Annotated in this window: 53 protein-coding genes (1 of these 53 only partly in view); 25 read left to right on the top strand and 28 right to left on the bottom strand. The window is 70.6% G+C overall.

The features are described 5' to 3' along the window. Window positions 1-311 precede the first annotated feature (311 nt). From HNR67_RS15735 to HNR67_RS15715, 5 genes are all read right to left on the bottom strand, one after another. Window positions 312-1,067: a thioesterase II family protein gene (locus tag HNR67_RS15735; protein WP_185002867.1), complete on the bottom strand. Its 756-nt coding sequence runs from the start codon at window positions 1,065-1,067 to the stop codon at window positions 312-314. A gap of 103 nt (window positions 1,068-1,170) precedes the next feature. Next, the gene (locus tag HNR67_RS15730) at window positions 1,171-1,851 is read right to left on the bottom strand and encodes a TetR/AcrR family transcriptional regulator (protein WP_185002866.1); all 681 of its coding nucleotides are present in this window, start codon (window positions 1,849-1,851) and stop codon (window positions 1,171-1,173) included. Between the two features lie 23 nt (window positions 1,852-1,874). Then, complete coding sequence (locus HNR67_RS15725) at window positions 1,875-2,552, bottom strand: alpha/beta hydrolase (protein ID WP_185002864.1); 678 nt, start codon at window positions 2,550-2,552, stop codon at window positions 1,875-1,877. A gap of 16 nt (window positions 2,553-2,568) precedes the next feature. After that, window positions 2,569-3,528: a nucleoside hydrolase gene (locus HNR67_RS15720; RefSeq protein ID WP_185002862.1), complete on the bottom strand. Its 960-nt coding sequence runs from the start codon at window positions 3,526-3,528 to the stop codon at window positions 2,569-2,571. 20 nt (window positions 3,529-3,548) lie between these two features. Continuing rightward, entirely contained in the window at window positions 3,549-4,940 is a 1,392-nt protein-coding gene (locus tag HNR67_RS15715) for an NAD(P)/FAD-dependent oxidoreductase (RefSeq protein WP_185002861.1), read from the bottom strand. Between the two features lie 274 nt (window positions 4,941-5,214). Here HNR67_RS15715 and HNR67_RS15710 point away from each other — a divergent pair, with 274 nt between their 5' ends. Both HNR67_RS15710 and HNR67_RS15705 read left to right on the top strand, forming a co-directional pair. Next, complete coding sequence (locus tag HNR67_RS15710) at window positions 5,215-6,807, top strand: LCP family protein (protein ID WP_185002859.1); 1,593 nt, start codon at window positions 5,215-5,217, stop codon at window positions 6,805-6,807. A gap of 22 nt (window positions 6,808-6,829) precedes the next feature. Next, a complete protein-coding gene (locus HNR67_RS15705; RefSeq protein WP_185002857.1) occupies window positions 6,830-8,038 on the top strand; it encodes a metal-dependent hydrolase family protein in 1,209 nt (402 codons plus the stop codon). Window positions 8,039-8,097: 59 nt separating this feature from the next. On the opposite strand, the gene HNR67_RS15700 is transcribed toward HNR67_RS15705, so the two are convergent. The 3 genes from HNR67_RS15700 to HNR67_RS44410 all read right to left on the bottom strand — a co-directional run bounded on the left by HNR67_RS15700 (window position 8,098) and on the right by HNR67_RS44410 (window position 10,893). Further along, a complete protein-coding gene (locus HNR67_RS15700) occupies window positions 8,098-9,060 on the bottom strand; it encodes a hypothetical protein (RefSeq protein ID WP_185002856.1) in 963 nt (320 codons plus the stop codon). Window positions 9,061-9,224: 164 nt separating this feature from the next. After that, window positions 9,225-10,292, bottom strand: coding sequence for a non-homologous end-joining DNA ligase (gene ligD, locus HNR67_RS15695; RefSeq protein ID WP_185002854.1), 1,068 nt, complete (start codon window positions 10,290-10,292; stop codon window positions 9,225-9,227). Then, a complete protein-coding gene (locus tag HNR67_RS44410; RefSeq protein WP_185002852.1) occupies window positions 10,249-10,893 on the bottom strand; it encodes an NUDIX hydrolase in 645 nt (214 codons plus the stop codon). The genes ligD and HNR67_RS44410 overlap by 44 nt, the downstream gene beginning before the upstream one ends. A 25-nt stretch (window positions 10,894-10,918) precedes the next feature. Here HNR67_RS44410 and HNR67_RS15685 point away from each other — a divergent pair, with 25 nt between their 5' ends. From HNR67_RS15685 to HNR67_RS15650, 8 genes are all read left to right on the top strand, one after another. Next, window positions 10,919-11,227, top strand: a complete 309-nt coding sequence (locus HNR67_RS15685; protein WP_185002851.1) for a hypothetical protein — start codon at window positions 10,919-10,921, stop codon at window positions 11,225-11,227. Between the two features lie 48 nt (window positions 11,228-11,275). Next, window positions 11,276-11,701, top strand: coding sequence for a peptide-methionine (R)-S-oxide reductase MsrB (msrB, locus tag HNR67_RS15680; protein ID WP_185002849.1), 426 nt, complete (start codon window positions 11,276-11,278; stop codon window positions 11,699-11,701). A gap of 168 nt (window positions 11,702-11,869) precedes the next feature. After that, window positions 11,870-12,802: a TIGR04222 domain-containing membrane protein gene (locus HNR67_RS15675; protein WP_185002847.1), complete on the top strand. Its 933-nt coding sequence runs from the start codon at window positions 11,870-11,872 to the stop codon at window positions 12,800-12,802. Window positions 12,803-12,845: 43 nt separating this feature from the next. Further along, a complete protein-coding gene (locus tag HNR67_RS15670) occupies window positions 12,846-13,778 on the top strand; it encodes a TIGR04222 domain-containing membrane protein (protein ID WP_185002845.1) in 933 nt (310 codons plus the stop codon). 37 nt (window positions 13,779-13,815) lie between these two features. Next, window positions 13,816-14,691, top strand: coding sequence for a TIGR04222 domain-containing membrane protein (locus tag HNR67_RS15665; RefSeq protein WP_185002844.1), 876 nt, complete (start codon window positions 13,816-13,818; stop codon window positions 14,689-14,691). Then, on the top strand, window positions 14,688-15,503 hold the full coding sequence (locus HNR67_RS15660; protein ID WP_185002842.1) for a DUF692 domain-containing protein: 816 nt from the start codon (window positions 14,688-14,690) through the stop codon (window positions 15,501-15,503). Before HNR67_RS15665 ends, HNR67_RS15660 begins: the two co-directional genes overlap by 4 nt. Further along, window positions 15,500-15,844, top strand: coding sequence for a hypothetical protein (locus HNR67_RS15655; protein WP_185002841.1), 345 nt, complete (start codon window positions 15,500-15,502; stop codon window positions 15,842-15,844). Before HNR67_RS15660 ends, HNR67_RS15655 begins: the two co-directional genes overlap by 4 nt. Before the next feature lie 423 nt (window positions 15,845-16,267). After that, the gene (locus HNR67_RS15650; protein ID WP_185002839.1) at window positions 16,268-16,831 is read left to right on the top strand and encodes a TetR/AcrR family transcriptional regulator; all 564 of its coding nucleotides are present in this window, start codon (window positions 16,268-16,270) and stop codon (window positions 16,829-16,831) included. 13 nt (window positions 16,832-16,844) lie between these two features. Here HNR67_RS15650 and HNR67_RS15645 read toward each other — a convergent pair whose 3' ends face one another. The 4 genes from HNR67_RS15645 to hemE are packed head-to-tail and all read right to left on the bottom strand — an operon-like array spanning window position 16,845 to window position 20,714. Continuing rightward, window positions 16,845-17,477 (bottom strand): class I SAM-dependent methyltransferase, encoded by a 633-nt coding sequence (locus tag HNR67_RS15645; RefSeq protein ID WP_185002837.1) that lies wholly within the window; start codon window positions 17,475-17,477, stop codon window positions 16,845-16,847. Between the two features lie 17 nt (window positions 17,478-17,494). Continuing rightward, window positions 17,495-18,190, bottom strand: coding sequence for a hydrogen peroxide-dependent heme synthase (gene hemQ / locus HNR67_RS15640; RefSeq protein ID WP_185002836.1), 696 nt, complete (start codon window positions 18,188-18,190; stop codon window positions 17,495-17,497). Then, window positions 18,178-19,641, bottom strand: a complete 1,464-nt coding sequence (gene hemG / locus HNR67_RS15635; protein ID WP_185002834.1) for a protoporphyrinogen oxidase — start codon at window positions 19,639-19,641, stop codon at window positions 18,178-18,180. Before hemG ends, hemQ begins: the two co-directional genes overlap by 13 nt. Beyond that, window positions 19,638-20,714: a uroporphyrinogen decarboxylase gene (hemE, locus tag HNR67_RS15630; RefSeq protein WP_185002832.1), complete on the bottom strand. Its 1,077-nt coding sequence runs from the start codon at window positions 20,712-20,714 to the stop codon at window positions 19,638-19,640. Before hemE ends, hemG begins: the two co-directional genes overlap by 4 nt. A gap of 95 nt (window positions 20,715-20,809) precedes the next feature. Here hemE and HNR67_RS15625 point away from each other — a divergent pair, with 95 nt between their 5' ends. Beyond that, window positions 20,810-21,373, top strand: coding sequence for a DUF3000 domain-containing protein (locus HNR67_RS15625; RefSeq protein ID WP_185002830.1), 564 nt, complete (start codon window positions 20,810-20,812; stop codon window positions 21,371-21,373). A gap of 54 nt (window positions 21,374-21,427) precedes the next feature. On the opposite strand, the gene HNR67_RS15620 is transcribed toward HNR67_RS15625, so the two are convergent. After that, entirely contained in the window at window positions 21,428-22,471 is a 1,044-nt protein-coding gene (locus tag HNR67_RS15620) for a dipeptidase (RefSeq protein WP_185002828.1), read from the bottom strand. A gap of 254 nt (window positions 22,472-22,725) precedes the next feature. Between HNR67_RS15620 and HNR67_RS15615 the strand changes: the two genes are divergently transcribed. From HNR67_RS15615 to HNR67_RS15600, 4 genes are all read left to right on the top strand, one after another. After that, entirely contained in the window at window positions 22,726-23,442 is a 717-nt protein-coding gene (locus HNR67_RS15615) for a response regulator (protein WP_185002827.1), read from the top strand. 236 nt (window positions 23,443-23,678) lie between these two features. Further along, window positions 23,679-24,953: an HRDC domain-containing protein gene (locus tag HNR67_RS15610; protein ID WP_185002825.1), complete on the top strand. Its 1,275-nt coding sequence runs from the start codon at window positions 23,679-23,681 to the stop codon at window positions 24,951-24,953. A gap of 615 nt (window positions 24,954-25,568) precedes the next feature. Then, window positions 25,569-26,810 carry a thiolase family protein gene (locus HNR67_RS15605; protein ID WP_185002823.1) on the top strand — a complete coding sequence of 414 codons (1,242 nt, stop codon included), beginning with the start codon at window positions 25,569-25,571 and terminating at the stop codon, window positions 26,808-26,810. After that, entirely contained in the window at window positions 26,807-28,921 is a 2,115-nt protein-coding gene (locus tag HNR67_RS15600) for a 3-hydroxyacyl-CoA dehydrogenase NAD-binding domain-containing protein (protein ID WP_185002821.1), read from the top strand. Before HNR67_RS15605 ends, HNR67_RS15600 begins: the two co-directional genes overlap by 4 nt. Before the next feature lie 71 nt (window positions 28,922-28,992). Here HNR67_RS15600 and HNR67_RS15595 read toward each other — a convergent pair whose 3' ends face one another. After that, window positions 28,993-29,823: an NAD(P)H-binding protein gene (locus tag HNR67_RS15595; protein ID WP_185002819.1), complete on the bottom strand. Its 831-nt coding sequence runs from the start codon at window positions 29,821-29,823 to the stop codon at window positions 28,993-28,995. A gap of 81 nt (window positions 29,824-29,904) precedes the next feature. Here HNR67_RS15595 and HNR67_RS15590 point away from each other — a divergent pair, with 81 nt between their 5' ends. Both HNR67_RS15590 and HNR67_RS15585 read left to right on the top strand, forming a co-directional pair. Beyond that, window positions 29,905-30,837 carry an AraC family transcriptional regulator gene (locus HNR67_RS15590; RefSeq protein WP_185002818.1) on the top strand — a complete coding sequence of 311 codons (933 nt, stop codon included), beginning with the start codon at window positions 29,905-29,907 and terminating at the stop codon, window positions 30,835-30,837. Between the two features lie 71 nt (window positions 30,838-30,908). Next, window positions 30,909-32,495 carry a CehA/McbA family metallohydrolase gene (locus tag HNR67_RS15585; protein WP_185002816.1) on the top strand — a complete coding sequence of 529 codons (1,587 nt, stop codon included), beginning with the start codon at window positions 30,909-30,911 and terminating at the stop codon, window positions 32,493-32,495. 499 nt (window positions 32,496-32,994) lie between these two features. Here the strand turns inward: HNR67_RS15585 and HNR67_RS15580 are convergent, their stop codons facing one another. The 6 genes from HNR67_RS15580 to HNR67_RS15555 form a co-directional block, all read right to left on the bottom strand. After that, window positions 32,995-34,098: a HAMP domain-containing sensor histidine kinase gene (locus tag HNR67_RS15580; RefSeq protein WP_312989588.1), complete on the bottom strand. Its 1,104-nt coding sequence runs from the start codon at window positions 34,096-34,098 to the stop codon at window positions 32,995-32,997. A gap of 52 nt (window positions 34,099-34,150) precedes the next feature. Beyond that, on the bottom strand, window positions 34,151-34,837 hold the full coding sequence (locus tag HNR67_RS15575; RefSeq protein WP_185002814.1) for a response regulator transcription factor: 687 nt from the start codon (window positions 34,835-34,837) through the stop codon (window positions 34,151-34,153). A 142-nt stretch (window positions 34,838-34,979) separates the two neighbouring features. Further along, window positions 34,980-36,968, bottom strand: a complete 1,989-nt coding sequence (dxs, locus tag HNR67_RS15570; RefSeq protein WP_185002812.1) for a 1-deoxy-D-xylulose-5-phosphate synthase — start codon at window positions 36,966-36,968, stop codon at window positions 34,980-34,982. A gap of 258 nt (window positions 36,969-37,226) precedes the next feature. Then, window positions 37,227-40,778, bottom strand: a complete 3,552-nt coding sequence (gene dnaE, locus HNR67_RS15565; protein WP_185002810.1) for a DNA polymerase III subunit alpha — start codon at window positions 40,776-40,778, stop codon at window positions 37,227-37,229. A 109-nt stretch (window positions 40,779-40,887) separates the two neighbouring features. Then, window positions 40,888-42,096: a class I SAM-dependent RNA methyltransferase gene (locus HNR67_RS15560; protein ID WP_312987329.1), complete on the bottom strand. Its 1,209-nt coding sequence runs from the start codon at window positions 42,094-42,096 to the stop codon at window positions 40,888-40,890. Then, window positions 42,093-44,168 (bottom strand): APC family permease, encoded by a 2,076-nt coding sequence (locus HNR67_RS15555; RefSeq protein WP_185002808.1) that lies wholly within the window; start codon window positions 44,166-44,168, stop codon window positions 42,093-42,095. The genes HNR67_RS15560 and HNR67_RS15555 overlap by 4 nt, the downstream gene beginning before the upstream one ends. Before the next feature lie 138 nt (window positions 44,169-44,306). On the opposite strand from HNR67_RS15555, the gene HNR67_RS15550 reads away from it, so the two are divergent. Then, the gene (locus HNR67_RS15550) at window positions 44,307-44,972 is read left to right on the top strand and encodes a potassium channel family protein (RefSeq protein WP_185002806.1); all 666 of its coding nucleotides are present in this window, start codon (window positions 44,307-44,309) and stop codon (window positions 44,970-44,972) included. Continuing rightward, entirely contained in the window at window positions 44,972-45,628 is a 657-nt protein-coding gene (locus HNR67_RS15545; RefSeq protein WP_185002805.1) for a potassium channel family protein, read from the top strand. The genes HNR67_RS15550 and HNR67_RS15545 overlap by 1 nt, the downstream gene beginning before the upstream one ends. Before the next feature lie 955 nt (window positions 45,629-46,583). On the opposite strand, the gene HNR67_RS15540 is transcribed toward HNR67_RS15545, so the two are convergent. The 4 genes from HNR67_RS15540 to dut form a co-directional block, all read right to left on the bottom strand. Next, a complete protein-coding gene (locus HNR67_RS15540) occupies window positions 46,584-47,375 on the bottom strand; it encodes a DUF3159 domain-containing protein (protein WP_185002803.1) in 792 nt (263 codons plus the stop codon). A 10-nt stretch (window positions 47,376-47,385) separates the two neighbouring features. Beyond that, window positions 47,386-47,760, bottom strand: a complete 375-nt coding sequence (locus tag HNR67_RS15535; RefSeq protein ID WP_185002801.1) for an OB-fold nucleic acid binding domain-containing protein — start codon at window positions 47,758-47,760, stop codon at window positions 47,386-47,388. Between the two features lie 234 nt (window positions 47,761-47,994). Further along, the gene (locus HNR67_RS15530; RefSeq protein WP_185002800.1) at window positions 47,995-48,627 is read right to left on the bottom strand and encodes a DUF3710 domain-containing protein; all 633 of its coding nucleotides are present in this window, start codon (window positions 48,625-48,627) and stop codon (window positions 47,995-47,997) included. A gap of 4 nt (window positions 48,628-48,631) precedes the next feature. Further along, entirely contained in the window at window positions 48,632-49,135 is a 504-nt protein-coding gene (gene dut / locus HNR67_RS15525; RefSeq protein WP_185002798.1) for a dUTP diphosphatase, read from the bottom strand. Between the two features lie 19 nt (window positions 49,136-49,154). Between dut and HNR67_RS15520 the strand changes: the two genes are divergently transcribed. Then, a complete protein-coding gene (locus tag HNR67_RS15520; RefSeq protein WP_185002797.1) occupies window positions 49,155-49,655 on the top strand; it encodes a DUF3093 domain-containing protein in 501 nt (166 codons plus the stop codon). Between the two features lie 245 nt (window positions 49,656-49,900). On the opposite strand, the gene HNR67_RS15515 is transcribed toward HNR67_RS15520, so the two are convergent. Next, window positions 49,901-50,200 carry a DUF4193 domain-containing protein gene (locus HNR67_RS15515; protein WP_185002796.1) on the bottom strand — a complete coding sequence of 100 codons (300 nt, stop codon included), beginning with the start codon at window positions 50,198-50,200 and terminating at the stop codon, window positions 49,901-49,903. 358 nt (window positions 50,201-50,558) lie between these two features. On the opposite strand from HNR67_RS15515, the gene cei reads away from it, so the two are divergent. Then, entirely contained in the window at window positions 50,559-51,236 is a 678-nt protein-coding gene (gene cei / locus HNR67_RS15510) for an envelope integrity protein Cei (RefSeq protein ID WP_185002795.1), read from the top strand. A 95-nt stretch (window positions 51,237-51,331) separates the two neighbouring features. Here cei and HNR67_RS15505 read toward each other — a convergent pair whose 3' ends face one another. Next, entirely contained in the window at window positions 51,332-52,195 is an 864-nt protein-coding gene (locus tag HNR67_RS15505; protein ID WP_185002794.1) for an inositol monophosphatase family protein, read from the bottom strand. Between the two features lie 54 nt (window positions 52,196-52,249). On the opposite strand from HNR67_RS15505, the gene ppgK reads away from it, so the two are divergent. Then, a complete protein-coding gene (ppgK, locus tag HNR67_RS15500; RefSeq protein WP_185002793.1) occupies window positions 52,250-53,008 on the top strand; it encodes a polyphosphate--glucose phosphotransferase in 759 nt (252 codons plus the stop codon). Window positions 53,009-53,163: 155 nt separating this feature from the next. Next, window positions 53,164-54,474, top strand: a complete 1,311-nt coding sequence (locus HNR67_RS15495) for an RNA polymerase sigma factor (RefSeq protein WP_185002791.1) — start codon at window positions 53,164-53,166, stop codon at window positions 54,472-54,474. A gap of 85 nt (window positions 54,475-54,559) precedes the next feature. On the opposite strand, the gene HNR67_RS15490 is transcribed toward HNR67_RS15495, so the two are convergent. Next, the gene (locus tag HNR67_RS15490) at window positions 54,560-54,757 is read right to left on the bottom strand and encodes a hypothetical protein (RefSeq protein ID WP_185002789.1); all 198 of its coding nucleotides are present in this window, start codon (window positions 54,755-54,757) and stop codon (window positions 54,560-54,562) included. A 287-nt stretch (window positions 54,758-55,044) separates the two neighbouring features. On the opposite strand from HNR67_RS15490, the gene HNR67_RS15485 reads away from it, so the two are divergent. Together HNR67_RS15485 and HNR67_RS44405 are read left to right on the top strand one after the other, a co-directional pair. Beyond that, the gene (locus HNR67_RS15485; RefSeq protein WP_185002787.1) at window positions 55,045-55,608 is read left to right on the top strand and encodes a hypothetical protein; all 564 of its coding nucleotides are present in this window, start codon (window positions 55,045-55,047) and stop codon (window positions 55,606-55,608) included. 473 nt (window positions 55,609-56,081) lie between these two features. Beyond that, window positions 56,082-56,261 carry a DUF7455 domain-containing protein gene (locus HNR67_RS44405; RefSeq protein WP_246492521.1) on the top strand — a complete coding sequence of 60 codons (180 nt, stop codon included), beginning with the start codon at window positions 56,082-56,084 and terminating at the stop codon, window positions 56,259-56,261. 207 nt (window positions 56,262-56,468) lie between these two features. Here the strand turns inward: HNR67_RS44405 and HNR67_RS15480 are convergent, their stop codons facing one another. Then, window positions 56,469-57,028: the final stretch of an ROK family transcriptional regulator gene (locus tag HNR67_RS15480; protein ID WP_185002785.1), read on the bottom strand. Its footprint extends 616 nt past the window's final position; the window shows 560 of its 1,176 coding nt (coding positions 617-1,176); the start codon falls outside the window, past its right edge — the gene reads right to left on this strand; its stop codon occupies window positions 56,469-56,471.

Below are 57,028 nucleotides of genomic sequence, written 5' to 3'. Positions count from 1 at the left end.
GCACGCGAAACTGCCAGTCGACGGTCGAGCCCGGGGCCCGACCATTACGGGCTGATCGACATCCCGCCCACAACAGCCAACGTGCCGTCCCATTCCGGCCAACACACCGTCCCAGAACGGCCAACACACCGTCCATAACGGCCAACACGCCGGCGAGGGGTTCAACCCGCCGGTGTGTTGGCCGTTTTCGTACGGTGTGTTGGCCGTTGTTGTACGGCGTGTTGGCTGTTGTGGGCGGAGGAGAGCGTGGAGGGCTAGCAGGCGGGGTGGGTTTTCAAGGTCCTGCTGAATTGTTGCTCTTGGCCTCGTGATCAGGACGCAGGCTGCGAGGGTGCGAGGGGCAGTCGTCGGTTGAGTGCGGCGACAACCTGGGCCCGCCCATCCATCAGGTAGAAGTGATCGCCAGGGAAGACCTGGAGATCGAAGCCACCGGTCGTCGTCTTGTCCCAGTCGCGCGCCTGGTCCACTGTCAGTTCCGGATCGCTGTCCCCCACGAACGCGGTCACCGGACACCCAAGCGGTTCCGCCGGCGCAGGCAGATAGGTCTCGATCAGCCGATAATCCGCCCGCACGATCGGCAACAACAACTCCCGCAACTCCGGGTGCTCCAACACCGCAGCGCCCGTCCCGCCCAACGCGCTCAGCTCGTGAACCAACCCCTCGTCATCCCGCAGATGCACCTCCCCCAGCACCGCGTGCTCCGGCGCCTCCTTCCCCGAAACCACCAACCGCTGCGGCATCGGCAACCCAGCCCGCCGCAACGCCAACGCGGTCTCATACGCCACCGATGCCCCCATGCTGTGCCCGAAGAACACAAACGGCCGATCCAACTCGGCCCGCAACCCCGAGACCAACTGCGCGACCAACTCATCCATCGTGGTCAACGCGGGCTCGCTGAACCGCTCCTCCCGCCCCGGATACTGCACCGCCAGCATCTCCACCCCGGCAGGCAACAGCGGCGGCCACAACCGGTACGCGCTGGCGGTGCCGCCCGCGTGCGGGAAGCAGAACAGCCGGAGCCGTGCCTGCGGACGGGACTGGTAGCAGCGAACCCAGGGCCCGGTCACGGGGTGGCCTCCTCGAACTCGGCGAACAACGTCGAGGAAGACGGTAGCCGCCGCACCCGGGTGGCTACCGCGTTAGCAGCGTCTCACCCGCGGCCCGGCTCGGTCAGCCGCCCAGCTCGGTCAGCCGCGCCTGCGCCCCGGCGATGGCCCGATCCACCGTGAAGGCGTAGAACTGCTCGGACATGTCCGGCGTCAGCAGGTACTCGGCCATCGCGGCCAGCCCGTCCCTCGGGTCGTCCCGGTAGGCGCCCAGTGCCTCGGTGATGGTGGTCTTGGTGCCCTGGTCCTCCGCCGAGCGCTCGTCGTAGGACATGATCAACAGGATGGCCGCGTTGAGCAGGGTGCTGTAGACCATCGGCGACTCCGCGCCGAAGCCCGCCCGCCGCAGCACCCGCACGCCGCGGTCCAGGATGCGCAACGCCGAGGGCACGATCGGGCCGCGCAGCACCAGCCAGCGGGCCACGCCGGGGAAGCCGCGCAGCACCGGGCGGGCGCCGATCAGCAGCTCGGTGAACCACTCCCGCCAGTCCAGATCCTCATCCGGGCACGGCATCCGGGACACCACCCGGTCGGCCACCGCGTGGTGCACGGCCGCCCGGTCGCCGACGTGGTGGTAGATCACCGTCGGCCAGCAGTCCAGCTCGGTGGCGAGCTTGCGCACGGTCCAGCCGGCCAGGCCCTGTTCGGCGGTGAGCCGTTCGGCGGCGTCCACGATCAACTCGGCGGTCACCGGCGGCTCGCCGCGGAAGACCCGGGGGCCGCGTTCGCTCGCGGAACTCGTCACGTGCTCACCGTAACCGCAGCGACCTACTTGGCGATCTGCCGGATCAGCTCGGCGACCTGGTCCGGCCGGGACAGGAACGGCGAGTGCGAGGCGCCGAGTTCGGACACCGATCCGCACCGCCGCGCGAACTGCCGCTGCACGAAGGCGGGAATGGCGTTGTCCTCGGTGGTGACCAGGTAGGAGGTCGGCACCTCCCGCCAGGCCGCCGCGGTCAGCTCGTCCAGGAACGGCCGCAGGGCCTGTGGCCGCAACCGGGCCACCGCCGCCTGGGCCCGCTCGGCGGGCAGGTCGTTGTAGAAGACCTCCGCCGCGCCGGTGACCCGGACCAGACCGTCCTCGCCCACCTCCCACCACGGCGGCGAGCCGTCGCCGCCCGCGGCCGCGACCAGCGAGTCGCCGACGTCGAGCACGAACGCGGCCAGGTAGAGGATGTGCGCCACGTTGGGCAGGCCGGCCAGCGCCTCGGTGACGACCACGCCGCCGTAGGAGTGCGCCACCACCACGACCGGGCCGTCCACCGCAGTCACCGCCGCCCGCACCGCGGCCGCGTCCTCGGCCAGGCCCGCGGCCGGATCCCCGAGGGTGGGCAGCTCGACCGCGACCACCGGCCACTCGCCGAGCAGCGGGATCAGCTCGTCCCAGGTCCAGGCGCCGTGCCAGGCGCCGTGCACCAGGACGAGGGTGGGGGATTCAGTGGTCATGGCGCTTCCCTAACGGTCAGACCCGGTCGATCAGGGCCTCGGTGAGCTGTTTGAAGAACTCCGGGCCGTCCACCGTGCGGGCCACCTTGATCGCCGGCCGGTCGGTGATCCCGCCGAGTTCGGCCGAGATCTCCTTGCCGTAGCCGCGCAGGTCGGCCACGGTCTGCCCGCGGGTCTTCTCCCCGCGCAGCTCCACGCTGACCGGCAGCTCGCGGTAGGTGGCCAGGTCGGGGTGCAGCAGGATGGCCGCGGCCAGCGGGTCGTAGAGGGTGCAGCAGCGTTCGCCGAGCATCCGGCTGTAGAAGTCCACGTAGAAGCCGAGCACGTCGTGCGCGAATTTGCCGCGCGGGCCGGTGCTGGCGGCCAGGGTGTCCAGCCAGTCGGCGTCGGCGCGGGCGGAGTGGGTGACGTCCAGGGCCACCAGGGTCAGCTCGAAGCCTGCCGCGAAGACCAGGTCGGCGGCCTCCGGGTCGTGCCAGATGTTGGCCTCGGCGAACGGGGTGGCGTTGCCGGGGGCGTCCACCGCACCGCCCATCACCATCACCGAGCGCAACAGGCTGGGCAGTTCGGGCTCCAGCAGCAGGGCCAGCGCCACGTTGGTGAGCGGGCCGAGCGCGAGGAGATCCAGCTCGCCCGGGTGCTGCCGGGCGAGCTGGACGATTTGTTCGGCCGCGGACTCGCGCACCGCGGGCCGGGACGGCTCGGGTCCCTCCCAGCGGCCGAGCCCGTGCGGACCGTGGACGAACTCCGAGGTCAGCAGGGGTTGGGCGAGCGGACGGGCGGCGCCGACGGCCACCGGCACGCCGTCCAGCCCGAGCACGTCCAGGATCCGCCTGCTGTTGTCCGCGGCGACCTGCGCGGGCACGTTTCCGTGGACGCTACCCACAGCGACGATCTCCACGTCCGCCTGCGCGGCCAAATACAGGATCGCGAGCGCGTCGTCGATCCCCGGATCGGTGTCCAGCACAATTCGCACGGTTGAACAGTCAATCAGACTCACCGGTCCGTTCCGGAGAACGGTTTCGGGACTGTGATCTGGGGATTCGACTCCACCTCGGCCACGATGGCGGCCCAGTCCCGGCGCGGATGCTCCACCTGGCCGAGTGACACCACTTCGCGGCCGCAGAAGAACGTGAGCACCCAGTCACCCATCACCCGCACCTTCCGGTTGACCGTGGGCACCCGGCTGAGGTGGTACAGCCGGTGCAGCATCCAGGCCAGGAAGCCGCGCAGCCGGATGCCGTAGACCTCGGCGACCCCCTTGTGCAGCCCGAGGCTGGCCACCGAGCCGACGTGCTTGTGCCGGTACCCGCGCACCGGCCGGCCGCGCACCGCGGCCCGCAGGTTGTCCGCGAGCACCTTGGCCTGCCGGACCGCGTGCTGGGCGCTGGGCGCGCACACGGTCAGGCCGCTGGCCGACAGGTCGGGCACGGCCGCGCAGTCACCGGCCGACCACACCCCGTCGGCGCCGATCACCCGGAGTTCCGGATCGCACTGCACCCGGCCGCGCGCGTCCACCGGCAGACCCGATCGGGCGGCGAGCGGGTTGGCCTTGACCCCGGCGGTCCACACGATGGTGTCGGCGTCGAATTCCGACGCTGCCGAAGACCCGCTCGCGGGGTCGAGCATGGATGCGGTGAGCACCACGTGGCCACCGTCCATTGCGGACACCCGGGTGCCCAGGAGCACCTCCATACCGCGCTTGCGCAACCGGCCGACGGTGTAGTCGGCCATGCTCGGGCTCACTTCCGGCAACACCCGATCGGCTGCTTCCACCAGCACCCAGCGCATGTCCTTTTCGGACAGTCGGGGGTGCTGACGGAGGGCAGCGCGGGCCATGTCCTCCAGTTCGCCGAACACCTCGATCCCGGCATATCCCCCACCCACCACGACGAAGGTGAGGGCCCGCCGCCGCAGGGCCGGATCGTCGGTGGTGGAGGCCACGTCCAGCCTGGACAGCACGTGGTTGCGCAGGTGGATGGCCTCGCCGACGGATCCGAAGCCGATCCCGCACTCGGCCAGACCGGGCACCGGCAGCGTCCTGGCGACCGCGCCGGGGGCCAGCACGAGGTGGTCGTAGGGCAGCTCGGTCGGCACGCCCTCCACCGGCAGCACGGTGACGATCTTGCGCCCGGCGTCCACCGTGGACACCCGTCCGGTGAGCACGGTGCACTTGCGCAGGACCTTGCGCAGCGGTACTACCACATGGCGCGGCTCGATCGAGCCCGCCGCTGCCTCGGGGAGGAACGGTTGGTAGGTCATGTTCGGCTGCGGGTCGACGACGGTGATCGTCACCTCGCCCGCGCTCAGCTTCTTCTGGAGTCGCAGCGCGGTGTACATGCCGACATAGCCGCCCCCGACCACGACGATCCGTTGCGGTCCGCTCATCGCTCTCCCCGTTCGTGACGCTCTGCACTGACCCTGTCGAGCCTGCTGCGAAGCGGTCAGTGACAACTCCCCCACAGGAACCAGCGCGCTCCCCCGGGAGAGGGGATCCACGCGATTCCGGTCACGTGCGGCAACCAATTCGACTATCGGTACGTTTAACGGCCGAGGGCCGGCGCCACCTGCGGCGGCCCAGTGGAACCACTGGTCAGCGGTGCAACCCGGCTCGGGACTGCGGCGTATGAACAGCGCAGGACAGAACCGAGGAGCTGGACACATGGGCCGTCGATCGCGAGAGAGTGAGCAATCCCGCACTCTGGGTAAGGCTTTGCTGCTCACCCTGGGATCCACCATCGTGCCCGGCTCCGGGCACCTGGCCCTGCGCAAGCGGGCCGGCTGGTTCCTGCTGGCGATCTTCCTGCTGCTGCTCGGCGGCGGGCTCTACGTCGGGCTGACCCTCACCCAGGAGGAGCTGCTCCGTTACGCGGTGTCACCGCGGGTGCTGCTCGGCGCGATCATCGCCTGCGCCGTGCTCGCGCTGCTGTGGATCACCGTGGTGCTGCGCACCTTCGCGCTGGCGCGCCCGCGCGGCGGCATGCGGGCCGGCGGCCGGATCATGGCCACCCTGGTCGTGCTCACCCTGTGCGCGGTGATCGCCGCGCCGTTCGGCTACGCCGCCTACACCGTCAACACCTACCGCTCGCTGCTGCAGAACCTGTTCCCCACCAACGGGAGCACCGCGGGCGGCCAGGGCGGCACCCAGCCCAGCCAGGGCGGCGACGTGGAGGCGATCAAGAAGCCGCGGCTCAACATCCTGCTGGTGGGCAGCGACGCGGGCCCGGACCGCACCGGCACCCGGACCGACACCATGATGGTGGCCAGCCTGGACACCCGCAGCGGCCAGACCGTCCTGTTCGGACTCCCGCGCAACCTGCAGCGCGCCCAGTTCCCGCCCGGTTCGCCGATGGCCAGGCAGTTCCCCAACGGCTTCCACGACGGCCGGGACCCGAACTCGGGCGAGTACCTGCTCAACGCGCTGTACAAGTACGGCAACGAGCACCCGCAGCTGGCGCCCAGCGGCCCGAGCACGGTGGCCGGGCTGAACCTGCTCAACTCCTCGATCAGCCAGATGCTGGGCGTGGAGCTGGACTACTACATCCAGGTCAACATGGCCGGGTTCGCCTCGATCATCGACGCCCTCGGCGGGGTGGACGTCAACGTCGGCCCCCGGCCCATCCCGATCAACGGCCTCGGCCCGCACGGCGAGCAGATCCGGCCCAAGGGCTGGATCCCGGCCGGGCAGCAGCACCTCAACGGCGAACAGGCGCTCTGGTACGGCCGTGCGCGCAGCGACGGCAGCGACTACATGCGGATGAGCCGCCAGCGCTGCCTGATCAAGTACGTCATCGAGCAGAAGAGCCCGATGGACATGCTGACCAACTTCCAGGGCGTGGCCGCGGCCACCCAGGACAACGTGTCCACCAACATCCCGCAGGACGTGCTGCCCGCACTGCTGGGCCTGGCGAACAAGGCCCGCGCGCTGCCGATCCAGAGCATCTCCTTCGACCCCAACCTGGCCACCCGCAACGGCGGCAAGTTCTCCACCGCCATGCCGGACTTCAACTACATGCGCGAGGTCGTGCGCAACGCCCAGGCGCTGACCACCTCGACCACCTCGGCCAGCCCGACCACCACCAGCACCGCGACCCCGCCGTCGAGCACCCCCGGCAAGCCGGGCGCGCCCAGTGGCAAGCCGCCGGTGCGCACCAGCGGCACCCAGCCGCCGGCGGGCAGCTCGCCGAACATCGCGCCGCCGGACTCGCTGGACCAGATCTGCTCCACCGACCCCGGCCAGACGGACAAGAACTGAATTCCGGCCTACGCTGCCCGCCATGGGCGGCGAGGCTGGGCTGGCACTGACCGGAGCGACCCTCATCGACGGCACCGGAGCCGATCCGGTGTCCTCGGCCACCGTGCACACCCTGGGCGACCGGATCACCTCGGTGCACAGCCCGGTGCGCTCGGGCGCGCGGGTGCTGGACCTGTCCGGCCTGACCCTGCTGCCCGGCCTGATCGACGCGCATGCGCACCTGGGCCTGATCGACCTGGGTGAGCGGGCGCCGATGTCCCCGGCCCGTACCGCGGCGGAGATGTTCCGCAACGCCGAGCTGTGCCTGCTGGCCGGGCACACCACCGCGCGCGACCTGGGCGGGGCGGACGGCGGGCTCGCCGAGGTGATCGACGCGGGCCTGGTGCCCGGCCCCCGGCTGCTGCCCTCCGGGCCGATGCTGACCCAGTCCGGCGGCCACGGCGACCACACCCCGGGCTTCCTGGACCGCGAGCAGCACCACGGCGGCTTACCAGGGCTGTCCCAGGCGGTGCAGACCTGTGACGGCCCCGAGGAGGTCCGCCGGGCCGCCCGGCACGCCTTCCGGCGGGGCGCCACCCAGCTCAAGGTGGCCGCCTCCGGTGGGGTGCTGTCCATCTCGGCCGGGCTGGGCGACACCCAGTTCACCGTGGCCGAACTGCGCGCCGCGGTCGAGGAGGCGGCGGCCAGGGGCAGCTACGTGACCGCGCACGCCCATGGCAGACAAGCGATCCACAATGGACTCGAAGCCGGGATCAGCTGCTTCGAGCACGGCAGTTTCCTGGACGAGCAGACCGCGGCCCGGATGGCCCTGCACGGCGCCGCCCTGGTCCCCACACTGTCCATTGTGGACATTCTGGACCGTCCGGATCTCGCCGACCGCCTGGCCGCGGTGCGCACCGCCATGCGCGAGGCGGTGCTGGTGGCCACCGCGGCAGGCGTGCTGGTCGGCTCCGGCAGCGATCACCTCGGCCCCGGCCAGTACCGGCGCGGCCTGGAGATCGCGGTCAAGGCCACCCTGCTCGGCGCGATGGCCGCGATCGTCTCCGCCACCCTGACCAACGCCCGGATCCTGCGGCTGGAGCACGAGATCGGCTCGGTCGAGGAAGGCAAGTGCGCGGACCTGATCGCGGTCGACGGTGATCCACTGGCCGAGCCGGAGCTGTTCGCCGATCCGGACCGGGTGGTGCTGGTGCTGCGCGGTGGCCGGATCGTCAAGGACACCCGGGGTTAGGCCGGATGGCCCCGGCGGGCGAGAGGCCTCCGCCCGCCGGAGTGGAAAACCCTGCCGGCTCAGCGAATCCGGTTCCGCTGGGTGTTGCAGCCGTAGAAGTAGCCGCAGAACTGGGTGTAGGGACCACGGTTGGCGGTCTCCGGGTTGCCGATCACCACACCGCTGTTGTCGGTGTTGCGGGCCGCCGTGCCGCCCGGCTTGTGCCCCCAGAACGGCTCGGACTGCAGCCGGTACCAGTGGTAGTCGATGAAGCCGGGGCCGGGTGCGACCACCAGTGCGCACAGCGGGCGTGGCGCCTCGGTGTCCGGGAAGCAGTCGAACCGGCGGTGCATGCCGTCGGCCAGCGCGCCCCTGGTCACCTCGGCACAGGTGACCGCGGTGTACATCGCGCCCGCGCCGCGGCCGGGCTGGGCGAAGGTGTTGGTCCGCCAGTTGCTGGCGTAGTTGTAGCAGTTGTTGTTGCGCAACGTGGTGGCGTCGTTGTTCCAGAACCCGGGGTTGAACGCGGTCCGCTCGATGTAGCAGACCACCGCGGCGGCGGACTCGCCGTCCTCGGGCGCCTGCTCCTGCCCCGGCGCGGCGGTGGCCTCACCGCTGCGGGTGTCCCTGATCGAGCGGGAGGCGGCACCGGTGGCCGAACTGACCGACTCCAGCTGCGAACCCAGGAACGTGGCCAGTGACTCATCCAGCGGCAACGCGTCCTCGGCCGCGTACCCCGCGCTCTCACTGCGACCGATCAGGCTGATCAGCCGCTCCCCCAAATCGGCCGCTCCCGCGCCACCTGCCGTCGCCCCCACCGGCAGGTACACACTGGCGAGCCCGAGGTCCGACGCGTGGTCGTCCCCCAGCGTCTCCACCTGAAAACCACGGAATCCCAGTCCGCTCGCCGCCGGCGCGGACTCGGTGAGCAACCCCCGATCGGCGGTCAGCGCGCGTAACGCGGCCCGCGCCTCGGCCCCGTCCCGCACCTCCCACACCGGGTTCGACCGACCGGAGAAAATATCTGCGGTAATGCGCAGCATCGGTTCATCCCTTCCCAGAAGACCGTCGTGCGACTACCGCCGACGCTGCCAGGAATCCCGCCGTACCAAGGAGATTCAGCCCCATGAGGCGCGAAGAACCGCCCCATGGTCTGCCCGATCCGACTGGAAATGCCTTACCGCTCTAGGGAATCCGGCCAGTTGGCCTAGCCCTCGCCGTCCACCTTGCGCGCCTTGGACGGCTGCACCCTCGGCGGTTCCCCCGGCATCTTCGGGTAATCCGGCGGGTACGGCATCTCGCCGAGCCCGTGATCGCGCTCATCCCTGGCGTACCACTCCAACGCAGTCTCGATCCCGAAGGCGTTCTCGTCCATACTCGCGTGTGAGTCCCCACGTTCGGCCAGCAACCCCGGCACGGTCAGCACGTCGAAGTCGTCCGGGTCCACAGTGGACAGATCAGCCCAGTCCAGCGGGAAAGACACGGTCGCCCGCGGCGTGCCGCGCACCGACCAGGTCGAGGCGACCGTGCGGTCCCGCGCGGCCTGGTTGTAGTCCAGGAACACCCGTTCGCCGCGTTGTTCCTTCCACCAGGCCACGGTGGCCTGCTCGGGCAGGCGGCGCTCGACCTCGCGGCCCAGCGCGATCACCGCGTGCCGGACGTCGATGAAGTCCCATTCGGGGCGGATCCGGACCAGCACGTGGATGCCGCGGCCGCCGGAGGTCTTGGCGAAGCCGGTCATGCCGGCCTCGTCCAGCACCTCGCGCAGCACGCCGGCCACCCGGACCGCGTCGTGGAAGTCGGTGCCCGGCTGCGGGTCCAGGTCGATCCGCAGTTCGTCCGGGTGGTCCACGTCGGGGCGCCGGACCGGCCACGGGTGGAAGTCCAGGGTGCCCAGGTTGGCCGCCCAGATCAGCACCGCGGGCTCGGTCGGGCAGACCTGTTCGGCGGTGCGGCCGGACGGGAAGGTGATCCGCACCGGCTGCACCCACTCCGGCGCGCCCTTGGGCACCCGCTTGGCGTAGAAGGGTTCCCCTGCCACGCCGTCGGGGAACCGCTTCAGCGTGGTCGGGCGCTCGCCCAGCACGCGCATCAGCGGCTCGGCCACGGCCAGGTAGTACTCGACCACCTGGCGCTTGGTGATGCCGCGCTCCGGGAAGTACACCTTGTCCGGGCTGGACACCCGCACGGCACGCGGTCCCGCCGGGCCGTCCACGGTCAGCTCGAGTGCTTCACCCCTGCTCACGGGCCTGGACGCTACCGGCCGCGGCCCCATCGCGCAGCAGACCGAAGGTCATCGCGTGCAGCAGCCCCAGGCTGGAGGGCGCACAGCTGACCAGATCGCGGCCCAGCACGTCCCGCAGGTGCTCGTGCCGGACCCACACCGCGGGGCCCTCATCGGGGCTCTCCGGCCCGCCCAGCCACTCCCCCACCTCGGCGTGCACGAAGTGGAAGAGCTGGTCGCTGTTGCCGTTGGAGACGCACCTGGTCAGGAACAGCCGGGGGCGCACCGCGGCCCAGCCGGTCTCCTCGGCGGTCTCCCGGACCGCGGCGGCCACCGGGTCCTCGCCCGGGTCGATGCCGCCTGCCGGGAGTTCCAGGCCGGTGGTCTCGGTGATGAAGCGGTGCCGGTGCAGCATCAGCACGCCGCGGTCGGGGTGTTCGAGCACCACGGCCACCGCGTTGGCGGTGCGGACCACGTGGTGCTCATAGGGCGGCGCGGTCGGCGGGCGCACCGCGATCAGGTCCAGGCTGACCCAGTCACTGCGGTACAGGCTGCGCTGACCTGCGGATTCCCAGCGCGGCGCGCTCGGCAGCCCGGCCAGGCCGAGTGCGGGATCATAAAGTGGCGTGCTGTCGGTGTCTGCCCTGTTCACAGCTCCGCACGCTACCGTTGCCGGTATGCGCGCAGCGGAACCGGACGACGAGCCGCAGGGCCCGCCAGGGCGGTTCGGTGAGGACCTGGTGGGGCTGGACCCCCACGATCCCGAGGCGAGGGCCTTCGCCCAGCACCTCGACCGGATCGAGCACGCGCCCAAGCCCTACACCGTGGAGGGCTACCTGGCCGGGGTCAGCGAGTTCGCCGATTCGGCCAACCGGGTCGGCGGCGGGCGCAGGCTCACCGCGGTGGTGCTGGCCGGGCTGATCCTGCTCGGCCTGATCCTGACCTTCACCGGCGCGCTCAACACCATCCTGCTGTTCCTGTTCTGAAAGATCCGCCTGCGAGCACCCCGGCGCGCGGCGTATTAGCGTGGTGGCATGGATCAGGGTCCGAAGGTCGCCAAGACCGAGCAGGAGTGGCGGGAGCAGCTCACTCCCGAGGAGTACCGGGTGCTGCGCCAGGCGGGCACCGAGCGGGCATGGACCGGCGAGTACACCGACACCAAGACCGCGGGCATCTACGAGTGCCGGGCGTGCGGGACCGAACTGTTCCGCAGCGACACCAAGTTCGAGTCGCACTGCGGCTGGCCGTCCTTCTTCACCCCGCTGGCCGGGGAGGCCGTGCTGCTGCGCGAGGACCGCAGCATGGGCGCGGTGCGCACCGAGGTGCTGTGCGCGACCTGCCACAGCCACCTGGGGCACGTCTTCGAGGGCGAGGGTTTCCCGACGCCGACCGACCAGCGCTACTGCATCAACAGCATCAGTCTGCGCCTGGTTCCCGCGCCTGCCGCCGAAGAGGCCTGAGCGGCCGCTCGGAGTAGCTGTGTAACGGCCGGATTTCGTTGTGGTTGAGCGAAATCCGGCCAAGCTCAAGCCTTCCCTAAGTTCTGCCCAATCCTGTATCAAATACTCTTGTCCCAGTGTGACCCAGACCGCACCATGAGGCTTCCTTGCTGGTGAGAGGGGGTCACGATGGACAATCCATGGGGACTGACCGGCCCGGAGTTCTTGCAGCTGTACGCCGTCGGACTGGCGGTGGCGCTGGTGCTGGCCGGGTGGATCCGGATCGCGGGGAGGCGACCGGACGCCCACGCCACCACACAGGTGACCGAGTTGACCACGGTCGAACTCGGTTACCTGGTCGGGGGCTCGTCGCGCGCGGTGGAGACCACGGTGGCGGGGTTGCTGGAGCGGGAGGCGCTGCGGGCCGCCAGGGGCGGTTTTGTCAGCGGCACCGGTCCACTGCTGTTGAAGGACCCGGTGGCCCGGCAGGTGCGCGAGTACACCGGGGACACCGGTCGCGGCACCCTGCGGTTGCTGGTGCACCGGGTCGCGGAGAGTCAGGCGGTCACCGACGTGGGTGCCCGGCTGGTCGACCGCGGACTGCTGGTGCCGCCGGATCGGTTGCGCGGCATGGGTTTGCGCTCGGCGCTGCCGCTGATCGCACTCGGCCTGCTCGGCGTGATGCGGGCGATCGACGGCGCCAGCCGGGACTTCCCGGTCGGCTACGTGATGCTGTTGCTGGTGCTGACCGGTGTGCTGGCCGGCTTCGCCGCCTGGCTGCCGGTGGCCTGGCGCACCCAGGCGGGTGACGCCGCGGTCGAGCGGGCGCTGAAGTCCACTTCGGACAGTGCGGCCGAACACGTGGCCAGGGACGGCATCGCGGCCTATCCGGACGCGCGAGTGCGTTCGGCGCTGCTCGGTCATTCGGCGCAGCAGCAGGTGCACGGAACCAGGGGCGGTCGCCGCTCCCGGGGCCTCAGCGACACCGGTTACCTGGCCGGGGGCTACGCCGGCGGCTATTCCGCCGGTGGTGGCGGTGCCGGAGACGGTGGCGGTGCGGTCGGCGGGGGCGGCGGCTGTGGTGGGGGCGGGGGTGGTTGCGGCGGCGGTGGCGGCGGCTGACGCGCTACCGTCGCCCCAACCAAGAGCGACGCGAGGTGGGGGTATGACCGAGACCTGGGGCCTGACCGGCCCGCAGTTCCTGCTCCTGTACGGGGCGGGGATGCTCGTCTCGATCGTGGTGGCCGTCTGGGCGCGCCGGTCCAGCCGGCGCGGCCGGCACGGTCCACCGGTGGGGCGGCTCAGTCCGGACGACATCGCCTACCTGGCAGGCGGTGGCGCCCAGGTGGTGCTCGCCGCGGTGGCCAGGATGCTGGAGCACAACATGGTGCGTGCTTCCAGGGACGGCACGCTCACCGTCACCAGAGTGCTCCCGCAGCACCCGCTGGACCGGGAGATCGTGGCCATGCTGAACCGCTCGCACACCGGCACCACCCGGTTGCGCTGGCTGCGGGATAAGTACAAGAACCACAAGCTGGTCGGGCAGGTACGCAACCGGCTGATCTCCCTGGGACTGGTGGTGCCGCAGGGAAGTCAGCGGGTGGGCAAGGTGATCGGCGCCGCCACCTTCGGGGTGCTGTTCATGATCGGCGTGGCCCGGCACTCCGCGGGCAACGCGAGTGGCAAACCGGTCGGCTACCTGACGCTGCTGCTGACGGTGACCGTGCTGCTGGCCGGGCTGGCGCTGTGGTGGCCTGGGGCGAGGCTCACCTTCACCGGCGCGGAGACCTTGAAGAAGCTCAGCGGCCGGATCCGGCAGCGCTCGACCACGACCGATCAGGGCGACCTGGTCCTGGTGGGCAGCGCGGCGGCGTTCCTGGTCGCGGTCGGCGGCGTGGCGGCGTTCCCGGACGAGGACGTCAGCCAGGCGCTGGCCATGCCGACCGCGGGCTCCGGCGGCTGGTTCAGCGGCTCCTCCGGCGGTTCGAGCAGTTCCAGCGGTTCCTCGTCCTGTTCCACCGGTTCCAGCAGCTCCTCCTGTTCCTCCTCCTCCAGCGACAGCGGTGGGGGCGGCGGCGGAGGCGGCTGCGGGGGCTGATCCCGTTACATCACCACGGCACCCTGGGGGTGGCGCAATGCACAACACCTGGGGCCTCACCGGCCCGGAATTCATCGGACTCTACGTACTGGCGCTGATCATCACCGTCGCGGTGGCGATCCGCCGCAGGCTGGCCGCGCGCAAGCTCCCGCCCGGTCACCCGAACCTGCCGCTGCTGAGCGCGGACGAGATGGCCTATCTCGCCGGCGGCACCCGCAGGCTGGTGGAGACGGCACTGGCCCGGCTGGTCGCAGGCGACATGCTGCGGGTCAGCCGCGGCACCCCGCCAACGGCCACCGGCAAGCCCGCCGAGTCCACAATGGACGCACGAGTGCTCGCCGAGGTGCGCGACCGCCGGACCAGGGTCGGCGTCGAGGGCGCCGTCCGGGTGCTCGAGCAGTCCCCGGAGCTGCACGAGATGCGGCAGCGGCTGACCAGGGGGCACCTGCTGGTGGCCCCGGAACGCTCCCGCGCGTGCCGGCTGGCCGCGGCCATGGTGTTCCTGCCGATCGGGCTGATCGGCGCGCTGCGGTTGTCCGACGGGGCCAGCGGCGGCAAGCCGATCGCGATCCTGATCGTCCTGCTGGCGCTGACCACGGTGCTGGCACTGGTCATCACGCTGGTGCCGGGACCGAGGGCCACCACGCTGGGCCAGCGCACGCTGTACAACGCCCGCTCCGGCGCCTACCGGCGCAAGGCGGCAGGCGTCACGGCAGGCGGATTCGTGGCCGCTGACGTGGTGCTCCTGGTCGCGCTGAGCGGAATGAGCAGCCACCCGGACTCGACCGTGGCCTCGGGCCTGGCCACCGACGGCGGCGGTGGGGGCGGCGGTGGCGGTGGCGGCTGCTCCGGTGGCGGCGGCGGTTGCGGTGGCGGCGGTGGGGGCGGCGGCGGCGGGGGTTGCGGCGGATGAGCACGATCCCGCGGCTGGGCGTCGGCATCGGCTGGCGCCCGGAGATCGACCTGACCGTCGAACGCCTGCCGCAGGTGGACTTCGTGGAGGTGGTGGCCGAGAACCTGTCCGGCCCCACCCTCCCCGAGTCGCTGGAGATCCTGCGCGCCAGGGGAATCCCGGTCCTCCCACACGCGGTCACGCTGTCCCTTGGCGGCGCGGACCCGGTCGTCCCCGACCGGGTCCGCCACCTGGCCGAGGTGGCCGAACGCCTGGGCGCCCCGCTGGTCAGCGACCACGTCGCCTTCGTCCGCGCGGGCGGCCTGGAAGCAGGTCACCTGATGCCCGTCCCGCGTACCAGGGACGCGCTCAACGTGCTGTGCGCCAACGTCAAAGCCGCCCAGCAGGACCTCCCGGTCCCGCTGGCGCTGGAGAACGTCGCGGCCCTGATCTCCTGGCCTGACAACGAGTTCACCGAAGCCCAGTTCCTCACCGAGCTGGCCGACCGAACCGGCTGCCACCTCCTGGTCGACGTGGCCAACCTGCACGCCAACAACCTCAACCTGGGCACCGACCCCGAGGAATTCCTCACCACCCTGCCGCTGGAACGCCTGGCCTACGTGCACGTGGCGGGCGGCAACACCGAACACGGCCTCTACCACGACACCCACGCCCACGCCGTCCCCCAGGAAGTCCTGGACCTCCTCGCCGACCTGTGCGCGCGAGTAACCCCACCAGGCGTCCTACTCGAACGCGACGACGCCTACCCCCCGGACGCCGAACTCGCCGCGGAACTGTCCGCCATCCGAGCGGTGGTCGAGACCCCCCGATGACCACCCCGGACCGCACCCGCCTGGCCAAAGCCCAAGCCGAACTCCTGCAAGCCCTCCTGGCCGACGGCCCCCCACCCCCAGGCTTCGACCCCACCCGCCTACAGGCCCAAACCCTTGCCCTACGCGCGAAACGCCGCCGCGTAACCGCCGCCCTACGCCCAGACCTCCCCGAACACCTGGGCCCCCGCTTCCGCCCCCTCTTCGACGAATACGCCACCACCCACCCCCGCCACGAGGGCGTAGGCGCCCGAACCGACGCCAACACCTTCGCCGACTGGCTGACCCAATCCGGCCACCTCCCCAAACCCCGCCCCCGCTGGTGGCCCCGCCGCCGCCCCTAGCCCACCCACCCCCACCCGGCGTGTTGGCCGTTCTCGTACGCCGTGTTGGCCGTTCTTGTACGCCATGTTGGCGGTTGTCGTACACGAGGTGGGCCCGGCTGGTGATGCAGCGTCCCAGAACGGCCAACGTGAGGTACGAGAACGGCCAACACGGCGTACAACAACGGCCAACACGCGGGGAGGTTTTCAAGCCCTGGCGGCGTGTTGGCCGTTCTGGGACGGTGTGTTGGCCGTTGTGGGCGGCGGAAGCGGGCGGGCGAAGCCCGGAGAACAAGCAGCCGGGTGGCTTTTCAAACACCTCCCGAGCGGTTTCCCCATCCTTTGATTTCTGCCCGTCCGGCGAGGACGCCTGTGTCTTTTGATCTTCGCCCTTGACTCGAACACCCACTTGACCAGCCCAAGTGTGAGTGGTTTATTACTCACATGACCCCCACCGGACGAGTCCTCTCCACGGCCGAGGAACGGCGGGAGACGGTCCTGCGCACAGCCGTCGGCGCGTTCGCCGCCAAGGGCTACTACGGCACCACCACCACCGAGGTCGCCAAGCTCGCCGGCATCTCGCAGGCCTACATCTACCGCCTCTTCCCCAACAAGGAAGCGCTCTTCGTCGCCGTCGTCCAGCGGTGCTTCGCCCAGATCCAGGAAGCCCTCACCCGGGGCGCGGCCTCAGCCCCGGATCGCACGCCCGAAGCCGTCATCAGCGCCATGGGCGAGGCATACGCCCGGCTCGTCGCCGACCGGGACCTGCTCCTGCTCCAGCTGCACGCCCAGGCCGCGGCCGCCTCCGACGAACTCGTGCGGTCGGCGGTGCAGGCGGGCTACGCGCAACTGGTCGAGTACGTCCGCGAGGTCTCCGGCGGCAGCGACTACCAGGTCCAGGAGTTCTTCTCCCGGGGTGCGCTCTGCCACCTGGTCGTGGCCATGGGCGCCGAGCGGGTGGACGCGCCATGGGCGGAGACCCTGTCCGCGGGCATCCGGCACTACTGATCGAGCCCTCGGCTCAGCCCGCGGCGAGTGCCCAGCCGGTGACGAACGGGCTCACCTGCCGCGTGGCCACCACCTTCAGCCCGGCCAGCGCCGCGGCCCGCCGCCACTCCTCGCTCGGGTAGAACTGCCACGCCCCCGGCCCGAACGCGGCCAGCGTGCGCACGGTCCGGTGCTGCTCGATCAGCACCATCCGCCCGTCCGCGCTGAGCAACCGCCGGGCCTCGGCGAACAACGCCTCCCGCTCGGCCGCGTCCCGCAGCTCGTGCGCGGCGAACACCGCCAGCACCACGTCCACCGAACCGGGTCGGCCGGGCAGCGACTCCGGGCGGGCCGGGATCACCCGCACCGTCTCCGGACGGAGCAGGCTGACCACGGCCCGCCGGTGCGCGATCACGTCCACCACCAGCCCGCGCGCGGGGGCCAGCACGCTGCGCAGGGCGGGCACCGACTCGTCCACCCCTGCGGTGACCAGCAGGAACCGGCGCAGGTGCAGGGGCAGCAGCTCGTGCAGCCAGCGCCAGCGTTGCAGTTCGGCGCCGCGCCGCAGGCTCACCGCGGTGGCCAGCCTGGCCAGCGCGAACCAGGTGGCACCGGCGAGGGCCGTCCAGGCTCCCGCGGCTACGGCGACGCGAACTGCCTTGCGCATCAGCAACTTTCGACGTGTTACGGCAGGTTGGTGATCAGGTCGGCGACCGGGAGCCGGGTGCCGGTGTAGAACGGGATCTCCTCGCGCACGTGCAGCCGCGCCTCGGTGCCGCGCAGGTGCCGCATGAGGTCGACGATCCGGTGCAGCTCGTCCGCCTCGAAGGCCAGCATCCACTCATAGTCGCCGAGGGCGAAGGAGGCCACCGTGTTGGCCCGCACGTCCGGGTAGTCGCGGGCTTCCTTGCCGTGGTCGGCGAGCATCTTGCGACGCTCCTCCTCCGGCAGCAGGTACCACTCGTAGGAGCGCACGAACGGATACACGCAGATGTACTTGCGCGGCTCCTCCCCGGCCAGGAACGCCGGGATGTGGCTGCGGTTGAACTCCGCGGGCCGGTGCAGCGCCACGTTGCTCCACACCGGGGTGCTGGCGCGGCCGAGCGGAGTGCTGCGGCGGAAGCCGTTGTAGGCCTCCTGCACCTGCTCGATCTCCTCGGCGTGCCACCAGATCATGAAGTCGGCGTCGGCGCGCAGCCCGGCGACGTCGTAGACGCCGCGGACGACAACGCCCTTGCCCTCCAACGACTCCAGGTACTCCGCGGTGGCCGCCCCGGCCTGCGCGCGGTCCTCGGGCAGGGCGCCCTGCTGGATCCGGAAGACCGACCACATGGTGTACCGGATGGTGTCGTTGAGTTCGTTGTAGTTCAGGCGGGCCATGTCCCCATACTCGCACCAGTCGGGCGGCGGGCGACGGCCAGGTGAGTGGCGACACGGGTCGCCGCGGCCTGCCCGGTCGCGATGCAGGCCGGAATGCCCACCCCGTGCAGGCTCGCGCCCGCCACGGCCAGGCCGGGCACCTCGGCAACGGCGGCCTCGATCGCGGCCACGGTCACGATGTGCCCGAGCGCGTACTGCGGCAGTCCGCCGCCCCAGCGCCGCACCACCGCGTCCACCGGCTCGGCCCGCACCCCGGTCAGTTCGGCCAGGTCCGCGCGCACCGCGGTGATCAGCTCGGCGTCCTCGCGCTGCAGGGTGGCGGTCTCGCCGAAGCGGCCGACCGAGGCGCGCAGCAGGGTGCCGCGTTCGGCGAAGTGGCCCCACTTGCGGCTGGAGAAGGTGAACGCCTTGGCGGTGAACGGGGTGCCGTCCGCGTGTTTCTCGCCGACGGCCAGCAGCACACCGGAGGCGGCAGGCAGTTCTGTCCCCGGCGGCAGGGCCAGGGCGAGCACCGCCATCGAGGAGACCTCGATCCGCCCGTAGGCCGCGGCGGCGGCCGGCACGACCTCGGCGAGCAGTTTGCGCGCGGCCGGGGCGGGCACGGCCAGCACCACGGCGTCGGCGTCCAGAAATTCCGGACTGGCCGCCGAACCCAGTTCCAGCCGCCAGCCCTCGGCGGTGCGGCGCAGTCCGCGCACGGTCACGCCCAGCCGCAGTTCCGCGCCCGAGGTCTCGGCCAGCCGGTCGACCAGTTCGCCGAGGCCACCGGTGAGGGTGCCGAACACCGGCGGCCGGGTCTCCCCGGGCTTGGGGCCCGGCCCGAGCGCCTGCGCGGCCGCGGCGGTCAGCGAGCCCGCACCGCTTTCCAGTGCCTCGACCAGCGGCGCCATCGTGGCCCGCACGCCGAGACCTTCGGCGCGGCCCGCGTACACGCCGCCGAGCAGTGGTTCGGCCAGCCGGTCCACCACCTCCGGCCCGAGCCGGGTGCCGACCAGGTCCGCGACCGTGGCGTCCCACCCTGGGCCGTCCGGGCGCAGTGGCGGCAGGTCCGGTTCGGCCATCGCCCTGGCGAAGCCGTCCGCGCTGAGCACCTCGCGCAGCAGGGCCGGATCGGCGGGCACACCCAGGAAGGTGCGCGGCGGCAGCGGCCGGGTGGCGCCGCCGGCCCGGATGGTCGGGGCGGCGCGCAGCGGGTGGCGCAGCTCCTCGGTCAGGCCGAGTTCGGTGACCAGCTCCAGGCCCTCGGTGCGGCGGGTGACGAAAGCCTCCGCGCCCACGTCCACCGGTCCGCCTGCCAGCTGCTCGGTGCGCAGCTTGCCGCCGAACCGGTCGGTCTGCTCCAGCACGGTGACCCGGACCTGCTCGCCGAGCAGGCCGCGGAGCCGGTGCGCCACGGTGAGCCCGGCGATGCCGCCGCCGATCACCGCGACCCGCTGCGGCGCGCTGGTCATGGCCGCAGGCCGTGCACCAGCTCGACCGCGCGGGTGATCTTCCCGGGGTCGGTCTCCGGCAGCACGCCGTGGCCCAGGTTGAAGATGTGCCCGGCCGCGGCCCGGCCCTCGGCGCCGATCCGGTTGATCTCCCGCTCGAGCACGTCCTCGCCGCTGAAGAGCACGGCCGGGTCCAGGTTGCCCTGCACGACCGGCTTGGGCAGGTCGGGCCGGGCGCTGGTCAGGCGGTTGACCGCGGCGTCCAGCGGCACCCGCCAGTCCACGCCGACCACGTCGTTGCCCGCCTCGCGCATGGCCACCAGCAGCTCGCCGGTGCCAACGCCGAAGTGGATCCGCGGCACGCCCGCGTCGGCCAGTCCGGCGAAGACCCTGGCCGAATGCGGCAGCACGAACTCGCGGTAGTCCCGCTCGGAGAGCGCGCCTGCCCAGGAGTCGAACAGCTGGATCGCGTCCACCCCGGCCTGGACCTGCACGGACAGGAAGGTCAGCGCCATGTCGGCGAGGTGGCCGAGCAGCGCGTGCCAGGCGGCCGGGTCGCTGTACATGAGCGCCTTGGTGCGCTCGTGGTTGCGGCTGGGCCCGCCCTCGATCAGATAGGAGGCCAGCGTGAACGGCGCGCCGGCGAAGCCGATCAGCGGCGTCTCGCCCAGCTCCTTGGTCAGCAGCCCGACCGCCTCGGCGACCGGGGCGACCTGCTCGGGGTCGAGCACCGGCAGCTTCTCCACGTCGTGGATGGAGCGGACCGGGTTCGCGACCACGGGGCCGGTGCCGGGCACGATGTCCAGGTCGACGCCGGCGGCGGCCAGCGGCACCACGATGTCGCTGAACAGGATGGCCGCGTCGACCCCGTGCCGCCGGACCGGCTGCATGGTGATCTCGCAGACCAGCTCCGGCATGAAGCAGGAGCGCAACATCGGAATGCCCTCGCGGACCTTGCGGTACTCCGGCAGGGACCGCCCGGCCTGGCGCATGAACCACACCGGGGTCCGGCTCGGCGAGCCGCCACGCGCGGCGACCAGCAACGGGGCTTCGGGAAGGTCTCGACGCGCCGAGACCGAGGCAGCGTTAGTCATCTCCCTCCCATGTTCCCACGGGTTCGGTACTGCTCTTGCCCGGCGTCGGCGTGGCTACCGCCGCACCCGCTCCGCGCGGCCTAGAGTTCGCCAACGTGACCGGGATATCGGGCGAACCCGAGGTGTTCCGGCAGGCTGTTGCCGCGTTGCGGTCGATGCATCCACGACCCGAGGTCGAGCTGGGCGAAGTCCGTGCCCCGCAACGTCTCGCCCCATGGAGCTTCGCCCTCAGCGCCGAGGCCAACGGACCGGCCGGGGAGCTGGCCACGGGCCGGTTGGTGCTGTTGCACGATCCGGACGGGGCCGAAGCCTGGGACGGGGTGCTGCGACTAGTGGCCTACGTCCGGGCGGAGCTGGACACCGAGCTGGCCGCTGACCCGTTGCTACCGGCGGTCGGCTGGTCCTGGCTGACCGAGGCGCTGGAGTTGTCCGGGGCGGCCTTCACCGCGCTGGGCGGCACGGTCACCCAGACCTCCTCGGCCCGCTTCGGCGACATCTCCGGGCCCAGCAGCACCCATGACCTGGAGCTACGGGCGTCCTGGACCGCGCGGGACACCGAGCTGGCCGCGCACGCGGAGGCGTTCTGCGAACTGCTCTCCAGCGCGTCCGGGCTGCCGCCGGTGGGGATCGCGATGATCAGCCAGCGCAAGGGCGACTGAGCACCGCGATCACTCGGGCAACCGCGATCACTCGGGCAGCGGTGCGGCGGCTGGTCAGCCGGGCCTGCGGAGTTCGGCGGCGACCTTCTCCGCCTGCTCCAGCACCCGCAGCACGTTGCCGCCCGCCAGCTTGGTGAGGTCCTGCTCGGACCAGCCACGGTCCATCAGGTCGGCGAACAACTCCGGATACCTGGAGACATCCTCCAGTCCGTCCGGGAGTTCGCCGGTCCCGTCGTAGTCGCCGCCCAATCCGATGTGGTCGATGCCCGCGACCTCGCGCGCGTGTTCCAGGTGAGCCACCACGTCGGCCCGCCTGGCCCGGCGCACCGGGTCGGCCGAGACGAACGCGGGCACGAACGTGATCATGCACACGCCGCCCTTGGCGGCCAGCTCGCGCAGCACGTCGTCGGGCACGTTGCGCGGGTGGTCGGTGACCGCCTTGCACGAGGAGTGGCTGAAGATCACCGGCGCGACACTGGTCTCCAGCGCGTGCCGCATGGTGCTGGGCGCGACGTGGGAGAGGTCGACCAGCATGCCGAGGCGGTTCATCTCACGCACGACCTCGCGGCCGAAATCGGTCAAACCGCCCGCGACCGGCCGGTCGGTGGCCGAGTCCGCCCACGGCGTGTTGTCGTTGTGGGTGAGCGTCATATAGCGCACACCCAGGCGAAACAGCGCGCGCAGCGCCCCGAGGGACTCCCCGATGCAGTGCCCGCCCTCGGCGCCGAGCAGCGAGGCGATCCGGCCGTCGGCGAAGGCGGACTGCACCTCGGCCGCGGACCGAGCGAGCCGGAGCTGTTCGGGGTACCGTTCGACCAGCTCGTGAACCAGCTCGATCTGTTCCAGCACCGCCGTCACGGCGCGATGCTCGAGGAAGCGGCACGGCACGTAGACCGACCAGAACTGAGCGCCCACGCCACCGTGGCGCAGCCGGACGAGGTCGGTGTGCAGACCGGGTTGCTCGACGGTCAGCTCGATCGCGGTGAGGTCCCCGCCCGTTTTGTCCCGGATCGCCCACGGCAGATCGTTGTGCCCGTCGACGAGCGGAACCCGCCGGAGAAGCTCCTGCGAACGGCCTAACGACCCGCTGGTCGGCATAGTGCAAATCCTTCATGTCGTTTGTGTACGGCCCGGCGTTAACCACCATCCGAGGGACCGCCCGATCGTGTGATCAGACCACGTCAAAGTGACAACCCGATCGGGACAGATACCCAATTGATCGTCCCACTGACCCGCTTGGGCGGCTACGCTCCTCCCGACGACACCACTTTCGGTCGATCGGTGGCGCGGCCGATCGGTCGAAAGTCCCGGTGCCGGTCGGGGGGCACGACCGACTCCAGGGAGGTAGTGACGTGGCTGCCGTCGGCTTAGGACAGGCCGTTCGAACCACGCCAGCCGGCACTTTGCCGGCGAACATGGTCCCGCACCCGCGGGAAGAGCTGTTTTCGGTGCTGGTGGTCGATGACCACCCATTGCTGAGGGAGGCCATTGCGGCTCGACTGATGCAGATGGGAGCCGGCACGGTGCACGAGGCCGCATCGGTGGCCGAGGCGAGGGCGCGTGCCCTGGCCACGGGGCCATGCGATCTCGCGATACTGGATCTCGGGCTTCCGGATGGGAGCGGCATTGACCTGGTCACGGAACTTCGTGCCCAGGGCTGGCCACGAATCGTGGTCCTGGCATCCTCCGATGACCCGTACGCGGTGCGTGCGGCCTTCCAGGCAGGCGCTCAGGCCTACCTGCTGAAGTCCGCCTCGCCGATGGTGGTCACCGACGGGGTGCGCAGGGTCCTCGAGGGTGGCGTCTATGCCGATCCCAGCGTGGCTCCGGTGCTTGCTGCCGGAACCAGGGTGCCCGGTACGGACAACACGCCGAGGGAACTCTCCGCGCGAGAGGTCGAAGTGCTGCAGCTGGTAGCCGACGGCCGCTCGAACAAGGAGATCGGCGAAGCACTGAACCTGTCCGCGCTCACGGTGAAGTCTCACCTGTCGCGGATAGGGCGCAAGCTGGGAACCGGGGACCGGGCTCAGATGGTAGCGCTGGCCATGCGTGCCGGCGTTATCCGCTGACTCCTCAGCCGAGGGGGTTCGAGTTTCGCTGTCGGGTGCGTTGCAGAGCGCGGACACGCCCGGCACACGAAGTCCGGACCCCATGACGACCGGGGTGTGGTTGGCCGGTACGGAAAGATCGGAAAGCGTTGGATCAGCCTCTGACCAGCGGTTTCCGGTTGGCGCACCGTGCCGGTCAGCCTACTTCAGTGGATCTCGACTGTCTGAGCGCACCGTTGACGCATAGGGTCACGGCCGTGGATGTAGGCCGAACCGCTGTCAACGACTCGGGTGAGCAACCGGAACTGACGTTGCTCACCACCCCCTCCGGTGGCGTTCCTGATGTCATCAACACTGTTGATGGTGTCAGGCGGGCCGCCGCGATGCTGGCCGCCGGTACGGGGCCATTCGCGGTGGACACCGAACGTGCTTCCGGATACCGGTACTCGCAGCGGGCCTACCTGGTGCAGATCCGCCGCGAGGGCGCCGGCACGGTGCTGATCGACCCGGTCGCGGTCAATGGCCGGGTGGAAGCGCTGGCCGAGGTGCTCAACCCCGCTGAGTGGGTGCTGCACGCGGCCAGTCAGGACCTGCCGTGCCTGCACGAACTCGGCCTGGGTCCGGAGACCCTGTTCGACACCGAGCTGGCCGGCCGGCTGGCCGGGTTCGAGCGGGTGGCTCTCGGCGCCCTGGTCGAACGCCAGCTGGGCTTCCGGCTGGAGAAGGGCCACGGCGCCGCCGACTGGTCCCGCAGGCCGTTGCCCGCGGACTGGCTGGCCTACGCCGCCCTGGACGTCGAACTGCTGCTGGAGCTGCGCGCCTCCCTGGAGGCCGAGCTGATCAGCCAGAACAAACTGGCCTGGGGCCTGGAGGAGTTCGAGGCGGTCCGCACCGCCGCTCCCCCGCCCCCGCGCGCCGAACCGTGGCGCCGCACCTCCGGCATCCACCGCCTGCGCAGCCCGCGCCAGTACGCCGCGGTCCGCTCACTCTGGCAGGCCCGCAACACCATCGCCCAGCAACGCGACATCGCCCCCGGCCGCGTCCTGCCGGACTCCGCCATCGTCGAGGCCGCCCTGCACGACCCCACCGGCCACGCCGAGTTGCTGTCCCTGCCGGTCTTCCGCGGCCGGGCCCAGCGCCGGATGGCCGACGTCTGGTCCGGCGCCCTGCTCGAGGCCCGCGAACTCCCCAAGTCCGACCTCCCGGACCCCTCGCCCCAGCACGACGGCCCCCCGCCGCCCAACCGCTGGGCCGAACGCGACCCCGCCGCCGCGGCCCGCCTGGTGGCGGCGCGCGGCGCGCTGACGACGCTGGCCGAGCAACTCCGGATGCCGGTGGAGAACCTGGCCCAGCCGGACCTGGTGCGCCGGCTGTGCTGGCAGCCGCCTGCCGAGATCGACCTTGGGTCGGTGCGGGCGGCGCTGGCGGCTGGTGGGGCCCGGAACTGGCAGGTGGAGCAGGTGGGTGAGCTGCTGGCGGCGGCCTTGCTGGCGCAGCCGAAGGCTACGGAGAAGGCGGCGGAGAAGGACTGAGGCGGTGGTGGGGGCGGGCGGGTGCCTGTCTCCACCTCGGGCTGAGTCCGGGCAGAAAAAGACCCGGCCCCGTGCGGTGAAGCACGAGAACCGGGTGGTGTGTCGCAACGCCGCGAGGTGGGAGTGCTGGTCAGCCGATGGGCTGGGATCGCCGTCCCGCTCGCGCATGGCTGTGCGGCGAATGACCCGGTCGATCAGCACCATGGCCATACTCATCTTGAGTGAGTGATCGACCACTCATCGATTCCCCAGGCGACCTCCTACAGCGTTCGCGAGCCACCAACCAGCGATTCTCCGCCTCGCCTCGCCTCGCCGGCCCAGCCCAACCCGGTCCAACCCGGTCCAACCCGGCACGGCACGGCCCGGCACGGCCCAGTCGGCCCGCCATCACCCACCTCGCCCCCAGTCCCCGGCCACACCTGGCCCCAGCCACATCGCCCCCGGCCACGCGAACACCCGCCCACACCGAAAGACTGGTGTGACCCACTCGACAGCGCGATCCCCGTAGTTACCAGTGAGTAATACGCGCTAGAGTGGTGTTACCGGCCGGTAGCAGCGCAGCGGAAGCCGCCGCGGGCCGATGTCAGGGGTTCAGCACTGAGTGAGGAGCACGCCGTGGTCGCACCTGCGCCGGCGAAACCCGGCAGCGCCAGCGCGCGCGCCGTTCGGGACGTGGTCTTCGTCGACGGCGTTCGCACGCCGTTCGGCAAGGCCGGTGCCAAGGGCATCTACGCGGAGACCCGCGCCGACGATCTCGTCGTCAAGGTCATCCGGGAACTGTTGCGCCGCCATCCCGAACTGCCGCCGGAGCGGGTCGACGAGGTCGCCATCGCCGCGACCACGCAGATCGGCGACCAGGGGCTGACCATCGGGCGGACCGCCGCGTTGCTGGCCGGGCTGCCGAAGTCGGTGCCCGGGTACGCCGTGGACCGGATGTGCGCGGGTGCGATGACCGCGGTGACCACGGTCGCCGGTGGCATCGCCTTCGGCGCCTACGACATCGCCATCGCCGGCGGCGTCGAACACATGGGCCGCCACCCCATGGGTGAGGGCGTTGACCCGAACCCGCGATTCCTGGCCGATCGGCTGGTCGACACCTCGGCGCTGGTCATGGGGCAGACCGCGGAGAACCTGCACGACCGGTTCCCGCACCTGACCAAGGCGCGCACCGACGCCTTCGCGGCGACCTCGCAGGCCAGGTACGACGCGGCGGTCAAGGCCGGCAAGATCGGGCCCGAGTTCGTCACCGTCGCCACCCGCTCCACCGAGCACGGCTGGGGCCTGGCCTCCGCCGACGAGCCGCCGCGCCCCGGCACCACGGTCGAGGACCTCGGCAAGCTGAAGACCCCGTTCCGCCCGCACGGCCGGATCACCGCGGGCAACGCGGCCGGTCTCAACGACGGCGCCACCGGCTGCATCCTGGCCGAGGAGGAGACCGCGCGCGAGCTGGGCCTGCCCATCGGCATGCGGCTGGTCGCCTACTCCTTCGCCGGGGTCGAGCCCGAGGTCATGGGCGTCGGACCGGTGCCTGCCACCGAGAAGGCACTCAAGATCGCCGGGCTGTCCATCGAGGACATCGGCCTGTTCGAGGTCAACGAGGCGTTCGCGGTGCAGGTGCTGGCCTTCCTGGACCACTTCGGCATCGCCGACGACGACCCTCGGGTCAACCAGTGGGGCGGCGCGATCGCCACCGGTCACCCGCTGGCCTCCTCCGGCGTGCGGCTGATGACCCAGCTGTCCCGCCAGTTCGCCGAGCGCCCCGACGTGCGCTACGGCATCACCACCATGTGCATCGGCATCGGCATGGGTGGCACCGTGATCTGGGAGAACCCGCTGTGGAACGGGGAAAGCAAGTGAGCACCTTCACCCTTGAGGAAGCCAAAACCCTCTTCCCCGACGAGGTCGTGACCCACGCGGTCACCCGCCTGCTGCGCGTGCCCGGCCTGGACAAGCCGGTCGCGCTGATCACCCTGGACAACGGGCACGACCACACCCGCCCGTCCACCTTCGGCCCGCAGGGCCTGCTCAGCCTGGACGCCGCCTTCACCGCGGCCACCGCGGCCGAGCCCGCGGCCATCGCGGTCACCGGCAAGCCGTTCATCTTCGCCGTCGGCGCCGACCTGTCCGCGGTGGAGAAGGCCACCTCCCGGGACCAGGCCGTGGCGATCGGCCAGCTCGGCCACGACGTGTTCCGCCGCTTCACCGACTCGGCGATCCCCACCTTCGCCTTCGTCAACGGCGCGGTCATGGGCGGCGGCCTGGAACTGGCACTGTCCTGCCACTACCGCACGCTGTCGAGCAACACCGCGGCGCTGGCGCTGCCCGAGGTCTTCCTCGGCCTGTTCCCCGGCTGGGGCGGCACCCAGCTGCTGCCGAACCTGATCGGCGCGAACGACGCGGTCACCGTGATCTTCGAGAACGCGCTGAACCAGAACCGGATGCTCAAGCCCAAGCAGGCCGCCGGACTGGGCATCGTGGACGTGGTCTTCGAGTCCGCGGACTACCTGGAGCAGTCGCTGGTCTGGCTGACCAAGGTGCTCGGCGGCGAGATCACCCCGCCGCGCAAGGAGATCGACCGCGGCGAGGGCTGGGACCAGGCCGTTGCTCGGGCCAAGGCCATCGTGCACGGCAAGACCAAGGGCGCCGCCCCCGGTGCGCTCAAGGCCCTTGAGCTGCTGGAACTGGCCCGCGAGAACGACCTGACCAAGGGCTACGCGGCCGAGACCCAGGCCCTGGCCGACGTCGTGATGAGCGATGAGCTGCGGGCCGGGCTGTACTCGTTCAACCTGGTGCAGAAGCGGGCCAAGCGCCCGGCTGGCGCGCCGGACCGCAAGCTGGCCCGCCCGGTGACCAAGGTCGGCATCGTCGGCGCCGGCCTGATGGCCAGCCAGATGGCGCTGCTGTTCGCCCGTCGGCTCAAGGTGCCGGTGGTGCTCACCGACATCGACCAGGCCCGGGTGGACAAGGGCGTCGGCTACGTGCACGGCGAGATCGACAAGCTGCTCGGCAAGAAGCGGGTCTCCCCCGACGAGGCCAACCGGCTCAAGGCGCTGGTCTCCGGCTCGCTGGACAAGGCCGCCTTCGCCGACGCCGACTTCGTCATCGAGGCCGTCTTCGAGGAGCTGTCGGTCAAGCAGCAGGTCTTCGCCGAGGTGGAGGAGCACGTCTCCGCCGAGTGCGTGCTGGCCACCAACACCTCCTCGCTGTCCATCACCGACATGGCCAGCAAGCTGGCGCACCCGGAGCGGGTCGTCGGCTTCCACTTCTTCAACCCGGTCGCGGTCATGCCGCTGCTGGAGATCGTGCGCGCCGAGCAGACCGACGACGCCACCCTGGCCACCGCCTTCGCGGTCGGCAAGGAGCTGAAGAAGTCCAGCGTGCTGGTCAAGGACGCCCCGGCGTTCGTGGTCAACCGGCTGCTCACCCGGTTCATGGGCGAGGTCATCAACTCCGTGGACGAGGGCACCTCCTTCGAGGTCGCCGACCAGGCCACCGACCCGCTCGGCCTGCCGATGACCCCGATGATCCTGCTGCAGCTGGTGGGTTCCGCGGTCGCGCTGCACGTCTCGGAGACCATGCACCACGCGTTCCCGGACCGGTTCACCGTCAGCTCGAACATGAAGAAGTTCGTGGCCGCCGGCAAGGCCGCCGTCTGGCAGTGGGACGCCCAGGGCAAGCAGAGCGTGGACCCCGAGGTCACCGCGCTCTGGGAGTTCGGCGACAAGCCGCTGACCGGCGACGAGGTCAAGAACCGGGCCCTGGAGGCACTGGCCCAGGAGATCCGGATCATGCTCGACGAGGGTGTGGTGGCCGAGGCGCAGGACATCGACCTGTGCATGATCCTCGGCGCGGGCTGGCCGTTCTGGCTGGGCGGCATCACCCCGTACCTGGACCGGACCGGCATCTCGGAGAAGGTCACCGGCAAGCGGTTCCTTGCCCCCGGCGTGGCCAGCGTGCCCACCGCCTGACCAGCGACACCGCCTGACCCAGCACGTCGAAAGGGGCGCCTCCCATCGCGGGGGGCGCCCCTTTTCGGCGCTCAGTTCCAGGCGCCGGCCGCGACCGCGTTCTTGACGTAGGCGGCGAAGGTGCGCGGCTCCCGGCCCAGCACCCGCTGCACGCCGTCGGAGAGGTGGGCCTCCTTGCCCTCCCGGATCCGCTGGTACAGCCGGGCGATCAGCTCGGCGAACTCCAGCGGCATGCCCTGCCCGGCCATCTGCCCGGCGTAGGCGGCAGGCTCCAGGTCGACCACCCGGATCTCCCGGCCCAGCTCGGCCGCGATGATCCCCACCGCCTGCGGGAAGCTCAGCAGCTCCGCGCCGGAGAGGTCGTAGATCTGCCCGTCGTGGCCGTCCTGGGTGAACGCGGCCACCGCGACCTCGGCGATGTCCTCGGCGTCGATGAACGGCTCCAGGCCGTCCCCGGTGGCCAGCAGCACCTCACCGGCCCGCACCGCCGCGTCGAAGTAGTCCTCGTCAAAGTTCTGGTTGAACCAGCCCGGCCGCAGGATGGTCCAGGCCACCCCGCTCTCCCGCACCGCGCGCTCGGCGACCAGGGAGTTCACCGCCGCGAAGGTGTCGATGTCGCGGGCGGAGAGCATCACCAGCCTGCGCACCCCGGCGGCGGTGGCCGTGGCCACGAACCGGGTCAGCTGCTCGTGCTCGTCGCCGGTGGCGTCCAGCGGCACCACGTACACCGCGTCCACCCCGGCCAGCGCCGGTCCCCAGGTGGACTCCTCCGCCCAGTCGAACCGGGGCTCGCCCGAGCGGGAGGCGATCCGCACGGTGTGGCCCTGCTCGCGCAGCAGCCGGGCCACCCGCTTGCCGGTCTTGCCGGTCCCTGCCTGCACCAAGATCGTCTGTTTGCTCATGTCCGCAAGTCAAACAGCGAAAACTGAGACGATCTATGGCCAGGAAGCTCGAACGCATGTCCATCCGTCTAAGGTGAGGGCATGGACGCGTTGGCTGACCTGTTGCAGGGCGTGCGGGCGCGGGGTGCGCTGTTCAGCCGGTCGATCATGAGTCCGCCGTGGGGGCTGGAGTTCCGCAACCCGGCCCGGCTGACCCTGTGCACCCTGCTCAGCGGCGAGGCGTGGATCGTGCCGGAGCACGGCGAGCCGCGGCTGCTGCGGGCCGGGGACGTGGCGCTGGTGCGCGGCCCGCAGGTGTACAAGGTCGCCGACCGCCCGGACACCCCGGCCGGGGTGATCGTGCTGGACGCGGAACGCTGCGTGCGCCCGGACGGCACCGACCTCTGCGAGCAGCTGTGCCTGGGCCCGCGCACCTTCGGCGAGGCGCCGACCGGTCCGGCGGTGCTGATCAGCGCGGCCTACCAGGTGCACGGCGACATCAGCGAGCGGCTGCTCAGCGCGTTGCCGCCACTGCTGGTGCTGCCCGATGACCAAGGTCCGTGCGCGCTGCTGCGCATCCTGGAACTGGAGATCGACAGCGAGGAGCCCGGCCAGCAACTGGTGCTGGACCGGCTGCTGGACCTGCTGCTGGTGCTGTCCATGCGCTGCTGGTTCAACATGCCCGAGGCCAACCCGCCTGCCTGGTACCTGGCGCTGAGCGATCCGGTGGCCGGGGCCGCGCTGCGCGCGCTGCACGCCGATCCGGCCAGGACCTGGACGGTGGCGGCGCTGGCCGCGGAGGTCGGGGTGTCCAGGGCGACGCTGGCCCGCCGGTTCACCGAACTGGTCGGCGAGCCGCCGCTGACCTACCTGACCGGCTGGCGGATGGCGCTGGCCGCGGACCTGCTGCGCGATCCGGACGAGACGGTGGCCAGGGTGGCCAGGCGGGTCGGCTACGCGGACGGGTTCGCCTTCAGCTCGGCGTTCAAGCGGACCCGTGGGGTCAGTCCGTCCGTGCACCGGGCCGCCGGTTAAACGTTTCCACCGAGTCCACCTGCCGGTCATCTCGGCTGTCTACGGTCACCCGGACTAACCAGGAGGTCAGGATGGGTCAGGTGGGTCGCCGCGGGTTCCTGCGCGGTGTGGGTGCGGCCGCGGTGGGTGCGCCGCTGCTGGGCGCGGGCACGGCGAACGCGGGGATCGACCTGGACGTCGACCTCGATCTGGATCTTGATCTGGACCTCGGGCTGCCCCGGCTGCCCAGCCCGCACCGCTGGCTGGTGGGTGATCACCACATCCACACCCAGTACTCCAACGACGCGATGTACACCGTGGACCAGGTGGTCGCGGGCGCGCGGCGGCACGGCGCGGATTGGCTGGTCTTCTCCGACCACGGCCACGTCGCACACGAGGCGAACTCGGTGGAGCCCGCGCACGCCGACATCGTGGCCGCCCGCCGCAGGCACCCCGGCCTGCTGCTGTGGCAGGGCCTGGAGTGGAACATGCCGGCGGCCGAGCACGCCACGGTGTTCCTGCCGCCCAGCCGGGACGAGGCCGCGTTGCTGCGCGAGTTCGAGCGCACCTTCGACTCCCGCCTGACCAACACCGGCGCGAGCACCCCCGCCAACGAGGCCAAGGCCCTGGAAGCCTTGCGCTGGCTGGAAAAACGCGGCGGCCTGGTCGTGGTCAACCACCCGTCCCGCAACGGCCGGATCGCCCCCGCCGAACTCCGCAACTGGCACGACGCCGCCCCCAACGTGGTGATCGGCATGGAGGGCGCGCCCGGCGCCCAGTGCGACGGCCACCCCAAGCCCGGCGGCAGCGGCGGCCACCGCGGCGGCTACGGCAACTCCCCCGGCGCCGACTCCTGGCCCGGTTTCCCGCCCGAGACCTACCGCACCTTCGGCGGCTTCGACTGGGTGACGGCCACCCTGGGCGGCCTGTGGGACTCGCTGCTGGCCGAGGGCCGGAGCTGGTGGATCACCAGCAACTCCGACAGCCACTTCAACTTCCGCGACACCATCATCCGCCAGCCCGAACCCGGCGACCTGTACGACCGCGTCGGCAAACACCTGGACCCCCTCCCCGGCGGCCCGGCCCAGACCCAGCCGCCGTACTGCGACTTCTACCCCGGCGAGTTCAGCCGCACCGTGGTCGGCGCCACCGAACGCAGCTACCGGGGCGTCATGGACGGCCTGCGCGCAGGCCGGACCTTCGTCACCCACGGCGGCCTGGCCCAGCAACTCGAAGTACACGCCTTCGCCAACGACCGCCTCTCCTGGCCGGTCGGCCTGGGCGGCCGCCTGCGCGTCCGCCGCGGCACCGACATCACCGTCGTGGTCCTGGCCCGCCTGGCCGCCCGCCCGCACACCGGCGGCGAGGTGCCGAAGCTGGCCCGCCTGGACCTGATCCGCGGCACGATCACCGGCAGGTCGACGAACCGCCAGTCCGTGCACGCCCCGGAGACCACAGTGGCCCGCTCCTACGAACCGCGGTTCCGCCCCGGCCAGGTGGTCGCCTTCAAACACACCTTCCGCGACGTCCGCGACTCCTTCTACGTCCGAGTCCGCGGCACCGACGGCAACCGCCACACCCCCGGCGGCCTAGAACCCATCCAGGACATCCCCGGCGCCGCAAACCCCTGGCAAGACCTGTGGTGCTACACCAACCCCCTATTCGTCGAAGTCCGCTAACCACCCCCACCCCACCCCGAGTGTTGGCCGTTGTCGTACGCCACGTTGGCCGTTATGACACAGGCGAGCCGAGGCTCTGACCCCCAGCCGTCCCACCCACAACAGCCAACACGGCGTCCCACAACGGCCAACACACCGTACGAAAACGGCCAACACGCGGTACAAGAACGGCCAACACGCCGGCGAGGGTTTCAACCCTCCGCGCGTGTTGGCCGTTCTTGTACGCCATGTTGGCGGTTCTTGTACGCCACGTTGGCCGTTGTGGGACGCCGGGCGGGCGAAGCCCGGAGCGGGGAGCGTTGGGGGCAGGCGGGCGAAGCCCGGGAACGCTGCGGCTAGGCGGTTCTGACGCGCCGCGACCGGGCGAAGCCCGAACACCAGCAGACGGGGTGGCTTTTCAAACATCCCCCGAGCGGTTCCCCATCCTTTGATTTCTGCCCGTCCGGCGAGGACGCCTGTAGCTTTTGACCTTGTCCCACAACGGCAAACACACCGGGAGTCACGGCGCGATCGGCAGGGTCACGGTGACGTCCAGCCCCCCGCCCGGCACCGGATCAGCCGCCACCTCACCCCCATGCGCCTGCACCACCGACCGCACGATCGACAACCCCAACCCAGCCCCCCGGTGCGCGGTCCGCTCCGCCCCGCCCCGCCGGAACGGCTCGAACAACTCCGCCACCCGCTCCAACGAGATCCGCCCACCCGAGGAAGTCACCCGCAACGTCGCCCGCTTCGGGTCAGCCGCCGTGTGGACCTTGATCCACCCGCCGTCCACGTTGTGCCGCACCGCGTTCTCCAGCAGATTCCCCGCCAGCCGCTCCAGCAACACCGGATCCCCCACAGCCTGCACGGCCGGCGTGTCGAACTCGATGTGCAGACCACGTTCCTCGGCAGCGGCCCGAGCCGCCGACCAGGCGCTGTGCACGACCGCCGACAGGTCAACGGGTTCGCGGACGGAGACGCCGACGGCGTCCGTGCGGGCGAGCAGGAGCAGGGCTTCGACCAGGTGTTCGGCGCGCAGGGTGGCGGTGCGGACCACGCCTGCCATCCGGCGTAGTTCGGCGACGTCGGCGTCCGGGTCGGCCAGGGTGACGTCGAGTTCGGTGCGGACCACGGCCAGTGGGGTGCGGAGTTCGTGGCTGGCGTTGGCCACGAAGCGGCGCTGGGACTCGAAGGCCGCCTGCAGGCGGTCCAGCATGGCGTCGAAGGTGTCGGCGAGTTCGGCCACCTCGTCGCGGGGGCCGCGCAGCGCGATGCGCTCGTCCATGGACTCCACCGACAGCCGGTGCGCGGTGTGGGTGACCTCGTGCAGGGGGCGCAGCACCCGGCCGGTCAGCGCCCAGGCCAGGATCGCGGTGGCCAGCACCATGCAGACGAAGGCGATCGCGCCGGAGTTGAGCACGACCTCGCGGGCGTTCTCCTTGAGGATCTCGTGCACCTGGGACGGCGGCAGGTCCTGGCCGAGTACCCGGATCTTGGCATTCGGCGGGAAGGTCGGGTACTGGTCGACCACCCCGCCGACGAGCATCCAGCCCAGCCAGAGCAGCAGCAGACTGACGGCCGCCACCAGGGAGGTCGCCAGCAGGGTCAGCCGCACCCGCAGCCCTGGGCCGCGGCGGCGGCGCAGCGCGCCGGCCTCGGCGGCGGGCTGGGTGTCAGGAATCAGCGGGCTCCGCTCCGGCGTTGACCGGCACCCGGTAGCCGGAGCCGACCACGGTCTCGATGATGCCCGGTTCGCCGAGCTTCTTGCGCAGCGTCATCACGGTCACCCGCACGGTGGTGGTGAACGGGTCGGCGTTCTCATCCCACACCCGTTCCAGCAGCTCCTCGCTGCTGACCACGGCCCCGCCCGCGGCGAGCAGCACCTCCAGCACGCCGAACTCCTTGCGGGTCAGCTCGACCGGCTGGCCGGCCCGCTGCACGCTGCGCCGGGCCGGGTTGAGCACCACGTCGGCCACGGTGAGCACCGGCGGCATGGCCGGGGTGGCCCGCCGACCCAGTGCCCGCACCCTGGCCACCAGCTCGGGGAAGGCGAAGGGCTTGGCCAGGTAGTCATCGGCGCCGAGGGACAGGCCGGAGACGCGGTCCTGCACGGTGCCGCTCGCGGTCAGCATGATCACCCGGGTGAGCGCGCCGGAGTCGACGATCTGCCTGCACAGCTCGTCGCCGGACATGCCGGGCAGGTCCCGGTCAAGCACCACCACGTCGTACCGGGTCACCGCGGACTTCTCGTGCCCCGACTCCCCGTCGTAGGCCACGTCCACGGCCATGCCCTCCCGGCGCAGACCGCGCGCGATGGCGTCGGCCAGGGGCTGTTCGTCCTCCACAATCAGGATCCGCACCTCACCACGATGCCACGGCCACGGACCACTGTGGACCAGCAGGGCTGTCGACACCCTGTCGATGAGCTGAGGATCCGCTGAGCACGGCACCGGCCCGCCCCCAGAACTCGGGGACGGGCCGGTGCACGCGGTCTGCGGACTCTCAGCTCTGCGGGCGCTTGCGCGACCTGCTGGCCGGGGTCTTGTCCACAGTGGACTCCTTGGCCTGCGGCGCTGGCGCCTCGGCCGGGGTGTCCTGCTCGGCGTCCTCGCCGAGGTACTCCGCGGTCCACTCGGTCACCCGGCGGGCCACGTCCTGGGCGGTGAGCCCCAGCTCGGCCAGCACCTGGTTGCGCGAGGCGTGGTCCAGGAAGCGCTGCGGGATGGCCAGGTCGCGCAGTGGCACGTCCAGGTTGGCATCGCGCAGTGCGGCCGAGGTCGCCCAGCCGAAGCCACCGTGGCGGCCCGCGTCCTCGACGGTGACCACGAGGCGGTGCTCGGCGGCCATCGCGACCAGTTCGGTGGGAACGGGAACAACCCACCGCGGGTCGACGACGGTCACTCCGACGCCCTGGTCGGACAGTCGCTGCGCCGCTTCCAGGGCCAGCTCGGCGAAGCAGCCGACCGCGACCAGCAGCACGTCCTTGCCCTCGCCATCGGCCGGGCGGCGCAGCACGTCGACCACGCCGATCCGCTCGAGTGCGGGGATCTCCTCGATCACCGCGCCCTTGCCGTAGCGGATCGCGGACGGGCCGTCGTCGATGGCCACCGACTCGCGCAGTTCCTCACGCAGGGTGACCGCGTCCCTCGGCACCGCGACCCGCATGCCCGGCACGATGCCGAGGATGGACAGGTCCCACATGCCGTTGTGGCTGGCGCCGTCGTCGCCGGTCACGCCGGAGCGGTCCAGCACGATGGACACCGGCTGCTTGTGCAGCGCGACCTCCATCAGCAGCTGGTCGAAGGCCCGGTTGAGGAAGGTCGAGTAGACCGCGAACACCGGCTTCATGCCGCCCATGGCCAGGCCGGCCGCGGCGGTCATCGCGTGCTGCTCGGCGATGCCAACGTCCAGGCAGCGCCCTGGGTAGGTCTCGGCGAACTTGGCCAGGCCGGTCGGGCCGAGCATCGCGGCGGTGATCGTCACCACGTCCTCGCGCTCGGCGCCGATCTTGACGATCTCCTCGGCGAAGACGCCGGTCCAGTCGGCCGCCTTCTTCTTGGTGGCCTTGCCGGTGACCGGGTCGATCACGCCGATGGCGTGCATGACGTCGGCCACGTGGTTCTCCGCGGGGGCGTAGCCGCGGCCCTTCTGGGTGACCGCGTGCACGATGACCGGGCCGCCGAAGGCCTTGGCCCGCTCCAGCGCGGCCTCGAACGCCTGCTGGTCGTGCCCGTCCACCGGGCCGAAGTACTTCAGGCCCAGGTCCTCGAACATGACCTGCGGGCTCAGCGCGTCCTTGATGCCGCGCTTGGCCGCGTGCAGGGCCGCGTAGAGCGGCTTGCCGACGACCGGGGTGTTCTGCAGGGTCCGCTTGCCGCTTTCCAGCGCGCGCTCGTACCCGGGCCGCAGCCGCAGGGAGGCGAGGTGGTCGGCCAGGCCGCCGATGGTCGGCGAGTAGGACCGGCCGTTGTCGTTGACTACGATGACCAGTGGCCGGGACTTGTCGCCGGCGATGTTGTTGAGCGCTTCCCAGCACATGCCGCCGGTGAGCGCGCCGTCGCCGACCACCGCGACCACGTGCCGCCGCTTGCCGGAGAGCTTGAACGCGGTGGCCAGGCCGTCGGCGTAGGACAGCGCGGTCGAGGCGTGACTGGACTCGACCAGGTCGTGTTCGCTCTCGGAGCGGCTCGGGTAGCCGGAGAGCCCGCCGCGCTGGCGCAGCTTGTCGAAGCCGTCGAGGCGGCCGGTGACCATCTTGTGCACGTAGGACTGGTGCCCGGTGTCGAACAGCACGGCATCGTGCGGGGAGTCGAAGACCCGGTGGATGGCGAGGGTGATCTCGACCACGCCCAGGTTGGGCCCCAGGTGCCCGCCGGTACGCGAGACCTTGTCCACCAGGAACGCGCGGATCTCCGCGGCCAGCAGGGCCAGCTCCTCCTGGCTCATCCGTTTCAGATCCGCCGGGCTACGCACGGATTCGAGTAGTTGCACCTCACACCCCTCGTTACGCTGTAGCTCGCCTGTCATCCCGCTCCACAACGGGAAACGCCGCCCGTTCGGCGGCTGTCGGCCAGTCTACGGAGACCGCAGGAGTGGTCACGGGCTGATCGCTTCCGGCCACCACTCCTGCCGGGTCCTAAAACTTCCGGCCTCCCACTCAAGACCCAGGGCAGACGCCACCAGTCACTCGAACGGGTGGACGTCTACCAGATTACGAGTCTTGACTGGACAACTCGGCCCAGGCGCTGATCAGGCGCCGACCGCGATCCCCGGCAGGGCCTTGATCTCGCCGAGGAAGGCCGGGCTGACCTTGATCGGGTAGTCGTCCACCGCCATCAGGGTGGCCTCCCGGCGGAAGCACAGCTTGAGGTGCAGCGGGGTGTCGCCCTTGTGCATGGACAGCGTCCGCTTCAGCTCCAGCAGGACTTCCTCGCTGAGCTTCTCCGGGTTGCAGGCCAGCACGAACGGCGGGTCCATGCCCGGGTTGTTCTCCGCGTCGGCGATGTCCAGCGGGATCACCCCGCCGCCGAAGATGGACATCTTGTCCTCGCGCCAGTTCACCCGGCCCTTGATCGCCACCGCGGCGTCCTCGACCAGGTCGGCCGAGAGCACGCTGTAGCTCTTGGGGAAGAACAGCACCTCGATCGAGGCGTCCAGGTCCTCCACCGTGGCGATGGCCCAGGGTTCGCCGTTCTTGTTCACCCGGCGCTCCAGGCCGGAGATCATCCCGGCGATGACGACCTCGCCCTCCTTGGGCGGGTCGTTGAGCATCTCGGCGATGGTCTTCTGCGCGTTCTTGCGCAGGATGCGCTCGGCGCCGTCCAGCGGGTGCGCGGAGACGTAGAGGCCGAGCATCTCCCGCTCGAAGCCGAGCATCTGCTTGCGCGGCCATTCCTCGGCGCCGAACTTCAGGTGCGCCAGCGGGGAGGAGCTTTCCGCGTCCGCGCTGTCATCGCCGCCGCCGAAGAGGTCGAACTGGCCCATCGCCTCCTGGCGCTTGAGCCCGACGACGGCGTCCACCGCCTCCTCGTGCACCTGCATGAGGGAGAGCCGGGTGCTCTCGAAGGAGTCGAAGGCGCCAGCCTTGATCAGCGATTCGATGACCCGCTTGTTGCAACAGACCAGTTCGGACTTGTCCAGGAAGTCGGTGAAGGAGCCGTACTTCCCCTTCTTCTCCCGGCTGGCGATGATCGACTCGACCACGTTGGCGCCGACGTTGCGGATCGCGCCGAGGCCGAAGCGGATGTCGGTGCCGACCGCGGCGAAGCGCAGCGCGGACTCGTTGACATCCGGCGGCAGCACCTTGATGCCCAGCCGGCGGCACTCGGAGAGGTAGACCGCGGACTTGTCCTTGTTGTCACCGACCGAGGTGAGCAGCGCGGCCATGTACTCGGCGCGGAAGTTCGCCTTGAGGTAGGCGGTCCAGTAGGAGACCAGGCCGTAGGCGGCCGCGTGCGACTTGTTGAACGCGTACCCGGCGAACGGGAGGATCGTGTCCCACAGCGCCTTGACCGCGTCGTCCTTGAAGTGGAGTTCGTGGTTGCGCATGCCGTCCCGGAAGCCCTCGTACTCCTTCTCCAGGACCTCCTGCTTCTTCTTGCCCATCGCCTTGCGCAGCACATCCGCGCGGCCCATCGAGTAGTTCGCGACCTTCTGCGCGATGAACATGATCTGCTCTTGGTAGACGATCAGGCCGTAGGTCTCGGACAGGATGTCCTTGAGCGGTTCCTCGAGGTCCGGGTGGATCGGCTTGACCTCTTGCCGCCGGTTCTTGCGGTCGGCGTAGTCGTTGTGCGCGTTCATGCCCATCGGGCCGGGGCGGTACAGCGCGCCGACCGCGACGATGTCCTCGAAGGCGGTGGGCTGCATGCGGCGCAGCAGGTCCCGCATGGGCCCGCCGTCGAGCTGGAACACGCCGAGGGTGTCACCGCGGGAGAGCAGCTCGTAGGTGGCCTTGTCGTCCAGGGCGAGCACGTCGAGGTCGATGTCCAGGCCGCGGTTGGCCTTGATGTTGTCGATCGCGTCGCCCATGACGGTGAGGTTGCGCAGACCGAGGAAGTCCATCTTGAGCAGGCCGAGGTTCTCACACGACGGGTAGTCCCAGCCGGTGATGATCGAACCGTCGTCGCGCCGCCACAGCGGGATGGACTCGATCAGCGGCTCGGAGGACATGATCACCGCACAGGCGTGCACGCCCGCGTTGCGGATCAGGCCCTCCAGCCCGCGCGCGGTCTCGAAGATCTTGGCCACGTCCTGGTCGTTCTCGATCAGGGTGCGGACCTCGGCGGCCTCGCCGTAGCGCTCGTGCTTGGGGTTGACGATGCCGGAGAGCGGGATGTCCTTGGCCATGATCGGCGGCGGCAGCGCCTTGGAGATCTTGTCCGCGATGGCGAACCCTGGCTGCCCGTAGTGCACGCGCGCCGAGTCCTTGATCGCGGCCTTGGTCTTAATGGTGCCGAAGGTGATCACCTGGGCGACCCGGTCGCTGCCCCACTTCTCGGTGGCGTAGCGGACCATCTCGCCGCGGCGGCGGTCGTCGAAGTCGATGTCGATATCGGGCATGGCGGTGCGCTCGGGGTTGAGGAACCGCTCGAACAGCAGGCCGTGCGGGATCGGGTCGATGTTGGTGATGCCCAGCGCGTAGGCGACCAGCGCGCCCGCGGCCGAACCCCGGCCCGGCCCGACCCGGATGCCCACGGACTTGGCGTAGTCCACCAGGTCGCCGACGACCAGGAAGTAGGCCGGGAACCCCTTGCCCGCGATGACGTTCAGCTCGAACTCGGCCCGGTCGGTGTAGCCGTCCGGGATGCCCTCCGGGAACCGCCGGTGCAGCCCCTCCATGACCTGCTTGAAGAGGAAGGACTCCTGGGTCTCGCCCTCGGGCACCGGGAAGACCGGCATCCGGTCCCGGTGCGCCCACACGTCGTCGTAGGACTCGACCATCTCCGCGATCACCAGGGAGGAGTCGCAGGCGCCCGGCACCTGCCCGTCCCACAGCTCGCGCATCTCCGCGGCCGACTTCAGGTAGTAGCCGTCACCGTCGAACTTGAACCGATTGGGGTCGGAGAGCATCTTGCCGGACTGCACACACAGCAACGCCGAGTGCGCGTCGGCCTGGTCCTTGGTGACGTAGTGCGAGTCGTTGGTGGCCAGCGGCGGGATGTTGAGCTTGCGCCCGATCTCCAGCAGCCCCTCCCGCACCCGCCGCTCGATGGACAGCCCGTGGTCCATGAGTTCGAGGAAGAAGTAGTCGGCGCCGAAGATATCGCGGTAGTCCGCCGCGGCCTGCAACGCCTCGGCCTCGTGACCGAGGCGGAGGCGGGTCTGCACCTCGCCGGAGGGGCAGCCGGTGGTCGCGATGATCCCCTCGGAGTTCTCCGCGATGATCTCCCGGTCCATCCGGGGCTTGTAGTAGTAGCCCTCCATGGACGCTTGACTGGAGAGCCTGAAGAGATTGCGCACGCCGGTGGAGTTGCGCGCCACCATGGTCATGTGGGTGTAGGCACCGGCACCCGAAATGTCGTCGCCACGCTGGCCCGGGTCGCCCCAGAAGATCGGCTTCTTGTGGAAGCGGCTGCCGGGGGCGATGTAGGCCTCGATGCCGATGATCGGCTTGATGCCGTGTTTCTTGGCCTGCTGGTAGAACTCGTCGCCGCCGTACATGTTGCCGTGGTCGGTCATGCCGACCGCGGGCATCTCCAACCGGGCCGCCTCCGCGAACAACGGTGCGATCTTGGCCGCCCCGTCGAGCATGGAGTACTCGGTGTGCACATGCAGGTGGACGAATGAGTCGCCAGACACCGGCCAGGACCTCCCCGGACTACAAGATCATCGACGGGGTGCGCCCCGCCGGACTGCGATCCCATCATGCTCGGCCCTGGAGGACAAATCTCGTTGAAACGCCGTGGTTTCAGCGCGTGAGCAAGGCGATGCACTCCATGTGATGAGTGTTGGGGAAGGCGTCGAACGCACGCAGCTCGGCCAGCCGGTAACCGTGCGTGGCGAACAGTCCGACATCCCGGGCCAGCGCCGCCGGATCGCACGCGATGTGCACCACCCGATCAGGCCCGGCCGCCGCCACCGCCGCCACCACGTCCTTGCCCGCGCCCTTGCGCGGCGGGTCCAGCACCACCACATCCGGCCGCTCCGCGCGCAGCTCGGCCGAGCCCAGCACCCGCTCCACCCGCCCGACCCGCAGCCGCACCTGCGGCAGGTCCGCCAGGTTCGCCGTGCCGTCCACGACCGCGCGCTTGGAGGACTCGATCACCAGCACCGAGCCGGTCGGGCCGACCTGGCGGGCCAGCACCGAGCCGAACAGGCCGACCCCGCCGTAGAGGTCCCACGCGGTGCCGCCGACCGGGGCCTGCGCCCAGTCGTCCACGACCTGGGCGAAGGTGTCCGCGGCGGCGGGGTGGACCTGCCAGAAGCCGCCGGAGGCCAGCCGCCAGTCGCGGCCGGCGGCGTGTTCGTGGGCCAGGCCCTCGCCGATCATGATCCGGGGCGGGCGGTCCTTGCGGATCTCCGCGACGTGCACCTGGCCGGTGCCGTCCTTGGCCACCTCCAGCTCGGTGCCGGGCTTCCAGCTCCGGTTCAGCACCGGCTCCAGCGCCCCTGGCAGCGCGATGGCGCAGTCCCGCAGCGGGATCACCCGGTGGCTGCGGTGAGCACGCAGGCCCGCGCGGCCGCCCTGGCCCACGGCCAGGCGGACCCGGCTGCGCCAGTCAAGGGAGCCGCCGGGCAGTTCCTCCACCGTGACCTCGCGGTCCAGGCCGGCGATCCGCTGGAGCTGCTCCATCACCACGGTGGCCTTGAGCGCGCGCTGGGCGGCGGGGCTGGCGTGCTGCCAGTCGCAGCCGCCGCACTCGCCGGGCGCGGCCAGCGGGCAGGGCGGGCTGACCCGGTCGGGGGACGGGGTGTGCACGGTGATCGCGTCGGCCCGGCAGAACGAGCCGCCGTTGTCCTCGGTGACCTGGACCAGGGCCTTCTCCCCCGGCAGGGCGTGCCGGACGAAGAGCACCCTGCCCTCGTGCCGGGCGACGCAGTGGCCGCCGTGCGCCACCGGGCCGATCTCGACCTCCAGGCTGCGGCCGGTCCAGTCCAGGCGGTCGGGCTGCGTCACGGTTTGCTGCTCTCCTTCTTGGCGGCGGCCTTGCTCGCCGCCTTCTTGCGGCGGTCCTCGGCGGCCTTCTGCGCGGCGTGGATCGGGTCGAACCCGCGGCGGATGGCACCGGGGGCGACCACCGGGGCCTCGGCCACCCGGCGTTCGGAGGAGACCAGCTGCCAGGGCACCGACACCACCATCACGCCGGGCTGGAACAGCAGCCTGCCCTTCAGGCGCAGCGCGCTCTGGTTGTGCAGCACATGCTCCCACCAGCGGCCGACAACGTACTCCGGGATGAACACGGTCACCACGTCCCGCGGGTTGCTGGTGCGGATCCGCTTGACGTAGTCCAGCACCGGCTTGGTGATCTCGCGATAGGGCGATTCGACCACCTTGAGCGGCACCGGAATGTCCTGCCGCTCCCACTCGGTGACCAGCCGCCGGGTGTCGGTGTCGTCCACGTTGACCGTGACCGCCTCCAGCACGTCCGGCCGGGTGGCCCTGGCGTAGCTGATCGCGCGCAGGGTCGGCATGTGCAGCTTGGAGACCAGCACCACCGCGTGGTTGCGCGCGGGCAGGGTGTGCGAGCGGTCCGCCTCGGCCGCTTCCAGCTCCTGGGCCACGTGGTCGTAGTGCTTGCGGATGCCGGTCATCAGCGCGAACACCGCGGCCATCGCCGCGATCGCGACCCAGGCGCCAAGGGTGAACTTGGTGATCAGCACGACGATCAGCACCACGCCGGTCATGATCATGCCGAAACCGCTGATCAGCCGGGACCGCTTGAGCCGGGTGAGCACCGCGATGTCCTGCTCGCCGCGCAGCAGCTTGTTCCAGTGCCGGACCATGCCGGCCTGGCTGAGGGTGAAGGAGACGAACACGCCGACGGTGTAGAGCGGGATCAGCCTGCCGACCTCGGCCTCGTAGAGGATGACCAGCAGGATGGCGAACCCGGCGAGGAAGACGATGCCGTTGGAGAAGGCCAGCCGGTCGCCACGGGTGTGCAGCTGGCGCGGCAGGTAGCGGTCCTGGGCCAGGATCGAGCCGAGCACCGGGAAGCCGTTGAAGGCGGTGTTGGCGGCCAGCACCAGGATCAGCGCGGTGACCGCGGCGATGAACACCGCGCCCACCGGGAAGCCGTTGAAGACCGCGTTGGCGATCTGCACCACCATGGTCTTCTGGTGGTAGTCCGCCGGGGCCCCGCCGAGCTGGGTGTCCGGGTGCTCGGCGATCTTGACCCCGGTCAGCTGGGCCAGCACCACCAGGCCCATCAGCATGATCACCGCGATCAGGCCCATCATCAGCAGCGTGGTGGCCGCGTTGCGCGACTTCGGCTTGCGGAAGGCGGGCACGCCGTTGCTGATCGCCTCGACCCCGGTCAGCGCGGCGCAGCCCTGGGTGAACGAGCGCAGCACGATCATCGCCAGCGCCAGGCCCATGAGCTGGTCGTTCTCCGCGTTCAGGGTGAACCCGGCGCTCTCGGCGGGCATCGACTCGTCCAGCACGAACCCGCGGAAGAGACCGAACAGGATCATCAGGATCATGCCGATCATGAACGCGTAGGTCGGGATGGCGAAGGCGCTGCCGGACTCCCGGATGCCGCGCAGGTTGACCGCGGTCAGCAGCACGATGGCCACCACCGCGAAGATCACCTTGTGCTCGGCCACGTACGGGATCAGCGAGCCGATGTTGGCCATCGCCGAGGAGATCGACACGGCCACGGTGAGGATGTAGTCCACCAGCAGGGCGCTGCCCACGGTCAGGCCGCCGTAGCGGCCCAGGTTCGCGTTCGCGATCTCGTAGTCGCCGCCGCCGGAGGGGTAGGCGTGCACGTTCTGCCGGTAGCTGAAGACGACGGTCATCATGACCACCGCGACCGCCACCCCGATCCACGGCGCGAACACGTAACCGGAGATCCCGGCGATGGAGAGCACCAGGAAGATCTCCTCCGGTGCGTAGGCCACCGACGACAGCGCGTCGGAGGCGAACACCGGCAGCGCGATGCGCTTGGGCAGGAGCGTGTGGGAGAGCCGGTCACTGCGGAACGGCCGCCCCACCAGGAGGCGTTTGGCCGCGGTGGCGAACTTGGACACGGGACGCAGCGTAGACGGGGCCACCAGCACCGGGCCCGGTCAGCCGTCGGTATGTTGGCAAAGTCGGAACACGGGTCGCGGCCATCCCCCATCTGGGGGAAGGTTATGGTGCACCGCCGTGCTTGGAGGAGGAACTTAGTGCACGTGGTCATCATGGGCTGCGGCCGTGTGGGGGCGTCGCTGGCCAAGGGCCTGGAGCGGCTCGGCCACACCGTCGCGGTGGTGGACAAGAACGTGCAGTCCTTCCGCAGGCTGGGCGGGGACTTCCACGGCCAGCAGGTGGTCGGCATCGGCTTCGACCGGCAGGTGCTCATCGAGGCCGGGATCGAGCGGGCCGGGGCCTTCGCCGCGGTCTCCAACGGCGACAACTCCAACATCATCTCGGCCAGGGTGGCCAGCGAGACCTTCGGCGTGGAGCACGTGGTCGCCCGGATCTACGACCCCAAGCGGGCCGCGGTCTACGAGCGCCTTGGCATCCCGACCGTGGCCACCGTGCCCTGGACCACCGACCGGTTCCTGCGGATGCTGCTGCCCGACGGCGTGGCCACCGCCTGGCGCGACCCTTCCGGCACGGTGGCGGTCTTCCAGCTGCCGCTGCACGAGGGCTGGGTGGGGCGCGAGGTGCGCGAGGTCGAGGAAGCTGTCGGCGCCAGGGTGTCCTTCGTGATGCGCTTCGGCACCGGCGTGCTCCCGGACCGGGACACCGTGGTGCAGTCCGGCGACCAGGTCTACGTCGCCGCCCTCTCCGGCACCGTCACCGATGTCAGCGCGGCCGCTGCCCAGGCTCCCGAGGAGAACAACTGATGCGCGTCGCCATCGCCGGGGCCGGGGCGGTCGGCCGGTCCATCGCCCGCGAACTGCTCGACTCCGAGCACCAGGTCATGCTGATCGAACGCGACCGCAACCACTTCGACCCGCACGCCGTCGAACAGGCCGAATGGGTCCACGCCGACGCCTGCGAACTCTCCTCCCTTGAGGAGGCGGGGATGGAACTGTGCGACGTGGTCATCGCCGCCACCGGCGACGACAAGGTCAACCTGGTGGTGGCCCTGCTCGCCAAGACCGAGTTCGCGGTCCGCCGGGTGGTCGCCAGGGTCAACGACCCCCGCAACGAATGGCTGTTCACCGAGGCCTGGGGCGTGGACGTGGCCGTCTCCACCCCGAGGATGCTCGCCGCCATGGTCGAGGAAGCCGTCACCGTCGGCGACCTGGTCCGCCTGCTGACCTTCCGCCAGGGCGGCGCCAACCTGGTAGAGGTCACCCTCCCCGAGGACACCCCCCTCTCCGGCCGCGCGGTCAAGGCCCTCCGCCTCCCCCGGGACGCGGCCCTGGTCACCATCCTCCGCGGCGGCCGGGTAATCGTCCCCCAGCCCGACGACACCCTCGAGGCAGGCGACGAACTCCTCTTCGTAGCCACCAGCGACGTGGAAAACGAAGTCCAGCAAGCCCTGCTGAGCTGACCCACAACAGCCAACACGCCGTACAAGAACGGCCAACACACCGTCCCAGAACGGCCAACACGCCGACGAGGGTTTCAACCCTCAACCCTCCGCGCGTGTTGGCCGTTGTCGTACCCAGTGTTGGCCGATGTGGGACACCACGTTGGCCGTTCTTGTACGCCATAGGCGACTGCGACCGGGCGAAGCCCGGACAGGTGGCCGGGGTGGCTTTTCAACACTCTCCGAGCGGTTCCCCCATCCCCGTCAGCCTGGAGAGGACACACCACATCCCGGGCAAGCAGACCGCAACCTGCCGCCGCCCTAGCCTGCCAACCGCACGGTCTGCTTGCCCGGGATGTGGTTTGGTATCGGAAGGCTGACGGGGATGGGGGAACCGTACGAGCACTGCTCTTGCTCTTCTTCTTTGCCCTTGTCTTTGATTTTCCCCCCCATCCTTTGATTTCTGCCCGTCCGGCGAGGACGATCTTGATCTTTGTTCGGGTACCTCAGCAACAGAGGCCACAAGCGCAAAGATCAAGAGCGGAAAAGATGGCCTCGCCGGCCGGGCAGACCACCGGAGGGGGGAGGGCAGATCAAGAACCGGCATGAGCAGGTTGCGGGGCGGGGATTGTGCTGCCGGGGCCGGACCCAGCGTGGCTCCGAGGGCTCGCGTGTTCTCCGCACGGCCTTCCGCAAGCCAACCACACCCCGAGGAGCGGCCCCCGTCACGTTGGGCGGGGTCGGCGGCGGTTTGTGTTGCAGGGGCCGCTCCTCGGGGTGTGGTCAGCAAGCTCCAGGCCGTACGGAGAACACGCGAGAACCCTCGTCGTGGGGTTTTCACCCCCAACCCCAAACCGAACCCCCGGCCTGCGGCCGTACAACAACGGCCAACACTCCGTACGACAACGGCCAACACGGCGTACAAGAACGGCCAACACGCGGACTGAACCGGGTGTTGGCCGTTGTGGGGGTGGGGTCAGGCTGAGTTGAGGCCGGTGGGCTGGGCCGTGATGGCCTGGTTGTGGTTCTCCTCGATCTGCTTCGCGCGCCGGACCGCCCATACCGTCACCAGCAGGGCGATCGCCGTCAGCGGATATCCCATGGCCAGCCGGGTGATTCCCAGCAGCGTCGTCTGATCGCCCTCGTACAGCCAGTTCTGCACCACGAACCGGGCCGCGAACACCAGCGTCCAGAACACCGTCGCCAGGTCGTACCCGAAGCGCGCCTTGGGATGTTCGCGCCAGCCGAAGCCGTGCCCGTTGAGCCCCGACCAGATGACGCCCACCAACGGCCAGCGCACCAGCAGCGAGACCAGGAACAGGCCGCCGAAGATCAGGCTGACCCAGATGCCGTACAGGAAGAAGCCCTTGGCCTCGCCGACCCGGTAGGCGATGAACGCGGCGATGCCCACGCCCAGCACGCCGGAGACGGCGGGCATCAGCTTCTCCTTGCGGATCAGCCGCCACAGGCCGATCGCCACGGCCACGCCGAGGGCGCTCCAGATCGCCGGCCACATGCTGGTGGCCCAGTTGACGAAGACGAACACCGCGACGGGCACGGAGGCCGAGATGAAGCCGACCAGGCCGCCCATCTGCTCCCACATGGTGGGCATGGGGGGCTCTTCGGGCTCTGCCACGGCATCCTCGGTGACAGCGTCCTCGGTGGCGCTCCTGGCGGGTTCGAGATCGGCGGACCTGGGGTCCGGGGACTCGGGATGCTCCGGCACGGCGGCGGTCGGACCGGCCTGCGGAGTGGTGGGTTCGCTCATACGCTCACGATCAGGAGGTGGTCTGCAGCTCGTAGTACGGGTTGTAGAGCACTTTACGCCCGTCCCGCACCGCGATCCGCCCCCGCGCCTTGATCGTGCGGCCCGGCTCGATACCGGGGATGCGGCGCCTGCCGAGCCACACCAGGGTGACCCCCTCGGTGCCGTCGTACAACTCGGCCTCCAGGGTCGCCACCGCGTCGCGCGGGCACAGCTCCACGCTGCGCAGCCTGCCCAGCACGGTGACCTCCTCGCCGGATCGGCAGTCGCACGCCTTCACGGCGCCCTGTGCCTCGGCTTTTCGGGACAGGTCATCGGCGTCCAGCTCACTGACGTCACTCGTCAGCTTGCGGACCATCCGCCGCCAGTAGCCCCCGCTGCCACTCATTTTCCGGCGCTCCCAGTACACGAAAGGGGCCCTCGGTTGTGGCCCCGTTATTCCGCCAGGGTAACCATCTGGGGTTACTTTTACTCCAGACGGGCTGACCGGCGGTTACACCGTTTAGAACGCCTACAAACGGGACAAAGTTCCCGGCTGATTCGCCCTGCTCGGCGGGGGTGTGTTTGGGCACAGCAGGCCAGATCACACCCGGACCCCGATCCGGGCCCGGGTGCGGTTTCTCTAGCCCTGTTCCTGGGCCAGGTGCTTGGCGATCGCGTCCGGCAGCTCCAGCGGCAGCGGGGTGCGCACCGGCAGCGGCGATTCCCCGCGCACGACCACGGTGCCGCGCACGATCTCGCGCAGCGCCTCCCCGGCCGCGGCGGAGTGCTCGGTCGGTCCGGCCGCGACCGCGCGCAGCATCCAGCGCGGCCCGTCCACGCCGACGAAGCGCAGCGACATCTCCGGCGAGGAGGCCACCAGCTCGGTGCCCCAGTCCCCGCCCTCCAGCACCACGCGGGCGCCGTCGTTGCGCAGCTGCTCGGCCAGCTCCTTGTGCACCTCCTGCCACAGCCCACCCGATCGGGGGGCGGCGAAAGCACTCACGGTGAGCCTGGCCACCGGGGTCACCAGGTGCACGGCCTGCACCTCGCCCTCCGGCGCCACCTCCACCTGGAGCTGGGTGCCGTCGGGCACCGGCACCCGGATCGAACCGAGATCCAGCCGGGACACCTGGTCCGCGGGCGCCTCACGCTCGTCGTAGGGCCCGTCGAAACCCTCCTCGGCGGCCTCGCCGGCCGGCTCGAGGTGTTCCCCGCCGCCTGCCTGCTCGCCAGCCGCCTTGCGCCGCTTGCCGCGCCGCCCGAACCCGAACATCCCCTCAGACCTCCGTCACATCAGGCGAGCCGTCGTGCTGCCCGGCTCGCTGCCCGGCCAGTGCCGCGGCTCCCCCGGTCGACCCGTAGCCGCCCGCACCGCGCACGGACTCGGGCAGCTCGGCGACCTCGCGGAACTCGGCCTGTTCGACCCGCTGGATGACCAGCTGCGCGATCCGGTCGCCGCGGAGCAGCTTGATCGGTTCGCGCAGGTCGTGGTTGACCAGACAGATCTTGATCTCGCCGCGGTAGCCCGCGTCGATGGTGCCAGGCGTGTTGACCACGCTGAGCCCGGCCCTGGCCGCCAGCCCGGACCTCGGGTGCACGAAGGCGGCGAACCCGATGGGCAGCGCGATCGCCACCCCGGTGCCGACCACCGCGCGCTCGCCGGGTGGCAGCACCAGGTCGCTGGTGGTCACCAGGTCGGCGCCGGCATCGCCGGGACGGGCGTAGGACGGGACGGGCACATCCGGATCAAGCCGGGTCAGGAGCACCTCAACGCTGGGCACGGCGGGCGACATTACCCTGATGCCCGTGAGCAGGAACGCGCGCGCGGTCGATACGACCGGGGATGTCCTCTTCAGTGAGCGGCTCTACCTCCCGTGGTGGGGCTGGCCGCTACCCCTGGCCGGTGCGGTGCTGCTGGCCGCGGAGATCCACATGGGTTACCCGGGGGTGCGCTCCTGGCTGCCGTACCTGCTGCTGGTGCCACTGGTCGTGGTGACCATGCTGTGGCTGGGCAGGCGGCAGGTGCAGGTCAAGGGCGGTGAGCTGTGGGTGGGCGAGGCCCACCTGCCGCTGGAGTTCGTCGGCAGGGTCAGCACGCTGAACGCCGAGGAGAAGCGCCCGGCGCTGGGCCGGGACCTGGACCCGGCCGCGTTCGTGGCGCACCAGGGCTGGGTCGGACCCGCGGTACTGGTCGAGTTGACCGACCCGGACGACCCCACCCCGTACTGGATCTTCAGCGTCCGGCAGGCGGAGAAGCTGGCCGGACTGCTGCGCGAACTGGCGGCGAAGTCCGCCCACTAGGGCGTGTCCGCGGAGCCGCGTGGGCGAGAGTCGTGATCGAGGTGGTTCCTGGTGGCGCGGCCGGGCCGCCCTCATACCGGGCGTATTCGGGCGGTCCGGCCGTGCCGCCAGGGGCCGCCTCGGCGCGGCTATCGCGTGCGTGGCTTTGCGGACACGCCCTAGGTACCGCGGACGGCGTCGTTGACGCCGCCGGAACGACCGTCGGTCCGGGCACCAGCCATCCCCAGGCTGGTGCCCGTGCCCGCTCAGTCGCAGTCGCGGCAGATGTACTGCCCGGCCTTCTCCCTGGACAACCGGCTGCGGTGGTGCAGCAGGAAGCAGCGGGAGCAGGTGAACTCGTCGTCCTGCTTCGGGAGCACCTTGACGGTCAGCTCCTCGCCGGACAGGTCGGCGCCGGGCAGCTCGAAGTTCTCGTCCGGCGCGTCGGTGTCGACGTCGACCACCCCGGACTGAGTCTCGTTACGCCGCGCCTTCAGCTCTTCAAGCGAGTCCTCGGCGAGGTCGTCGGTCTCGCCACGGCGCGGTGCGTCGTAGTCGGTCGCCATCGTGTAGTCACCCCTGCGTTTTGCTCAAGATGGTGGTTCGTGCCGCTGGTTAACGTTCCAGCGCACCGTTTTGTGCCCGCCGTCCCCAGTGACGGCCGTCTCTCTTCGAGAACTCGGTGCCACCGGAGAAGTCGATCAGGTAAATCGGCTTACCGGCGGGCCGGAGCGCCGAGAGGGTAGCCCATCGCGGCCAGTCGCGTTCACTGGGTCACCCGGAAGCGCGGTGGATGTGGCCAGTAGCACCCCATCGGCCGACAAGGAAGACGAAACTGGTCACGCATGCCGAGCCGTTACCGCCTAGGCTGATCGTCGACGTGGGTACAGGCGATGGCGGACAACGCCGGGGAGGGCGGAGGACGTGGCAGCGGGGAGCGTGAGGCAGGGCCTCGGACGTTATCGGAGGCGACGCCCGCTACCGGCGCTGATCATCCTGGCCTTGCTGGGTGTGATAGCGACGTTCGTGTGGAGCAAGGTCTTCCGCAACGTCGACGACGTGGAGGCCGCGGTCCGCTGTGACGGGCCCCCGGCGGTGGAGGCCGGCAAGACCCCCTACAACGGCCAGGGCCAGCCGAGGGACGCGCTGGACAAGACCGATCCGTGGCCGGCGGCCGATGTGAAGATTCGCGTGCTCAATGGCGGTGGCCTGCGCGGACAGGCGAAACTGGTCAACGAGGAGCTGATCGGTTTCGGCTTCAACAAGGCCGGTGAGCCGGGCGATGACCCGGTCTACGGGGACAAGCTCAGCTGCCACGGCCAGCTCCGCTACGGCCCGAACGGGGCCGGTGCGGCCCGCACGATGAGCCTGCTGGCGCCGTGCGTGCAGCTGGTGCGGGACGAGCGTCAGGACTCCACCATCGACGTGGTGCTCGGCAAGAAGTTCGACGGGATCAAGCCCGCGCCGAGCACCCGCCAGCTGATGGACAAGCTCAAGGAATGGGCCGAGCAGCAGCCCGAGAAGGGCGGCCAGCAGGCCGCGCCGCCACCCCCGCAACTCGACGCCGACCAGCTCGCGAGCGCACGCAACGTGCACTGCTGAGCACGGTGTGTTGGCCGAACTCGTACGCCGCGTTGGCTGAACTCGTACGCCGCGTTGGCCGATCCGGTACGCCCGGTCGGCCGACGCGGCTTTTTTCAGATCTCGGCGGCTCCGGAGCGGCGCAGTAGTTCTGTCAGTTCTGCCGCCACCCCTGGGGCCACGGCGAGGGTGAGGTCCGCGCCCAGCCCGTCCGGATCGATACCGTCCGCGTTCGGCCGCCGCAGCACCGCCCCGGCTTCTTCGGCGATCAGCCCGCCGCCCGCCCAGTCCCAGTGCCCGAGCCCGTGCTCGAAATAGGCGTCCACCCAGCCCGCCGCCACCGAGCACAGGTCGATCGCGGCCGAGCCGCTGCGCCGCAGGTCGCGCACGCTCCTGGCCAGCCGGGCGGCCAGGTCGGCCTGCCGCCCTCGTCGCTCGACCTTGTACGCGAAACCGGTCGCGACCAGCGTCAACGGCAGTTCGACGGTGGCCGAGGCGCGCAGCGGTTCGCCGTCGAGGGTGGCGCCCTGTCCGCGTGCCGCGCTCCACACCCGGCCCGCCGCGGGTTCGACCACGCAGGCCGCGACCGCGATGCCGTCCACCTCGGCGGCCACCGAGACCGCGTACTGCGGCAGGCCGTAGAGGTAGTTCACCGTGCCGTCGATCGGGTCGACCACCCAGCGCACCCTGGCGCCGGCGGCGTCGTCACCGGCTTCCTCGCCGAGCACGCCGTCGGCGGGACGCAGTTCCGCCAGCCGGGACCGGATCAGCTCCTCGGCGGCGCGGTCGGCCGCGGTGACCACGTCGGTCGCGGTGCTCTTGGTGTCCACCGCGCCGGAAAACCGCCGCTGACCACCTCTCATGGCCGCGACCAGCTCGCCTGCCGCGCTCGCGACCTCGATCGCGACGGTGCGCAACCGGGCCGGATCCACCAACGTCGGTACCTCATCAGCCAGACCCACGGGACCATACGACCACATGACCGTTATGGTCTGCGCACCACGTTTCTGAATCGAACAGGAAGGACCACGGGGATGAGCGCTACCCGCGGGTTCGGAGTCGATATCGGCGGCTCCGGCATCAAGGGCTGTGTCGTGGACCTCGAGACCGGAGTGCTCGAGGGCGAGCGGCTACGCATCCCCACCCCGCAACCGTCCACGCCCGAGGCGGTGGCCGAGGTCGTCGCGGAGATCGTCGGGAAGTTCGGCTGGGAGGGGCCGGTCGGCGTCACCCTGCCCTGTGTGGTCAAGCGGGGCGTCGCGCACAGCGCGGCCAACGTCGACCCCGGCTGGATCGGCACGGACGCGGCCGCCCTGTTCGCGGGCAAGCTGGGCCGGGCCACCACCGAGGTCGTCGTGCTCAACGACGCCGACGCGGCGGGCCTGGCCGAGATGCGCTTCGGCGCGGGCCTGGGCAAGGACGGCACGGTGGTCCTGCTGACCTTCGGCACCGGCATCGGCAGCGCGGTGTTCCTGGACGGCAAGCTGGTCCCCAACACCGAGTTCGGCCACCTGGAGGTGGACGGGCACGACGCGGAGAAGCAGGCCGCGGCCTCGGTCAAGGAGGACCTGGACCTGTCCTGGGAGGAATGGGCGCCCAGGGTCACCCGGTACCTGCGGGTGCTGGAGGACCTGGTGTGGCCGGACCTGGTGATCGCGGGCGGCGGGGTCAGCAAGAAGGCGCACAAGTGGCTGCCGCTGCTGGAGGTGCGCACCGAGGTGGTGGCGGCGACGTTGAAGAACGACGCCGGCATCGTCGGCGCGGCCAGTGCCGCGGCGGGGCTGCGCGGCTGATTTCCCTTTCCTGGCCCGCAACGGCCGGGCCAGGCCCGTCGTTACAATGGTGGACGCCCGCGGCACTCTGCGCCGGGGGCGCTCCCCCGAACACTCCGGCGGCCTAGGTTCGCGCCCTTGGCCTGCCAGTGAACGATCCCCGCGAAAGGGCGTACGTGGCCACCGCAGACACCGCTACCCGGCCTTCCCCCGCAGTCGAGGCCGACGAGCAGGCGACCCCGGCCCGCAAGGCCCCGGCGAAGACGGCGGCCAAGCCAGCCGCCAGGAAGCCCGCCGCGAAGACCACCAAGGCGGCTGGGGCCAAGGCCCCGGCGAAGAAGGCCGCCGCGAAGCCCGGTCCGGCAGGCAAGGCCGCGGCCAAGCCGGCCGACGGCGACGAGCCGGTCCTGGAGGACATCGAGGAGGACCTCGAACTCGAGGCCGACCTGGTCGTCGCCGACGACCCGGAGCCTGCCGAGGAGGAGCCGCAGAAGACCGGCAGCTTCGTCTGGGACGAGGAGGAGTCCGAGGCGCTGCGGCAGGCCCGCAAGGACGCCGAACTCACCGCCTCCGCCGACTCCGTCCGCGCCTACCTCAAGCAGATCGGCAAGGTCGCCCTCCTCAACGCCGAGGAGGAGGTGGCCCTGGCCAAGCGGATCGAGGCCGGCCTCTACGCCGCCGAGCGCTACCGCCAGGCCGAGGAGGAGGGCGCGCAGCTCTCCACCCAGATGCGGCGGGACCTGCGCTGGATCATCCGCGACGGCGAGCGGGCCAAGAACCACCTGCTGGAGGCCAACCTCCGCCTGGTGGTCAGCCTGGCCAAGCGCTACACCGGCCGCGGCATGGCCTTCCTGGACCTGATCCAGGAGGGCAACCTGGGCCTGATCCGGGCAGTCGAGAAGTTCGACTACACCAAGGGCTACAAGTTCTCCACCTACGCGACCTGGTGGATCCGCCAGGCCATCACCAGGGCCATGGCCGACCAGGCCCGCACCATCCGCATCCCGGTGCACATGGTCGAGGTCATCAACAAGCTCGGCCGCATACAGCGCGAACTCCTGCAGGACCTGGGCCGCGAGCCCACCCCCGAGGAACTCGCCAAGGAAATGGACATCACGCCAGAGAAGGTCCTGGAGATCCAGCAGTACGCCCGCGAGCCGATCTCGCTGGACCAGACCATCGGCGACGAGGGCGACTCGCACCTGGGTGACTTCATCGAGGACTCCGAGGCCGTGATCGCGGTCGACGCGGTCTCCTTCACCCTGCTGCAGGACCAGCTCCAGTCGGTGCTGGCCACGCTGTCCGAGCGCGAGGCGGGCGTGGTCCGGCTGCGCTTCGGGCTCACCGACGGCCAGCCGCGCACCCTGGACGAGATCGGCCAGGTCTACGGCGTGACCAGGGAACGGATCCGCCAGATCGAGTCCAAGACGATGTCCAAGCTGCGGCACCCGTCGCGCTCCCAGGTGCTGCGCGACTACCTCGACTGAGTTCCGGCCCGAACAACACGAGGCCGCCGACCCCTCCCTCCAGGGTTCGGCGGCCTTTGCCGTGCCGGTCTCAGTTCCCGGGTGCTCAGTCCTTGAACGAGCCGTCGGCGCGGCGGCGGTGGTTGGCCAGGATGTGGCCGCACTGCGGGCAGTGCCGGCGCAGGAAGTGCTTGAGCAGGTACAGCAGGCCGAGAGTGGCCAGGTAGACGGCGGCGATGAACAACCGCTTCACCAGCCAGACGAAGCCGGGGTCGGTGCAGGTGCGGCAGTCGCGGCAGGACACGGGGCGCTCCTCGGGCGGTTCGGGACTCACCCTCCAGGCTGCCCAGCGGCGCGGCCACGTGGGGGTGGGCGGGACCTGAGACGTCCCGGATTTCGTCCCCTAGGGAGTGACCGGGGCGAACGGCGGTACCCGTACCCCCACTCGGCGGTGCACGACCGGTGAGCGCTACCGTACTCCGCGTGACGAAACGGAAGACGCAGACTCGGCGGAGTGACCGCCCCCTCGGTAGTTCGGTGTGGCTCCGGCCCGCGCGCCCCGGTGAGGGCCGCCAGGTCGAGCAGCTTCTGGTGTCGGATCCGGCGACCGGGAAGGCGCTGCGGGCCTCGGTGGACGCCGATCGGGCCGACGGCACCGACGGCTCGCACGGGCTGGTGCTGGTGGCGGCCGACCGGCGGCATGAGGAGAAGCTGGTCGGGGTGGCCGCGGCCGGGGTGCCGCGCACGCTGATCGGCGGGCTCGGGCTGCCCGCGGAGGCCAACCGGCTGCTGGTGCGTTCGCTGATCGCGGTCAACGGGGTCGCGGTGCTGCCGCAGACGCTCCAGCACGGCCTGGTCGGCCGGTTGCTGAGCGGGATGGCCAAGCACTACCGGGGCGCCGGGTTCCAGTGGGTGTTCGGGCAGTGCCGGATGGGCAACGACGCCTGGCTGACCCACCTGCGCGGCCTGGGCTTCACCGTGGGCGCCGCGGGCGTGGACATCCGGCTCAACTCGGCGCTGTGGCCGCACAACTCGACCATCCGCACCCAGAACGATCTGCACGCGTTCTTCCAGCCGCTGGCCGAGGAGCCCTCGATGCGGATGGCCATGATGCCGGTGCCGAACGGGATCGCCCGCCAGCCGGTCGCGGTCTGATTCCCAGAATTCGGGATCCCATACTCCGGACCAGTACAACAAAACAGACACGTACTGGAGTTCGAACCGCATCAGGTCAACCGGAGCCCACTGGTTGCCGCAGCGCTGACCAGCGCGGTTACCCACAGCAACGGTGACTCCACGACAGTTTCACAAGGTCAGCCCTAGCCTGGGCACGAGTTGCCGCCATGTCACGGTTATTGAGGACGAACGGCGGCAACTTGATAAGGCATCTGGATGTCGATGGGCGATCTTCACAACCGCCCATGCACACTCGTAGTGTTCAACCCTGCGACAACCGGGTAGTTCGGACGTGACCGGCATCGCCACGAGGTCGGGAACACTGACGAACCGCCGGACGTCTGCATAGAGTGGAACCAGCGCGACACCGCGGCAGCAGCCACACCGCCTCGGAGTTTCGCTGGCAACAACGGGCACCGGATAAGCCGGTGCCGGGACGGAGGGAGATTCACATGCCTGGAACACTCACCCGCCCCGAGCTGACCGCTGCCGACCGTTGCGACCGTTGCGGGGCCGCTGCTCGAGTTCGTGCCGTTCTGCAGTCCGGGGGCGAGCTCCTGTTCTGCGGTCACCACGCCAGGGAACACGAGACCAAGCTGAAGGAGCTTGCGGCGAACATCCAGGAAGGGTGATCGGCGCACAGCCCCTGATCCGACGAGCCCCACGGGCGGAGATCCTTTGACCGGGATCTCCGCCCGTGACATATCCCGGATCTTTTTCAGCTCTCAGCGAACACGCAACGGGCCAACGGCGGCCGACAGCAGGGTTGCCATTGCACGAGCAGGTGTTGACGGACGGCGGTGCGCTGGACTGGCACCGGATCAGCGCTGGTCGCTGATTCAGCCGTTGGCGAACACCTGCTCGAACGCCAGTTCGGCCGCGCCAACCAGCGCGGCGTCCGCGCCCAGCGTGGACGTCACCATCCGCAGCCGGCCCGCGGCCCGCCCGACCAGACTGCGCCGGGACACCGTCTCGGCCACCTCGGTCACCACCACGGGCGGCAGCACGGCCAGCAGTCCTCCCAGCACCACCAGTTCGGGCGCGACCACGTTGACCACGTTGGTCAGACCAAGGGCCAGCCACCCGGCGAACCCCTCGAGCCGGTGCCTGGCGTCCTCGGGCCGCAGGGCCAGCGAGGCCAGCTCGGCCACGATCTCCGCACGTGCGGCGCCCCCGGTGAGGTTGAGCGCCCGGCACAGCGCGTCCTCGCCGATCTCGGTCTCCCAGCAGCCGCGGCAGCCGCAGTAGCAGGACCGGCCCTGCGGGTTGACCACCATGTGCCCCAGCTCGCCGACGTAGCCGCCGGTGCCGCGCAACGGCGCGCCGCCGACGATCACCCCGCCGCCGACGCCGACCTCGGCGGACAGGAACACGATGTCCGCGGCGTCCCTGGCCGCGC

This window comes from Crossiella cryophila (assembly GCF_014204915.1).
Taxonomy (GTDB): Bacteria; Actinomycetota; Actinomycetes; order Mycobacteriales; family Pseudonocardiaceae; genus Crossiella; species Crossiella cryophila.
Note: the sequence above shows the minus strand (reverse complement) of the source record. Positions and strands in the feature narration are given on the sequence as shown.

Coding starts and splice junctions, on each gene's coding strand:
- HNR67_RS15515 (WP_185002796.1), bottom strand. CDS start 50,200: ATGGCGACCGACTACGACGCACCGCGCCGTGGCGAGACCGACGACCTC.
- hemG (WP_185002834.1), bottom strand. CDS start 19,641: ATGACCAGCGCGCCGCAGCGGGTCGCGGTGATCGGCGGCGGCATCGCC.
- HNR67_RS15670 (WP_185002845.1), top strand. CDS start 12,846: ATGACCGAGACCTGGGGCCTGACCGGCCCGCAGTTCCTGCTCCTGTAC.
- HNR67_RS15715 (WP_185002861.1), bottom strand. CDS start 4,940: ATGAGCGGACCGCAACGGATCGTCGTGGTCGGGGGCGGCTATGTCGGC.
- HNR67_RS15540 (WP_185002803.1), bottom strand. CDS start 47,375: ATGAGCGAACCCACCACTCCGCAGGCCGGTCCGACCGCCGCCGTGCCG.
- HNR67_RS15675 (WP_185002847.1), top strand. CDS start 11,870: ATGGACAATCCATGGGGACTGACCGGCCCGGAGTTCTTGCAGCTGTAC.
- HNR67_RS15650 (WP_185002839.1), top strand. CDS start 16,268: ATGACCCCCACCGGACGAGTCCTCTCCACGGCCGAGGAACGGCGGGAG.
- HNR67_RS15520 (WP_185002797.1), top strand. CDS start 49,155: ATGCCCGTGAGCAGGAACGCGCGCGCGGTCGATACGACCGGGGATGTC.
- HNR67_RS15705 (WP_185002857.1), top strand. CDS start 6,830: ATGGGCGGCGAGGCTGGGCTGGCACTGACCGGAGCGACCCTCATCGAC.
- HNR67_RS15505 (WP_185002794.1), bottom strand. CDS start 52,195: ATGTGGTCGTATGGTCCCGTGGGTCTGGCTGATGAGGTACCGACGTTG.
- HNR67_RS15655 (WP_185002841.1), top strand. CDS start 15,500: ATGACCACCCCGGACCGCACCCGCCTGGCCAAAGCCCAAGCCGAACTC.
- hemQ (WP_185002836.1), bottom strand. CDS start 18,190: ATGGCCCGCCTGAACTACAACGAACTCAACGACACCATCCGGTACACC.
- HNR67_RS15590 (WP_185002818.1), top strand. CDS start 29,905: ATGGACGCGTTGGCTGACCTGTTGCAGGGCGTGCGGGCGCGGGGTGCG.
- HNR67_RS15535 (WP_185002801.1), bottom strand. CDS start 47,760: ATGAGTGGCAGCGGGGGCTACTGGCGGCGGATGGTCCGCAAGCTGACG.
- HNR67_RS15545 (WP_185002805.1), top strand. CDS start 44,972: ATGCGCGTCGCCATCGCCGGGGCCGGGGCGGTCGGCCGGTCCATCGCC.
- HNR67_RS15530 (WP_185002800.1), bottom strand. CDS start 48,627: ATGTTCGGGTTCGGGCGGCGCGGCAAGCGGCGCAAGGCGGCTGGCGAG.
- HNR67_RS15665 (WP_185002844.1), top strand. CDS start 13,816: ATGCACAACACCTGGGGCCTCACCGGCCCGGAATTCATCGGACTCTAC.
- HNR67_RS15585 (WP_185002816.1), top strand. CDS start 30,909: ATGGGTCAGGTGGGTCGCCGCGGGTTCCTGCGCGGTGTGGGTGCGGCC.
- HNR67_RS15645 (WP_185002837.1), bottom strand. CDS start 17,477: ATGCGCAAGGCAGTTCGCGTCGCCGTAGCCGCGGGAGCCTGGACGGCC.
- HNR67_RS44405 (WP_246492521.1), top strand. CDS start 56,082: ATGCCTGGAACACTCACCCGCCCCGAGCTGACCGCTGCCGACCGTTGC.
- HNR67_RS15710 (WP_185002859.1), top strand. CDS start 5,215: ATGGGCCGTCGATCGCGAGAGAGTGAGCAATCCCGCACTCTGGGTAAG.
- hemE (WP_185002832.1), bottom strand. CDS start 20,714: ATGACTAACGCTGCCTCGGTCTCGGCGCGTCGAGACCTTCCCGAAGCC.
- msrB (WP_185002849.1), top strand. CDS start 11,276: ATGGATCAGGGTCCGAAGGTCGCCAAGACCGAGCAGGAGTGGCGGGAG.
- ppgK (WP_185002793.1), top strand. CDS start 52,250: ATGAGCGCTACCCGCGGGTTCGGAGTCGATATCGGCGGCTCCGGCATC.
- HNR67_RS15700 (WP_185002856.1), bottom strand. CDS start 9,060: ATGCTGCGCATTACCGCAGATATTTTCTCCGGTCGGTCGAACCCGGTG.
- HNR67_RS15685 (WP_185002851.1), top strand. CDS start 10,919: ATGCGCGCAGCGGAACCGGACGACGAGCCGCAGGGCCCGCCAGGGCGG.
- HNR67_RS15725 (WP_185002864.1), bottom strand. CDS start 2,552: ATGACCACTGAATCCCCCACCCTCGTCCTGGTGCACGGCGCCTGGCAC.
- HNR67_RS15660 (WP_185002842.1), top strand. CDS start 14,688: ATGAGCACGATCCCGCGGCTGGGCGTCGGCATCGGCTGGCGCCCGGAG.
- HNR67_RS15620 (WP_185002828.1), bottom strand. CDS start 22,471: ATGCCGACCAGCGGGTCGTTAGGCCGTTCGCAGGAGCTTCTCCGGCGG.
- HNR67_RS15595 (WP_185002819.1), bottom strand. CDS start 29,823: ATGAGCAAACAGACGATCTTGGTGCAGGCAGGGACCGGCAAGACCGGC.
- ligD (WP_185002854.1), bottom strand. CDS start 10,292: ATGGGGCCGCGGCCGGTAGCGTCCAGGCCCGTGAGCAGGGGTGAAGCA.